Source organism: Hyphomicrobium sp. CS1BSMeth3, from assembly GCF_900117415.1.
Taxonomy (GTDB): domain Bacteria; phylum Pseudomonadota; class Alphaproteobacteria; order Rhizobiales; family Hyphomicrobiaceae.
In genome coordinates this window covers 55,602-113,272 of record NZ_FPEI01000003.1, presented here as the reverse complement: position 1 = coordinate 113,272, position 57,671 = coordinate 55,602, and the positions used below count along the sequence as shown (strand labels likewise).

The window sequence follows — 57,671 nt, the reverse complement described above, 5'->3', positions numbered from 1 at the left end:
AGGCGGTAGACGGTGGGTACGGTGCCGGTGCTTCCGAACTGTGGGGCATCGGGCTGGATGGCGCGAATGATGGCCGCGTTCTCGTAGCGGAAGATGAAGATGCCCGTGGCATCGGCGCGCTCGTCGAGGAGCCCGCCGGCGAGCGCCATGGCTTCGAGAACATTGACCTGCGAGGCGGGAAACACGTAGGCGCCCGGCTTGTGAACCGCACCGAAGACCGTATAGCGCTTGGGGTCGTGGTTGATGTAGATGCGGTCGCCGGCGAGGATGAAGATGTTCTCGCTCTGGTCGTCGATGATCTTCTCGAGGAGTTGCGTGCCGCGCTCCTGGCCGCGCACGAAGGTCACGTACACCTCGCGCGCGGGATGGCGTGCGCCACCTGCCTTGGCGATGACATCGAGCAGGCGATCACCGGTGGTCGAGAGGGCGTAGCGTCCCGGGTTGGTGACATCACCGGCGAGGACGAACGTGTTGCTCTCGGTGCTGGTGATCGAGACGACGACCTGGGGCTGGATGGCGCGGCCCTGGAGGCGCTCGACGATGAGCTTCTGCACTTCGTGCGGCGTGCGGTCATCGACCTTGAGAAGGCCGGCATAGGGAAGCGAGATGTGACCCTGCTGGTCGACCTGGAGCGCCGGGAAGGCCGCGTGCCGCTGCTCCTTGCCGGTGAAAAGCCCGCCCTCGCCGGCCTCGTAGACAGTGACGGCGAGGATGTCGCCGGCGCCGATGCGGGCTTTCGGCGCCGAGCCCGTGCGCATGAGGCTGGCGAAGCCACCGTGCCGCGTGCCACCGATGGCGCGGATGACGGCTTGGTTGATGTCGATGACGACATACTCGGAGGTGGGGGTGGTCTCAGGCGTGCCGCCGATCTCGCGGGAGAGCGGCCCGGTTGTCGGTATGATGCCGCAGCCGGCCATGGCGAGGCCGACCAGCGTGAAAAGGCCGATGAGCGCGGCGCGCAGGCACCGCCTGGCAGGCAGCAACAGCATCATCGTCCTCTATGGGCGCCGCGGCTCTATGACTACTTGAGATAGAGAAAGCTCATGGAGGAGCTCGAAGGCAAACTAACATTCTTCGCCCGCATCCACAATCTTGAGTAGTTGTCGCGGGAAAGAGATGTTGCCCTCGGGCAACTGCGGATAATCGGATCGGGCGCTGATAAGCTGAATAATTTGCCGAATATTCTTACTCTTGATGCCTGATGCTGCGCCTGAGGAATGCTGCGACCAGAATGGCCTTCCCCGTTTTCTACATCCTGTGATTGCGGATTGGAGTTTACAGCAATGGCCCCTCCGACCTTGTTTTGCAACCACTTATGGTTGTGGCAGGTGGGAATGCAGGACATCAACGCAGCGACGCTGTCGAGCGGCATCTGGCGACTACGGCATGTGCTTCGGGGGGCCGCAGGCTACGAGCTGGTCCGCTGGCCGCGGCTCGTCGGACCCGGGGCGTATGACGTGGTGGTCGGCTGGGGGCACAAGGCGACGGCGGCTTCCGCACGCAGGCTTGCACGGCACTACGGCAAGACCTACGTGGCCATCGAGGATGGCTGGATACGTTCCTTGCGCCCGGGGCCTCGCGAGCTTCCGCGATCGCTGATCCTGGACCATAGCGGCATCTACTATGACGCGGCGGCGCCATCCGATCTCGAGCGACTGATCACGGAACGTGTCGGCGCGACGGACAGTGAGACCATGCTGCGTGCAGAGAGGGGAATGGCGCGCCTTCGCGCCGAGGCGGTCTCCAAGTACAACGATGCGCCGCGCTTCGATGTGGCGGCGCTTGGGCTCGCGCCGCGCGGCAGCAGGAAGCGCGTGCTGGTGGTCGATCAGACGCGCGGCGATGCTTCGGTTGCGGGAGGCGCCGCGGAGGAGAGCACGTTCGGGAGGATGCTCGCTGCGGCTCAGGCAGAGCATCCGGGCGCCGAGATCCTGGTGAAGGTCCACCCGGAGGTCGTGAGCGGCGCGAAGCGAGGCTATCTCGCAGAGCAAGCGGGCGCGATCGATGGCGTGCGCGTGATCGCCGAAAGGGTCAACCCGTGGTCGCTGATCGAGGTGGTCGATCATGTCTATGTGGTGAGCAGCCAGCTCGGCTTCGAGGCGCTGATGGCAGGCGTGCCGGTGACCTGCTTCGGCGCGCCGTTCTATGCGGGCTGGGGATTGACGGACGACCGGTTGCCGATCTCGCGGCGCGTGGCGCGGCCAAAGCTCGCCGAGGTATTCGCGGCCGCCTATTTCGACTACGCCATCTACGCGGATGTCGGCTCCGGGCAGAGGATCAGCTTCGAGGCTGCTGTCGATCAGCTCGTGCGGGATCGGCGCCGCATGAATGCCGAAAGTAGGGTGGGTATCTGGTGGAGTTCGCGCAAATCAAACCCAGCACGCGAGCTTGTGCCCGCGCGCTGAGTGCGACGCCGCTTCAGAGCCCCATCTGGCTGGCCATCCAGGCTTCGACCGCATTGCGATCGCCGCTCGGCAGATCGGCGTACCTGCTGAAGTAGCCGAAGTAGTGCGCAGCACCGGCAGCGCCAGTGGGGCTGTAGGCGAAAAGCGCGGCGATGCTCGCGTTCCACCCGCGGTCGCCGGCGTCGCTGAAGCCTCCGAGCGCCGAGCCTCCATTGATCCACGCCTCGGGCGTCGCCCCGGGGCCCGAGCGAATGACAACAACGCTGCCGCTCGAAACATTGGGCGCGGCGCGCGTGTAGATCCTGCCAGCGAGGCAACCGATATAGAGGTCGCCAGCGAAGACCTGGCAATCGCCATTCGCCGGGCCGCCCGCGTCGGTGGTCGCAACCCAATTGCCTGACGACCGCACGCCGCTCACAGACGTGCGCGCGCCCACTGAGTTGGCAAGTGACAGTGCGTAAGCGTCGTCAGCGCCATCGGCTTCGAGGTAGTATTTTCCGCCGCCGGTCTGCCGCAGGATCATGCGGCGGCTGTCTGCTGTAGCTGTAGCCCAACCGCCGAGCGTTCCGAGATTACGGATGCTGCCGACAGGATCGCCGACGCCTGCGGGCGTTGTCGCCGATGCGCCGGTGCGCTCCTGCTTCAGCGTGGCGAGATCGGAGATCTGGAAGAACAGCTCAGGCGCGAGATCGAGCGGGTGGAAGGGCGCGGAGGCGCTTTCCGGCGTCACCTGCTTCGTGTCGCTCGCCGCGCCTGCGCCGATGCTGTTCACGGCGCGGAGCTCGACATCGTACGCCTGATCGTTCGTGAGACCGGTGATCGTGAAATTGGATGTGCCGCCGGATGACACCCACGCGTCGCCATCGAGGCGATACTCGATGTCCGTGATGGTCGCGCCGCCATTGCCCGGCAGCGCATTGATCGTGACGTCGGCCTTCTCGTCGCCGGGCGCAATCGACCAGTCGCTGGTCTCGAAGGCATCGGGCGCGGTGGGCGCGGGAGGCGAGAGCGAGGGCCGGAGCAGCCCGGCCCTGTGCAGCATGAGGCTCATTCGTCGTCTCCAATGGCGCCGGAGATCACCCAGGTGTCCGTGCCGATCTTGGCCAGCGCGGCGCCCTGCCAGCGCTTGGCGATGGTGGCCGCGCCGCCCGAGAGACCGTTGATCGTTACGCCTGTCGCGGCCTGGAGCGTGGTCGCGCCGGCGCCGATGCGCAGGACGTCGATGATGGCGCCGGTAGGAAAGGCGACGGCGCTGTTCGGCGGGATCGTCACCGTGTTCGCGTTCGCATTGTTCATCGTGACAATGCGGCCCTTGTCGGCGAGGTTGAGCGTGTAGCTCGTGCCGGTTTGCGCATTCACGCCGGGTTCGGCGAGGGCGAGGTCGCGGCCCTCGACATTGAGAATGCCCGCTGCCGTGCGCCCGAGTGTCGTGTCGGAAGCGTGGCCGATGTTGAGGGCGGTGAACTGTGGGGATGCGCCCGTGCCGAGGCCCGAAACATCTGCCTGCGTGATGGCGAGCAGGGCGCGCATGGCTGCGTAGTCCGTGGCAGCAACAAGATTGGAGCCGTCCGTGCTGAGGCCGAGGCCGACTGTCCGCATGAGGGTGTGCGTTGCCTGCGCGAGCAGTGTCCGGGCCGTGGCCGTAATGGCCGACTCTCCGAAGTCGCCGGAGACGGTCCAGGCGTCGGTTGCGGTCTTGAGGAGCGCGGCGGCCTGAAAGCGGCCGCCGATATTGCCGGAGCCGGCGGGCGTGCCGTTGAGGGTGACGCCCGTGTCGCCGGCGATCGTCGTCGTGCCGACGCCGAGCTGGATGACGCTGATGATCGTGCCAATGGGGAAGGCGACGCTGGCATGGGCGGGGATCGTCAGCGTGTTTGCGCCTGCGTGGTTCATCGTGACGAGGCCGCCGCGATCGCCGAGCGTCAGCGTGTAGGTGGTGCCGGACTGGGCATTGATGCCCGGCTCGATCGTGGCTTTGTCATCGAGCGCCGTCTGCAGACCGGTGATGGTGTCGATGGGCTGTGCGCCAGTGTGATTGGCGCGGTCGAAGGCGTCGGCCGCGATGCTGTTCGGGTCGTAGACGCTCGCGAGCATGTCGCCGCCGCCAGCGGGCGTGGTCCATGCCACGTCGCCGTCGTCGTTGGAGGCCTTGGCGAGCACCTGGCCGGTGGCGCCGCCGCTCGGCAGACCAGGGTTCTCGATATCGACGCCCGAGGGGAAGGAGACCGCGCCGGTGGCCTTGTCGATGAGAATGGCCTCGCGCCACGCGGTGCCGTCGGGGCTCACCTTGAAGTGGAAATCGTCGTCGCCCGCCGTGCCCATCTCGGCGCGGCCGGAGAAGGCGGTCTGGAAGAGGAACGACGCGGTATCGCCGGTTTCGGCCTTGTTGAGCTTGAGCTGATGGCCGGCGCCGGCATGATTGAAGAGTGATGCCGGCGAGGAAAGCGCGAGGCGGTTGGTCTCGTCGGCCGTTGCGTTGATGCCGAGGGTGTCGAAGATGGCGGCGTCGCCCGGCTGCACGGCGCTCTCGGCGAGGGCACCCTGGGCAGTGGTCGCGGCGTCGGTGATGCCGTAGCCGGAAAGCGTCGTCGGCGTCGACGTGAGATCGGCAAAGGCGTGGTCGTGGCCGCTCGATGCCTTGCCGTCCAGGGCTGTCTGCAGACCGGTGACATCGCTGATGGCGTGGCCATGGCTCGTGTTCGCTTTGCCAGCGAGCGCGCTGTCGATTTCGCCTTCGGTGTAGTAGCGGTCGTCGTGGGCGTGGGACGAGGAAGCCTTGTCGTCCAAGGCGGATTGCAGGCCGGTCACATCCGCGATCGCGTGTCCGTGCGATGCTGCCGCTTTGCTGTCGAGCGCGGATTGGAGGCCGGTGATGGTGTCGATGGGCTGTGCGCCAGTGTGATTGGCGCGGGCGAAGACATCGGCCGCGATGCCGTTCGGGTCATAGACGCTGGCGAGCATGTCGCCGCCGCCAGCGGGCGTGGTCCATGCCACGTCGCCATCGTCGTTCGAGGCCTTGGCGAGCACTTGGCCGGTGGCGCCGCCGCTCGGCAGGCCGGGGTTCTCGATATCGACGCCCGAGGGGAATGAGACCGCGCCGGTGGTCTTGTCGATGAGAATGGCCTCGCGCCATGCGGTGCCGTCGGGGCTCACCTTGAAATGAAAGTCGTCGTCGCCCGCTGTGCCCATCTCGGCGCGGCCGGAGAAGGCGGTTTGGAAGAGGAAGGAGGCTGTATCGTCGGCTTCGGCCTTGTTGACTTTGACCTGATGGCCGGCGCCGGCGTGATTGAAAAGTGATGCCGGCGAAGAAAGCGCGAGGCGGTTGGTCTCGTCGGCCGTCGCGTTGATGCCAAGCGTGTCGAATGCACCATCGCCACCATCGCCACCGCCCTCGCCTCCGCCGACGGCGACCCAGGCGCTGCCGCTCCAGGCCCTGAGCGCGCTTTCGCCGACGATCCAGGCGCGCCAGCCGGGGCGCGGCGCGAAGAAGGCCCACGCGCCGTCCTGGAAGGCGGCGATCTCGAGATCATGGCCGGTCCAGGCACCCGTGCCTCCCGCTGCGACGATGTAGCGATCACCATCGGCCGGCGAGACTGGTGGCGCCGCGATGTCGCGGGCGATGACGGCCAGATGCACGAGCGCGTCGAGGGCGCGGATGGCCTCGTTGTGCGTCACGTGCTTCTGGGCCTGGGCGGCCATGATGTAAGGGAGGCCGAGGTTGGGAGTGTCCGCCATGGATGCGCTTTCTGGCCATCAGGTTGCGCCTGAAAATCTAGCCAGCGTTCGTTGGGCGGGGATAAGCTTTTGCGGCCTCAGTTCGCGCGCGCAGGATCGCGGACGGCAAAGCGCAGTCGCCGACCGGCAAGCAGGCGAAGGGGCAGCGGCAGCAGACGGCCGAGCTGCGCAAGGAGCGCGAGGCGCGCCGGGAGCCAGATGCGGGACTGTCGACGTGCGAGTCCCGACACGATCCGGCGTGCTGCACATTCCGGCGACATCAGGAGCGGCAGAGCGCCGTCGTGGATCTCCGTCTGGCGGGTCGCGATGTGGCCCGGAGAAATGACGCTCACCCGGATGCCCGACGGCGCGAGAAGTCCGCGCAAGGCCTCGCAGTAGGCGCTGAGACCTGCTTTCGAGGCGCTGTAGGCGGGCGCATCGGCGAGCGGGAAGACGGCGGCAAGCGACGAGATCGCGGCGACGTGGCCACGACTGCGCGCGCGCATGAGCGGGGCCACGGCGTCGATCGTTCGTATGGTCCCTTCGAGGTTGATCCGGAGCTGGCTGACCGCGAGTTCGAGATCCTCGTGGGGCGCGCCCGGGCGGCGACCATCGAAATGGCCGGCATTGGCGATGAGCAGATCGATCGGGCGCCGGCCATCGAGAGCGGCGAGCCAAGCTGAAAGCGCGTCCGGCTTGGTGACATCGGCCGAGAGCACGACGACCTCGGCGCCTTGCTGGCCGCATTCGTCGGCAACGGCGGCGAGCGCCGCTTCATCGCGGGCGACGAGGCCGAGCAACATGCCCGGCTTTGCATAGGCGTGTGCCAGCGCGCGACCGAGTCCGCGGCTCGCGCCGGTGATCACCACGCATCGAGGGATGCAATGCCCTGAATTTCCGCGGTTCGTGAGCATGGCGCTGTCGATGTGTGGCCGTTTGGGCGCGGTGGAAGACATTGCACGGACGGAAGCGGAATACCGGCTTGTCCACCCCATGGATTGACGCTACCTCTAGTTGCATAACAGGTCGATGCTCGCGTGTCGATCGCGGCCGGCGGGGATGCAGGCAAATACCGCGCACGAGGCAGGCGGCGCTGGTGCGTCAAGGCCGTGAGGCTTGCTGCGTGTGGCTGGTGGAGTGCTCGTGTTGACCCAGACACAGGATTGCGAAGGCGAGATTTTCGTTGTCGGTCACGCGTGCCGGCTGCCGGGGGCGCCGAACGTTGCGGCGTTCTGGGATGTGCTCCGCGAAGGCCGCTGCACCATCGGTGAGGTCGGCGATGCGCGCTGGCCGCGTGCCCGCTACCTGCATCCGCGCCCCGGCGAGCCCGGCAAGACGTACACCTTCCGCGCCGGCACGATCGACATGCCATGGTCGTTCGATCCTGCGCCATTCGGCATGTCGCCACGCGAGGCTGCGCAGGTCGACCCGCAACAGCGGCTGGCGCTGGAACTCGTCTGGGAAGCGCTCGAGGATGCCGGTGTGCCGCCTTCACAGCTCGCAGGCACGCGCGTCGGTGTCTACGTGGGTGCGTCGTCGGTGGATCATGGCAGCCGCCGGGTGTTCGATGCTGCGGGCGGCGATGGCTACCACATGACGGGGAGCGCCCTGTCGCTGATCGCCAACCGGATCTCCTACTGCTTCGACTTCAACGGGCCCAGTCTCGTCGTCGATACGGCGTGCTCCTCGTCGCTGGTCGCGCTGCATCAAGCCGTCACTGCGCTGCGCGCGGGAGCCATAGACACGGCGATCGTGGCGGGCGTGAACGTCCTCTTGAGCCCCTTTCCCTTCGTCGGCTTTGCACAGGCGCGCATGCTCTCGCCGGACGGACTCTGTCGCGCTTTCGCTGCCGGCGCCGGTGGCTATGTGCGCAGTGAAGGCGGCGTGGCGCTGGTGCTGACGCGCGCCGGAGCTGGCGGGCTCGGGCACATGAGGCCACACGCGCGGATCGTGGCAAGCGGCATCAACTCGGACGGCCGCACAGTCGGTGTGTCGCTGCCCTCTGCCGCGGCCCAGGATCGGCTCCTCCGCAGCATCTATGATGAAGCGGGCATCGATCCCGGCCAACTGGCCTTCGTCGAGGCGCATGGCACGGGAACGCGCGTCGGCGACCCGATCGAGGCGCAGGCGCTCGGCGAGGCGCTCGGGCGGCGGCGGCGCGCTCTTCTGCCGATCGGCTCGGTGAAGTCCAATGTCGGGCATCTCGAGCCGGCCTCGGGTCTTGTCGGCCTGCTCAAGGCGAGCCTCGCGCTTCGGCACGATCTGCTGCCGGCGACGCTCCATGCGGATACGCTCAATCCCGATATTCCTTTCGACGAGCTGAAGCTTCACGTCGCGCAGGCGCCGGTCGAGCTCGCGACCTCCCGCAGGCCGCGCCTCGCCGGCATTAGTACCTTCGGTTTTGGAGGTACGAACGCTCATGTCGTCATCGCGGACGTGCCGGCGCAGCGGCGCGTGCGGAGCAAGTCTGCGGCACGCGGCCGGCACGGGGCCGATGCTCGACGCGTCGGCAGCATGGCGCCGGTCCATCTCGGTACTCTGCTCAGCGCCGAGACCGGACCGGCCCTCGCCGCTCTCGCCGGGCGACTTTCTACGACTGCGGTGGAAGGCGGTTCCGAGGCGGAGGTACTGGGTGCCGCGCTCGTCCATCATCGGGAGCTGCTGCCCGAGCGCGCGATGGTGCTCGGCGAGGCTGCCGTGGGCCTCTCGGCGCTGAGCCGCGGCATGTCGGCGCCGAGCGTCGTGCGCGGGCGCGCGATCGCTCGCGCCGCACCTGTCGCGTTCGTCTTCTGCGGCAATGGTGCGCAATGGGCCGGCATGGGCCGCACGGCCCTCGGCAACGACCCGATCTTCCGGCGCCACATCGTCAAGATCGATGCGCTCATTCAGCGCGAGGCGGGATGGTCCGTGCGGGACATGCTCGCGGCGGACGATCTCGACGAGGCGCTGAAGTTCACCAGCATTGCTCAGCCGCTCTTGTTTGCATTGCAGGCCGCCGCCGCTGACACGCTTCGCGAGCGTGGACTCGAGCCGGCGATGGTGATCGGCCACAGCGTCGGCGAGGTCGCCGCCGCCTATGCGGCAGGCCACTATGATCGGCGCCAAGCTGTGCGGCTCGTGCTCGCTCGTTCGGCGGCGCAGGAGTTCGCGCGCGGCCGGGGCCGCATGGCGGTGCTGCATGTCGGCGCATCGGAGGCCCGCCGGCTGATCGAGGCATGCGGCGCCGGCCGTGTCGAGATCGCGGCGCTGAACAGTCCGGCTTCGGTCACGCTCGTCGGCCCCGCGGAGGCGCTCGCGGACGTGCTCGGCGAGGCTGCCGCGACAGGGCTTTCGGGCCGGCTCATCGACAATATCGACTATCCCTTCCACAGCCGCGTCATGGACGGCGCCCGGCGGAGGCTTGCAGCCGAGCTCGGCAAGCTCACGGCATCGCCGGGACGCGCCACCTTCGTTTCCACTGTCGAGGGCCGTCCCCTCGCAGCGAGTGCGCTCGATGCCGACTACTGGTGGCGCAACGTGCGCCGGCCCGTTCTGTTCGCCGAGGCCGTCGCGCGGGCGGCGACGCTCGGGGCGGGCATCTTCGTCGAGATCGGCCCGCGGCCGGTGCTGAAGCCCTACCTCGACCAGTGCCTGAGGATCGCAGGCCTGCCGTACGCCGTCGTGACGACGTTCTCACGTGAGGAGACGCCGGCCGTCGACGCGCTCGCCACCGCAACGGCGTGCGCGATCGTGAACGGCGCGCGCTTCGACACGGACCGCGTCTTCGGGCCGCCGCCAGCAACCGGATGGCGCCATCTGCCGCACTACGCGTGGCAGCGCATCGAGCTGAAAAGTACGGGCACGACGGAAGCATTCGGTGGCGTCGAGAGCGAGCTTGCAGGGGCTGCCTCGGACGGTCTGATCGGCCATCGCGCAAGCGGTGACGCGACGGTCTGGCACGCGCATCTCGATACGGTCGTCTGTCCCGAGCTCGGTGACCATCGCGTGGCGGGCAAGCCTTGGATGCCCGCGGCAGCTTTCGTCGACATGGCGCTCGCCGCGGCTCAGGCTTGGTTTGGGCAGGAGCAGGTTGAGCTTCGCGATCTCGACATCGTGCGCCCGCTTGTGCTGTCGGGACAGACGATGGACGTGCGCACGCGCCTCGATCCCGAAACGGCCACATGCGAGATCGCAAGCCGCGCGCGCCTGTCGGACGATGCGTGGCAGGTGCACGTGCGGTGCAGGGTGGCGGTGCTTGCGGGCGATACGCCTGTTGCGCCCGACGTGCCGCCAGCGCCGGATGATCCGCGCGGGGTTTCCGCCGCGGATCTCTATGGCCGCGCCGGGCGCGTCGGGCTCGATTATGGTCCGGCCTTCCGCCGCGTTGGGGAGGTAAGGCCTGCCGGCGACGGTCGGCTTCATGTGCTGTTCGATCCGGCGGCGGCCGCGTGGCCGCGCGGCTTCGTGCTCGCACCGAGCGATCTCGACGGTGCCTTTCATGGTTTGCTGGCGCTTGCTGGCCAGCAGGATCAGGTGGCGAGCGCGCGGGCCTTCGTGCCTGTGCGCCTGCAGCGCGTGCGGGTCTTCCGCCCATCCATTCGGGCCGCGAGCGCCATCATCACAAGCCCCGGCACGCAAGCGCGGGATCTTTGCTGCAACGTGACGCTGCTCGATGAGCATGGGGCTCCGATCGCGCAGATCGAAGGGGTGCAATTCGCGACCTCGGCGCTCATGCCCGATCGGGAGACCGAGCAGATTGCCTATCACTTCACCGGCTACCGGCACCTGGACCCGCGACACGCAACGAGCGCACTTCCCGATCTCTTCGCGTTGCGGAGTGCGCTCGCAGAGCTTCCCGCGCCGGTGGTGGGGCCGAGCGAGGAGGCGGTGCTGCTGCTGGACGCGGCGGCGCAGCGTGCGGCCTATGACATACTCGCCGCCGGCGACTTCGCTGGCAGCGAGGTCGGACCAGGAGGCGACGCGCTCGCAGTTTCCGACGCCCGCCGAGCCGTGAGCTTGCAGATTGCGCGTCGAGGCGCGCTGATCGTCGAGAGGGAGGGCTGCGAGCGCCTGATCGAGGACTGCCCGATCCCACCGCTCGACCGTATCGTGCCGACGCTTCTTGCGGAGCATCCCGACCTCGGCGCGGAATGCGCACTCCTCGCCGACGTCGGCAGCGCATTCGGCGACGAGCGCAGTTGGACGCCGGCGCCGGCAACATGGCAGCACGCCTGCCTGGACTCGCCGCGTACCCGCGCCGTGCGCGCGCACGTGCTCGCGGCCATCGAGCACTTGCTCGCGCAATGGCCGCCGGATCGCCCATTGCGGGTGCTGCAGATCGGCGCCGATGCTCCGCTGATGGCGCCGGCGCGGCTGGATGGCCTTGTGTGCGCGGGCCGCCTGCGCCTCGTCATTGCGGACGACGATGCGGCTGTGCTCGAGGCGCTGCGCGGTTCACTCGAGAACGACTCGAGCGCGATCCTCACACCCCTTGATGACGAAGGACATGCGGAGATCGTGCGCCTCGGACCTTTCGACGTGATCGTCGGGGCGCAGGCGCTCCACCGCCTCGACAGCCGGACGATCGCGTCCGTGCGCACACTCGGTGCGGAGGGTGGCCTGCTCTTTGCCGTCGAACCCGATGCAGGACCATTCAACGAGCTCGTTCTAGGCCTCGCTGCTGCTCGCGGAACGCGCGCGAAACCCATGCGCGATGCGGTGCGCTGGCGCGAGACCCTCGTGCGCGCCGGCTTCATCGATGTCGAAGCAGAAGCCCGCGCCGATCTCGGCGGCGCGCTCGTGCTGAGCGGCCTCGTCAAGCGGGCGCAGAGCGTGGCGGTGATTGCCGGTGGATCTGGTGGTGGGGCCGGCGGTGCCGATGGCTTCACGCTCGGGAGGAATGTCCGCATTCTTGCCGTGGACCGGCGCGTCGCCGCACCTTTTGCCGCGCGGCTCAAGACAGCGCTCGGGGGGCGCTCGCCGGTCGCCATGACCGGCAGCGAAGCGGCTGCGCGCTGTGCCGCCGATGTCGTGGTGCTCGCGGGAGTGGGCGAGGACTGCAATCCGCAGCAAGCGATTGCCGATGCGATCGCGCTGATGAAGTCCGTGCTGGCCGATGCCGACACTGCGCCCGGGAGGCTCTGGGTCGTGGCACCGGGCGGCGCGCGCCATCTCGTCGGCGAGGGGGCGGTCGTGCCGGTTGCGAGCGCGGTCTGGGCCCTCATGCGGACGACCGCCAACGAGCATCCGGGCATCGACGTCCGCCTCGTGGACGTCTCCGAAACGTTTGACCAGGCGGCGGCTGCGCTCCGTCTTGCCGAGCTGATTGCCGCGCCAGGGAGCGAAAGTGAGATCGTTCTCACTGCCGGGGGGCATGTGGCCTTGCGTGCAGAGCCGGGTCTCGGGCCGGAGGGCGCGCGCGTACGGCCGGAAGAGGATGAGCGTGTTGCGCGTCTTGAACTCGCGCGGCCGGGCGTGCTGCAGAGCCTGCGCTGGTGCAGTGTCGAGCGCAGCGCGCCCGGCGATGACGAGGTCGAGATCGCGGTCGCGGCGGCGGGCCTCAACTTCCGCGATGTGATGTGGGCTACGGGAATTCTGCCGGCGGAGGCGCTCGAGGGTGGCTTCGCTGGCGCGACGATCGGCTTCGAATGCGCGGGCACGGTTCTGCGCAAGGGCGCGGGCGTCGGTCACCTCGACGTGGGGGACCGCGTCTTTGCCGTCGCGCCGGCGGCGCTTTCTTCGCACGTCACGGTCGCCGCGGCGGCTGTCGGGCGCCTCGCGGAAGGTGTGGATCTCGCAGCAGCAGCAACTGTGCCGGTGGCCTTCCTCACGGCGCACTATGCGCTGAACCATGTGGCGCGGCTTCGCGCCGGCGAGTGGGTTCTGATCCATGGCGGGGCCGGCGGTGTCGGCCTCGCAGCCCTCCAGATTGCACGCGCTGTCGGTGCGCGCACGATCGTGACTGCGGGAACGCGTGAGAAGCGTGCATTGGTGCGGCTCCTCGGTGCTGACCACGTGCTCTCTTCGCGCTCGCTGGCATTCGAGGACGAGGTTCGTGCGATCGTGCCCGAAGGCGTGCACGTGGTGCTCAACTCGCTGGCCGGCGCCGCGATGGAGCGCAGCCTGGAGCTGGTTCGTCCGTTCGGTCGCTTTCTCGAGCTCGGCAAGCGCGACTACTACGAGAACACGAAGATCGCGCTGCGCCCCTTTCGGCGCAACGTCGCCTACTTCGGCATCGATGTCGATCAGCTCATGCGGCACGATCCCGGCCTGGCGCGCGAAATGATGAGCGAGCTTTCCCGGCGCCTCGCGCGCGGCGAGCTGCGGCCGCTGCCTTACCGCCGCTTCGAGGGCGGCAACGTTCTCTCCGCCTTCCGGCTCATGCAGCAGGCGGGTCACATCGGCAAGATCGTCATCACGCCACCTGCGCCGCAATGTGTGGCGATGCCGGGATCAGCCCGTCCGTTCGCGGTCAGGCCGGACGGCGCGCATCTTGTGATCGGGGGGCTTAGCGGCTTCGGCACGGCGACAGCCGTATGGCTGGCCGAGCGGGGCGCGCGCACGCTCGTCCTCGCCTCGCGCGGTGCACATCCCGATGCAGACGCCGCTGCAACGATCGCCGATCTCGGCGCGAAGGGTGTCGAGGTCCTGCTGGAGGCGTGCGATGTCTCGGATGCCGACGCGGTCGCGCGTCTGTTGCAACGGATCAGGGACGCGGGTCATTGTTTGCGCAGCGTCTTCCACTGCGCCACCGTGATCGAGGATGCGGCGCTCGCCAATGTGTCGCCGGATGCTGTCGCACGCGTGCTGGCGCCGAAAGTGGATGGCGTCCGCCATCTCGATCGTCTGACCCGAGGCGAGAGTCTTGACCACTTTGTCGCCTACTCCTCGGTCACGACCATGTTCGGCAATCCGGGCCAGGCCGCGTACGTTGCTGCGAACGGCTATCTCGAAGGCATTGCGCGCGCGCGTGCCGCGGCAGGGCTGCCGGCGCTGGCCGTTGCCTGGGGTGCGATCGGCGACACGGGTTTTCTTGCGCGCAATGCGGGCGTGGCCGCTGAACTCGATGCGCGCGCGAAGGTCGCCACCATGATGGCAGGCGAGGCGCTTCGTCATCTCGAGGCCGTGCTGGCGCGGCCAGATCGCGCGCCGCCGGTCGTGACGATCGCGCCGATCGACTGGGCGGCAATGACCCGGCTTCTTCCTGTTCTCAAGCGACCGACGTTTGCGGCGTTGGCCGCGCCGCGTGGCCGCGCCGATGTTGCCGATGGGGCTTGCGATCTCGCGTCGGAAGTCGAGGGGCTCGATACTTTTGCCGCGACGGCCGTGCTGGTGCGCCATCTCACGCACGTGGTCGCCACTGTCATGCGGGCGCCGCCGAGCTCGGTGGAAGCGCGGCGCCCGCTTGCCGACATGGGTATCGACTCGCTCATGACAATCGAGCTGCAGTACGCAGCCAAGGAGCGCTTCGGCGTCGAGCTGCCGCTCGGCGCGCTCGCGGGAGGCGCGACGATCGAGGATCTGTCTGCAAAACTGCTCCAGCGTCTGAGGGGCGGAAGGACGGCTCCCGTCGGCGAGGCCGACAGCGCGCTGCTGACAAAGCATCTAGAGCGGCATGAGACCATGCCGCGCGCCGTGGCCGCGCAATAGTGCTGCCTGCTAGGGGAATGAGCGTGAGAGGATCGAACGGCAAATTGCTGGCTGCGGACGACAAGAGCGATCTCATCGCGCGCATGCGTGCTCTCGCCGGCATCCCGCGCGCACCCGCGCGCGATGATGCAGTGCCCCAGCGGGTGGCGCCGGCCTTCGACACGCTCGACGAATACAAGCTCCTTACGCAGCATCGCGAGATCGGGCACAGCCAGGGCGTGGCGGATCCTTTCTTTCGCCTGCAGCGCGGGCGCGCCGGATCGATCGCCATCATCGAGGGGCGCGAAGTCATGAACTTCGCCTCCTACGACTATCTCGGCCTCAATCACGCGCCTTCAGTGGCCGTTGCGGCCAAATCCGCGATCGACATGTACGGCACATCCGTCTCGGCGAGCCGGCTCGTTGCGGGCGAGCGGCCGATCCTGCGCGATCTCGAGCGCGGGCTGGCCGAGGTCTATGCCGCCGAGGACGCCGCTGTCTTCGTCAGCGGCCACGCAACCAATGTCGGTGTCATATCGACGCTCATGCGGCCCGAGGATCTCGTGCTCTACGACGAGCTCTGCCACGCGAGCATCCTGGTTGGCGCCAAGCTCTCGGGCGCGGCGCGGCGCGCCTTCAGACACAATGATCTCGCGACGCTCGAACGGCTCCTGGAGGATGCGGCCGGCGCGCACGAGCGCATTCTGATCGTCGTCGAGGGCCTTTACTCCATGGATGGCGATGTGCCGGATCTTGCGCGTCTCGTCGAGATCAAGCGGCGCTACGGTGCCTGGCTGATGGTCGACGAGGCTCACGCGCTCGGCGTGCTTGGCGCGACCGGGCGCGGCCTCGCAGAGGATGCGGGCGTCGATCCGCGTGCCGTCGACATCTGGATGGGGACGCTCAGCAAGACGCTCGCGGGATCGGGTGGGTACATTGCCGGCTCGGCGAGCCTCGTCGAGCTGTTGAAGCTCGGTGTCTCGGGTTTCGTGTATAGCGTCGGCCTCTCGCCGCCGGTTGCGGGGGCGACACTGGAGGCGCTCGCGGTCATGATGCGCGAGCCCGAGCGGACAGCGCGCCTGAAGCGCAACGGCCAGCTCTTTCTCGAGGCGGCACGTGCGGCTGGCCTCGATACCGGGCTCGGGTGCGGTCATGCGATCTGCCCCATAATGGTCGGCGACTCGTTGCGCGCGGCGAAGCTCAGCGAGCGTTTGCTGGCGGCGGGCCTGAATGTCCTGCCGATCATCTATCCTGCCGTGCCCATGCAGTCGGCGCGGTTGCGCTTCTTCATCACGAGCGAGCATACGGAGGCGCAGATCAGGTCGGCTGTCGAGATGACGCGGCGCGAGCTGGACAGGCTCGTCGCTGATGGCGTCGGTCTCTCCGGCGTCGCGCAGCGGCTGGCATCGGGATGGCGTCCATGAGGACCATACGCGCAGATCGTTACGGGTATGGCGCGCGCGAGGGAAGAGCGTCCCTTCCGACTGGGATGCAGGACCAAGGTCGCGCTTGCGACGCGCGCATGTCGATGGCCATGGGCGAGAACGAGGTGCCGACGTGGCCGACCACGCTGGCGATGGGGAACGGCGTGGTTGTTGCCGGCGTCGCTCGATGGAATCGCAAAGTCATGGGAGCGCTGCTGCGGGAGTTCGACGCTACGCCGCGCATCGCCGCCGACATCGCTGAGGGAATTGGGATCGCGCAGCGCGAAGGCCGCACGCTCGTCGCCTGGGCGGCCAAGCTGACGACGGCCATGGAGCGGCGCGCGACCGAGGCAGGAATCGCCGTCGTCAGGATTGAGGACGGATTTCTGCGCTCTGTCGGCCTCGGCGCAGGGCTCGTGCCGGGTGCCTGCTTCGCCCTCGACGGGCGCGGCATCCACTATGACGCAACGCGCCCGAGTGATCTCGAGCACCTGCTGGCGCATGCGGATGTCTCGCCTGCGGAGATGCAGCACGGCGCCCACCTTGCTGCGCTCATCGCCGGAAACAGGTTGTCCAAATACAATCTGGGCGGTGTCCCGCAGCACCTGCCGCCGACGTTCGGTCGCGCGCGCATTCTCGTGCCGGGGCAAGTGGCGGACGATGCCGCCGTCCGCTGTACGCTTTCAGATACGATCGACCTGCGGGCCGCGAACATCAATCTCGCGCTGCTGCGCGCGGCACGGGAGCGCAATCCCGGAGCCTTTATCGTCTACAAGCCGCACCCAGATGTCGTGCGCGGCTTGCGTCCGGGGGAGGTTGCACCGGAGGATGTGCGCGCGTTGGCGGATGCGGAGATGGCCGACGCGGACATTCTCGATCTGATCGCGCAGTGCGACCGCGTCGAGACGCTCTCCTCGCTCACGGGCTTCGAAGCGCTGATCCGCGGCAAGCCGGTGACGGTGCATGGCGCTCCGTTCTATGCCGGCTGGGGACTCACACAGGATCTGACGGCGCTGCCGCGACGCGGGCGCTGGAGAACGCTGGCCGAGCTCGTTTACTTGAGCCTCGTTCGCTATTGCCGCGCTGTCGATCCCGAAAGACTCGAGCCGCTCTCGTGCGAGCAGCTCATCGCGCGCCTCGCCGAGATCAAAGCTCGGCCGCCGCGGCGCGCGCTCGCCGCGGCGCGAATGCGTCTCTCATGGGTAGGCCACAAGCTCGGGCTCTGAGGGCGCATCCGACATGAGCTCGATGCCGAGGCGGCGGGCGTCAGCGAGGCGCGGCGGCACGGCGACGAAACCACCGGGCTCGTTGACCGCGTTGTTCAGCAGACGCCCCGCGATTTCGGCAATGGCGCGCGCACGACCCTCGCGATTGTAGAAGCTGCCTCGGACCTGGATCGTATTCGCGAGCAGGCGGATGAAGGCGTCCCGGAGCTCGGGATCGGGCAGCTCGGGCGTGCTCCAGAACGTGTCGAGCGGGCCCTGATGGGTGAGGCCCGGAATATCGAACATGGCGAGGCCAAGGACCTTTGTCGGCCGCAGGCGCTGGATGGCGTGAATGCCGACCGTGCTGTTGATGACGACGACGCGGCGCGCCTCGTCCAGCAGCGTCGGCAAGTGCCCGCCGTCGATGGTCGAGACACGATGCGCCATGCCGAGCGCGGCGGCACTTCGTGCGACGGTGCGTGACCAGCTCTCGCGCCCGTTGTCGAGCGGATGGATCTTGAAAACGATATCGAGATCGGGCGGGGCTGCGCGCTTCATGGAGGCGAGGACGATCTCGATGGCCTCGCGCTGATGATTGAAGGGCGCATTGGCGCGGAGCTGGTAGTCGTTCTGCATCTGCAGCGGCATCAGCACGTACTTGCGCTTTGTCTGCAGCCAGTTGCGCGTGCGCGTGGTGGCCCGACGGCCGCGACGGCCCGAGGCCATGAGGCGCGGGATGTAGCTCAGGTAGTTCACGAGCGGATTGTAGTAGCTGTCGGCATTGTAGCGTGGGTAGAGCGGTGTTCCAAAGAAGGTGGTGAGGTGATGAAACACCTCGCGGAACGCCTCCATCGCGAAGGAATGTGTGTAGCGCTCCTCAAGAAGGGGCGCCGGGAGGCGGGCGGCGGCGGCCCTGATCATCTCGGGGTCGCGCGGGAAGTGAGAGAGTGCCGACATCCCCTCGCGCTCAAGCGTGATCCAGTCGGGCCGCAGGTAGCCGAACTCGTACACAGTGCCGCGAATGCCGAGCGCGCCGGTCACGTCGACCGCGGCGCGATGATACGGCAGACGGTCGCCGTAATAGAGCACATCCGTGATGCCGTGCCGGCGGATGTAGTCCGCGAGGTAGGTCGGCCAGTCCGCGAACGAACCACGATAGTTCGCAGCCGGGCGCCAGCCCCACTGCAGGACATCGCCGAGGCAGAGGTTGATCCGGTGCACGCCGCAGCCGCGCGCGCCGAGTGCGTCGGCGAGCTCGGGGGCGAAAGGGCCGGGCGGCGCCTGAAGAAAGAGGATGGTGGGCTTGCCGCTGAGCATGGCTCTTCGTCTCGACGCATACATCGTCCACTGTGGGGCCGCAGGATCAGCAAGGGGCCTCGGCTAGCCAAAGGCAAGCGTCGCACGCAGTGTGCCAACAGATTTTGCAGAGGCAGCCGCCATCTGTTGATTGCCTGCAACGCGCGCGCGATCTGCTAGAATGCCGGCAAACTTCGATAGAGGTCAGCAGATCAGGGAGGGCGAGAGATGGCATATGCGACGGCCGACGACGGGGTTCGCCTCTACTACGAGGAAACCGGTTCTGGGCGGACGGTGATCTTCGTCCACGAGTTCGCCGGTGACATGCGGAGCTGGGAGCCGCAGATGCGCCATTTCGGCCGCACCTACCGCTGCATTTCCTACAATGCGCGCGGCTATCCCCCGTCCGATGTCCCGCCGGATCACGGCAGCTACTCGCAGGCGCGTGCCGCCGACGACATCAAGGCGGTGCTCGATGCGGCAGGTGCGGACGACGCGCACATCATCGGTCTTTCCATGGGCGGCTTCGCGACGCTGCACTTCGGCTTCCGGCATCCCAGGCGGGCCCGCTCGCTGTGCGTCGGGGGCTGCGGATATGGCGCCGAGCCGGAGCAGAGTGATCGCTTCAAGGCCGAGGCGGAGACGACTGCGAACCTGCTCACGACCGGCGGCATGGAGAAATTCGCCGATGCCTATGCGCATGGGCCGACGCGCGTGCAGTTCGAGAACAAGGACCCGCGCGGCTTTGCCGAGTTCAAGCGGATGCTGGCGGAGCATTCCGCGCTCGGCTCGGCCAACACGCAGCTCGGCGTGCAGCGCGCGCGTCCGTCGCTCTACACGCTCGTCGATGAGATGAAGAAGCTCACGGTGCCGACGCTGATCATCACCGGCGACGAGGATTGGCCGTGCCTGATGCCGGGCATCCTCATGAAGCGGAACATCGCGTCGTCGGCGCTCGCGGTCATGCCGAATGCCGGTCACGCCATCAATCTCGAGGATCCCGATGTCTACAACCGTATTGTCGGCGACTTCCTCGCGAGCGTGGAGAGCGGCCGCTGGCCGATGCGCGATCCGCGCGCCATGAGCGCGTCGATCACCGGAATGAAGACATGAGCATCGTGAGCGGCGCGATCGATGACCGCATCGTCTATCGGGAGGCCGCGGGCGACGACCTGCCGGGCATTTCGCGCGTGCGCTTTGCCGTGCGCGAGAACATCCTCACGCCCGAGCAGCTCAGAGCGCGCGGGATCACCGAAGCGAGCGTCGCCGCGTCGTTCCTGACGACGTCGAAGGGCTGGGTGGCGATCTGCAGGGGCGAGATCGTCGGTTTTTCGATTGCAGATCGGGAGGAGTGTTCGGTGTTCGCGCTGTTCGTGCACCCCGACTACGAGCGGCGCGGTATCGGGAGCCATCTCTTCGACCGCGCCGTCGATTGGCTCTGGGCCAATGGCGCACGACGCCTATGGCTCACAACCGGGCCGAATACGACGGCGGCCCGGTTCTATGAGCGTCGTGGATGGACAGCGACGGGCGCCGCCGAATACGGCGATGTGCGATACGAGATCGCCCGCCCGTCGTGAAACCCGATGTGAAAAGCGTGCAGTTAGCGCCGCACGATCTCGCGGAACTTCCGCCGCTCCCAGTTCACGAGGAATTGAGGCTTCGAGGCGTAAACGGCGATCGCATGGGCGACGACGCCGATGCCCCAGCCGAACCAAACCCACTGGACCCACCAGCCGTCGCCGGCACTTGCGTTCAGCGCCGTGAGGATCAGCATTACGCCCAAATACGCCGCCAGGTGCACGTAGAAGCCCTCGATCGCGGCAACGCGCCGCCGGGCGGCCTCAACCTGGTGTTGGTGAACCATAAGTCTCTCCCGAATTACATCGTTCAGCGTCGCAACGCGACCTGACCATGGAAAGCATTTAGGGGCCCTTCCGGTTCCCCGAGAGGAGGTGCGACCTTATGACCGCAGCGGGCTGCCCTGTGCGATCTCATCGAGCAGCGAGCGTGCGTGAGGCGCCCAGCCGAGCTCCTTGCGCGCACGGGCGGCCCGGACGCGGCTGTTCGAGCCCATGGTGTCCTGTGCGGGGCCATCACCCCATTCGGCCGCAGCTTCCTCGAGCGACATGGCCTTCGTGGTTCCGTCAAAGCCGAGCATCCGGCTGATCGCGGCGCACGCTTCGCGCATGGAATTCTCGCCGTTCTCCGCGAAGTAGAAGGCGCCGGCCGGCGCGGCATCGAGTACGCGCAGGTACAGGTCGACCAGATCGTCGATGTGGATATTGGACCAGACGTTCTCGCCAGGGCCGTAGTGCTTGGCGACGCCGTGCTTCCTGGCGGTCCGAATGAGCCAGGGGACCTGCACGCTGTCCGCCTTCGCGCCGAGACCTTGGCCGTAGATCAGGCTCGGACAGACGATGGCCGTGCGCACGCCTTTGCTCGCATAGGAGAGGATCTCCTTGTCGAGGGCCACGCGGGCGGCGCGCGCCGGCGACGGCGTGAAGGGGGTAGTCTCGTCGAAGACGTCGTCCACGCGTTGACCGGCAGAGCGCGTGCCGACGATGCTCGAGCCGCTGGTGTGGATGAAGGCTTTGCCCGAGCCGGCGAGCGCATCGAGGAGGGCGATGGCCGCACCGCGGTGGTCGGCGCTCCCGGCATTGATAACAGCATCCGCGGCCTTTGCTTCCTGCGCGAGGATCGCGGCATCATCGAGCGTCCCGATCACCGGCTCGATGCCGAGAGCGCGAACCTTCTCCGCGCTCTCTGCCGAGCGGACGAGCCCGCGCACGTGATGACCGGATGCCATGAGCGCCGCAGCGACAGAGCCGCCGATGTAGCCGGATGCGCCTGTGCAGAAGATTTTCATGGCTGCGCCTTTCGTGGATGGCTCGCGAACCCTACAGCGTGAGGCCGCCGTCGATCACGATGGTCTGACCCGTGACCATGGCAGCGCCGAAGCCCAGGAAGAGAATGACCTCGGCAATGTCATCGGTCGTGCAGCGCCGCTTGAGGAGTGCATTCTCGATCGAGGCGTGGCGCTGCTGGTCCGTCCATTCGACCATCCAGGTCGAGTCCACTGCGCCGGGCGCCACGGCATTGACACGCACGTCCGGCGCGAGGCCGCGGGCGAGGTTCTGCGTGAGGCTGACGACGCCGGCCTTCGTCGCCGAGTAGGCCATGCTGCTGCCGGCGCGGCCGAGACCGGCGATCGAGGCCGTGTTGACGATGGCGCCGCGGGCCGCCTTGAGCGCCGGTGCGGCGGCCTTCGCACAGCGGAAGACGCCGAGCAGGTTCACCTGCAGGAGTGTATTGAAGAGCTCTTCCGTGATGAGGTCCAGCTCGCGCGGCTCGATCTTGCGCTTGGTGCCGGGCGTGCCGGCATTCGACACGAGCAGATCGAGCCGGCCGAGATCGTCGCTCGCCTTCGCGACCATGCGCGCGCAATCGGCGGCATCGCCGACGTTGCCGGGCGCTGCGATCACCTTCAAGCCATCGGCCTTGAGCTTGGCGACGGTGTCGGCGCCGCGCGGGTCATCGGCGAGGAAGTTCACGGCGACGGTCGCGCCATTGCGGCCGAGCATGACGGCCGTCGAGAGGCCGATACCGGAGGCGCCGCCGGTCACGAGCGCCGTCTTGCCGGCGAGGTCATAGCTGATCATGTGATGCTCCGTTTGTGTGATGTTCGTTCTCAGGCGGCGCCTTCGGGCAGCCACGGTGTGGGGGCGCGTGCCTCGATGTCGGTGACGACGTCGACGACGACGGTCTCGTCGGCCGCAATGGCCTCCTCGAGCGCCGCGGCGATCTTGTTCGGATCCTCGACGCGGATGGCGCGAACGCCGAAGCCGCGCGCGATGGCCGCGAAGTCCGTCGGGCCGAAGCGCAGCATTTCGGCGGGATCGCCCGGCTTGTTGCCCTGTTGACGCACGAGATTGGGCCAGCCCTGACCGAAGCCCGAGTTGTTGTTGACGATGAGCGTCACGGCAATGCCGCGCCGCTTGGCTGTTTCGAGCTCGGTGAGATGATAGTAGAGCGCGCCATCGCCGCTGAAGCAGACAACCTTGCGGTTAGGGGCCGCACACTTCGCGCCGAGTGAGGCGGGAAACGCCCAGCCGAGCGATCCTGCCGCGCGCAGATAGGTCTGGCCGGCGCCATTGAGATCGACGAGCGTAGATGTCCAGATGCCGGAATAGCCGGTGTCGGCGACGAGGATGGCGTCCGCGGGGAGCGCCTTGCTGATCTCGGCGCAGAGGCGATCCGGCCGGATGGGTGTCTCGTTGCTGGCGAGGAGCGGCGCTCGTTCCGCGCGCCATTCCGCCATGCTGTGGACAGCGCTCGTCGCGTAGCTCTGATCGCGCGCGGGCTTGCCGATGGCCTCGATGAGCAGCGCGAGCGTCGCCTTGGGATCGCCCATGAGGCCGAGCGTGTTCGGGTACGAGCGGCCAAGCTCGATCGGGTCGACGTCGATCTGCACGATGGGCGTGTCGATCGGCGGAATGCGCCATGCGTACGTGACCTGGTCGCCGGTGTGGCAGCCGACGTACAGCACGAGGTCCGCTTCGTGCACGATGCGGTTGGCGGGTGGCGCCGCGTAGTCGCCGATGGTGCCGATGGCGAGCGGATGGCGCGTCGGGATGAGGCCGTATGCGCCGAGTGAGACGCCGATCGGCGCCGCGAGCCGCTCACCGAGCGTCAGCAGCTCCGCGCCGCAGCCTGAGGCCGTGGCCCCGGCACCCACAATGATCGCCACGCGCTTGGCTGCGAGAATCGCCTTGGCCGCGCGCGCGATGTCGTCGGCAGGTGGTACGGGCCGGTGTGGCGGCATCCGCATGTCGAGTGGTGACGCCGCGCTCACAGGCTCGCTCACCTGCCCCATCTCGACGACTTCGGCGATACGGCCGTTGAGGTCCAGATGCACGGGCCGCGGCGATCCGGTCATGGCCGCGCGCCACGCTTGCCGCAGGAGGCGCGGCAGGTCGGCGGCGGAGTCGACTTCCGCGGCGAACTTCGTGACGGCGGCAAAAAGCGGCGCGTGCGGCAGCTCCTGATAAGCATTGCGGTGCTGCAGTGATGCAACCTTGCGTCCGGTGAGCGCGATGACGGGGCTGCGCCCGAGATAGGGGTCCTGCAGGCCCGCTGCGAGGTTCGCCGCGCCGACCGACTGCGCGAAGCAGATGCCAGGCCGGCCGGCAATACGCGCATAGCCATCGGCCATGTAGACGGCGGACTTCTCGGTGTGCGCGAGCACGCGCGTGACGCCGAGCACGCCGAGCTCGATGAGCGTGCGGCGCAGGACGGCGTCGATCCAGAAGACATGCGTCGTGCCTGTGGCGTGGATGGTGCGCGCGAGCCATTCGGCGCCGGTCATGGAGTCGGCGGGGGCATTGGGCATGTTTCCTCGCAGGCGGCTTGTTGTTGGGAGACACGACTATAGCAACGTGCGGCGATCTGGACAGGCCGCGCGCGTGCATGGCGAGGTCGCGCCATTGCCTGGGACAGGCCGATCGGGCGTGCTAAGGGATGAGCATCGGCGCGAACTGACAAGCAAGCGAGGTTCCGAATGGCGCTCCCTGTCCCGACACTCGACCATGTCGTCATCAATGCCCGCACGGACATCGACGGCGCCGCCGAGACCTTCCGCCGGCTGGGTTTCACGCTGACCGAGCGCGGCTATCACACGCTCGGCTCGATGAACCACCTCGCGATGTTCGGGACGGACTATCTCGAGTTGATCGCCGTGCCGAAGGATGCCGCGCCGGATGTGCGGCCCGATGTGCAGGCCTCGCCCTACGGCCTCAATGGTTTCGTGTTCGGGATGGAGGATTCGGCAGCGCTCCATGCGGCGTTGAGCGCGGCCGGCGTCAATGCCAAGGCGCCGCGCGAGTTCTCGCGACCCGTGAGGCTCGAGGACGGTGAGCATCAGGCGACGTTCCGCACGGTCTCGATACCCGACGCCGATACGCCGTACGGGCGCATCTACTATTGCCATCACCTGACGCGCGATCTCGTGTGGCGTGACGAGTGGCGGCGGCATGCGAACGGCGTTGTTGCCGTCTCGCGCGCGGTGTTCGTGCATCCTGATCCGGCCGCGGCGGCGCAGCTCTATGCATGCATGTTCGGCGTAGAGGCCGTGCGCGACATCGAGGGCGGCAAGCGTGTTGTCGCGGCGGCGACCGATCTGGAGATCGTCACGGAGGCGACGGCGCGGCGCGAATTCGGCGAGGGAATGCCCGATGCGGTCGGGCGTTCGACCTATATGGCTGTGCTCGGCTTCCGCACGTCGTCCGTGAAGCGCGCGGCCGACGTCCTCAAGCAGAACGGCATTCCATTTTCGGAGCCGCGCGCCGGAGTTCTCCACGTGCCGGCGCGCGCGGCCTTCAACACCACGCTGACGTTCGGCGAGTAGCCGGCTGCCGCGGGGCTTGCTCAACAGATCCCTCCCCCCTTGTGGGGGAGGTTAGGAGGGGGGGATTGCAGGACGCTGGCGTTAGGGGTTCCCCCCACCCCTAACCCCTCCCCGTCGCGCCAGAGGCGCGCGTCCCGCGCGACCGCGCCGAAGGCGCGCCTTCGGCGCTGGGGGAGGGGAATAGAGGTTCATTGGAGCCGTGTCGGGCAGGATCAAATCACGCCCTTGGCCTTCAGGGCCTTGATCTCTGCTTCGCCATAGCCGAGGCCTGTGAGCACGTCCGCCGTGTGCTCGCCGAGCTCGGGCGTCGCGTCGAGCGCCTCGGGCTGCGGAAAGCGCGACATGTTGATGGGCTGGCCGACGACCCGCGTGTCGCCGATCTTTTCGCTGTGCATCTTGCGCGCGATGCCGAGATGCTGGACCTGCGGCTCGGCGAATGTCTTGTCGATCGTGTTGATCGGACCGCTCGGCACGCCAGCCTTGTTGAGCGCGGCAATCCAGTGCGCGGCGGTGTTCGTGCGCGTGCGCGCCGCGAACTTCTCGTTGAGCACCTTGCGATTGGCGGAGCGCTTGGCGCTCGTCGCGTAGTCGGGATCGGAGAGAAGCTCGGACGCGCCGAGAGCTTCGCAGCAGCGCTTGAACATGTGGTCGCCGGATGCGGCGATGTTGATGTGCCCGTCGCTCGTCGGGAAGACGCCGGTCGGGATGCTCGTCGGATGGTCGTTGCCGGCCTGCCCCGGTACCTCGCCTTTCATGAGCCAGCGCGCGGCCTGGAAGTCGAGCATGAAGATCTGCGCTTCGATGAGCGAGGTGTGCACCCACTGGCCTTTGCCCGAGCGCTCGCGCTCGTACAGCGCCAGCATGATGCCCTGCGCGAGCAGCAGGCCGGACGTCAGGTCCGCGATCGGGATGCCGACGCGCACGGGGCCCTGCCCGGGAAGGCCGGTGATCGACATGAGGCCGCCCATGCCCTGTGCGATCTGATCGACGCCGGGGCGCGTCGCGTCGGGGCCCGACTGGCCGAAACCCGAGATCGAGCCGTAGATGATGCGTGGATTGATTTTGACGACGCTGTCGTAGTCGACGCCGAGGCGCAGTTTCACATCGCTGCGGTAGTTCTCGACGATCACGTCGGCGTCCTTCGCGAGCGCCATGAAGATCGCCTTGCCCTCGGCGCTCTTGAGATTGAGCGTCATGGAGTGCTTGTTGCGATGGAGGTTCTGGAAATCGAAGCCGTGGCGCTTGCCGCCCATGGGATCGACATCGCCATCCGCGGGCGGCTCGATCTTGATGACGTGGGCGCCCCAGTCCGCGAGCTGGCGGACGGCCGTCGGTCCGGCGCGATGGGCGGTCAGATCGAGGACGCGAATGTGCGCGAGCGGAAGGGCGGCGCGCGCAGGTGAGCTCTCGGGCATGGGCATCCTCCGGTCTGGCGCCGCATCATGAGCGTGCGCGGCTTTCCCGCGAGACTACGCCGCGATTTCGCGCGAGGGCAACCGGCACTCCGCCGATTTGGCGCTCTGCTGATATGCGTCCGGCCGTGCCGGCTTGACGGCGGCGGTGCGATGACGCTCATAGGGCGCCTCGCATTGGAATTGGAAAGTGCCCGGAATGGCCAGCGAACCCGCACCGAGCGCCAAGCTCTCGCCGGCCATGGCATTTGGCCTGCTCCTCGTCATTGCTCTCTCGTGGGGCATGAGCTGGCCGGTGAACAAGGCCGTTCTCTCGTATGTCTCGCCGTTATGGGCGGTGGCGACGCGTTTGTGGGTCGCGACCGCGGTGCTTGGCATCATATGTCTCGCGGTCGGCAAGCTGCGCCTGCCCCCGCGCGAGGACCTGCCAATGGTCGTGAGCCTCGCGGTGCTGCACATGGGGCTCTTCGCGTGCCTGACGAGCCTCGGCCTCGTCTATGTCTCCGCAGGTCGGACCGTGCTCGTCGCCTATACGACACCCTTGTGGGTGTTTCCCCTCGCGTGGCTCTTTGCCGGCGAGGCGCTGACCGGGCAGCGGCTCATTGCGATCGTGTGCGGGATGCTCGGTCTCGCGCTGCTGGTCAATCCGCTCGCCATTCAGTGGAGCGACAGCGGCGTACTGACGGGCCATGCGCTCATTCTGCTCGCCGCCGTGTGCTGGGCGGTCAGCATCGTCTACACGCGCCTGCACAAGTGGGTATCCTCGCCCTTCGACCTGCTCTTCTGGCAGCTCCTCCTCGGCTCGGTATTGACGAGCGCGGCGGCCTTCATCTTCGAAGGCTGGCCGGTCATCCGCGTCACGCCGCACTTCATCCTGCTGCTGCTCTACGGCGGCACGATCAGCACGTCGCTCGCCTATTGGGCGCTCAATACGGTCAACCGCTCGCTTCCGGCGACCACGACGGCGCTCGGGCTGCTGGCTGTACCCGTGTTCGGCGTGGTTTCCTCGATGATCACGCTCGGCGAGACATTCGACATGTTCACGATTGCGGCCCTGCTGCTGATCGTCGGCGGCATCGCGCTCGGGACCGTGCCGCGGCGGGAAGGCCTCCCCCCGCGCAAGTCGCCCGTGAGGTGAGCGCGGGCGGGCGTGGCGGAGAACGCCGGCTCGTGCCGCGGTAGGTCCTGGTTAACTTGCTTAACTTATAGTTGCGCTCTGGTTGCGGCAGCGCAGCGATCGGACTAAAGATATACGCAAGCACGATTTTCTTCAGACAGGAGTGCAGCGATGCGTCGGTCTCTGCTCGTCCTCATAATTTTAGTCATATCGAGCGGGGCTTTGGCCTCGGGTTATGCGATCTGGAACTATGTGAGCGGCGACCGCACCGAGGGCGCTGCCACGGCCATCGCGCCGGCAGGCGAAGCCGGCAAGCCGGTTACGCGGAGCGCCGCACTCACGCCTCCTTCGTCATTGCCGCCGGGTACGTCGGCGCTTCTTGCCATCGAGGTAGCACGCATCGATGCGGGCGGCCCATCCGTGCTCGCCGGGCGCGCGCCGCCGAACCACAAGGTCACGCTGCTCGCCAATGGCCGGGAGATTGCGACGGTTACCGCAACCGATGAGGGGCAGTGGTCGGCGATCGTGACCGAAGGCATTTCCGCCGGTTCCGTCGAGCTCTCGATCGTCTCGCAGCCCAAGGATGGCGGCGCATCCGTTCGCGGCGCGGCCCGCCAGCTGGTCGTTCCCGCGCCCGGGCCATCGCTTGCGCGTGCGTCGCCATCCGGCCCGCAGGCAGCGAAGTCCGCGAAGATCGACTACAACGGACCTGCGCCGCGCGTCGCCCCGCCGCCGATCGAGCGGCCGGAGGTCAAGGGCCGGGCCCCGGCTCCGGCGCAAGCAAATAGCGACGAGGCGGCCAACAAGCGGGCGCTTGCCGAATTCGAAGCGCTGGTCGAGCGCACGCGCAAGGAAGTGGCGGCGCAGCAGTCCGCAAGCCCGAGCACCAAGGCCGAGAGCGGTCCTGGCGCCGCAATGGGAGCCACGCCGCAGACGGCGTCGGCACAAGCGTCGCCGAGCCCTGCGCAGGCGTCCGCGGCGCCTTCACCAGCGTCCGCGCCGTCCTCGATACCCGAAGCCAGGTTCGCGTCTGCAATGCCGCTGTCGGCAGCGCCTACCGCGCGCCAAGATGCAGCTCCGGCTGCGGCACCGGCGCCGATCCCCGTGCCCATAACCTTCATGACGAACGCCGCGGCACTGACACCGGACGGCACGCGCGCGGCTTCGCTGCTCGCCGAGTACCTGCGGCTCAAGCGGCCGACCGGCATCACGCTCTCGGGGCACGCCGATGCGCGCGGGCCCGATGGCTACAACATGCGTCTGTCGCTCCGCCGCCTCGAAGCCATCCAGCGCTATCTGCGCGGGGCCGGCTACTCGGGTGAGCTGTCGCTTCTGCCGCGCGGGAAGCGCGAGCCCTACCAGGGCATCGATCGCAAGAGGCTGCCGCGCTACCTGATCCATCAGGCCGACCGTCGCGTCGAGCTTCGGCTGACGCCATAGTCCCGCACGGCATGCAGGCAAGGCTGCCGCATCCTGTTCCCTACCAGGGCTCGAAGCGTACGCTTGCGCCGCGCATCGGCGTCCACGCGCCGCGCGATATAGACGTGTGGTTCGAGCCCTTTGCCGGCTCGGCTGCCATGACGCTATGGGCGCTCGAGGCGCAGGTGGCGCGCCGCTATGTGATCGCCGACGTGCTCGCGCCGATCGCCGGGCTCTGGCGATTGATCATCGACGCGCCGGTTGCGACGGCAGAGCGCTATGGCGAGATCTGGCGTGGGCAGAAGCCCAGCGATCGCGACTACTTCAATGCCGTACGCGCGCGCTACAACGCGCATGGCGATCCGGTCGACCTGCTCTACCTGATCTGCCGCTGCGTGAAGAACGCCGTGCGCTTCAATGCAGCGGGGCAGTTCACGCAGTCCGTGGACCGGCGCCGCCTCGGCATGCGGCCTGAGCGCATGATGGCGGCCATTGCGGCGGCGTCGCAACTCATGCGCGGTCGCACCGAGGTGCGCAGCGGCGACTGGCTGGCAACGACTGCCGATGCGGGCCGGCGCGACTTCGTGTATCTCGATCCGCCTTATCTCGGCACGACGGTCGGGCGCGATCGGCGCTATGTCCGGCAGCTACAGCAGGCCGATCTCATCGAAGGCATCGAGGCCCTGCTCGCACGGGGCGTCCGCTTCATGCTGTCCTATGACGGCATGACGGGCGCCAAGTCCTATGGCGCGCCGCTGCCCGAAGCGCTCGGGCTGACGCGCCTGCTGCTCGAAGCCGGCACGTCCGCTCAGGCGACGCTCTCGGGCCGTGCCGAGCGGACGCTGGAGAGCCTCTATCTCTCCCCCGGCCTCAGGCCACCATGCGCCCCTTGTTCCGCTCTGCGAGAATTGGGCGGACCATCTTCTTGAAGCGCCACGCCTCGGCATCGTGCAGATAGCCCGAGAGGCAGAACGAGTGGCAGCCGATGTCGATGTACTGCTGGAGCACGTTGGCGCACTGTTCGGGGTTGCCGACAATGCAGATGCCGGCACCGGGGCGCGCGCGCGTGAGACCTGACCACAGGTTCGGCGCGATCAGATCGCCCATGGTCTTGCGCAGCTCCTGCACGCGCTGATTGGCAACGGACTGCGCATAGTGCTCGCGGATGTAGCGCTCGCGTTCCTCGGTGATGTTCTTGATGAGGCCTTCCGCGGCTTCCCAGGCATCGGCCTCCTTCTCGCGGCAGACGATCTGGAGGCGCATTCCGAAGCCGAGCTTATCCTCGCGCCCGAAATTGGCGGCGAGCACGCGCAGCTCCTTCATGTTGCTCGCGATCCGCTCCGTCGTGTCACCCCAGAAGAGATGAACGTCCGAGTGCTTGGCCGAGATCTCCGCCGCCTGCCCGGAGCCGCCGCCGAGATAGAACTTGGGATAGGGCTTCTGGTAGATCGGAGCCGCCAATTCGGCGCCTTTTAGCGTGTAGTGCTTGCCCTCGTGGTGGACCGGCTTGCCGTCCGAGGTCCAGAGCTTCTTGAGGATCTCGACCTCCTCGTCCATGACCTCGTAGCGCTGATCCTTGTCGAGCTTGATGCCCTCGGCGACGATCTCCGCCTCGCTCTGACCAGCAATGAGATTGATGGCAATGCGGCCGCCGGAGAGCTGATCGCAGGTCGAGATCATCTTCGCGAGCAGCACGGGGTTGATGTAGCCGGGCTTCGCCGCGACCAGCATCTTGATGGACTTCGTGCGGCCCATCATCAGCGCCGCGGTCATCCAGGCATCCCAGCACTGATGCCCGACCGGGATCAGCATGTACTCGAAGCTGCAGTCTTCCGCAGCGCGGGTCACGCGCTCGAACATCTCCGAGCCTGCCGCGACCTTGAGTGGATCGCCATAGTCGTCGGTATCGCCGCGGGTCGGCAGGAACCATCCGAACTCGAGTGGGCGCATATGCTTCTTCCCTGAACGTGTCTTTGTGATCGAGGCGACGCTAGTGTCCCGATTCCGAAGTTCGCCTCACCTCGATGCTGGCGTACCGAGCGAACTTCTGAATCAAAAGGGACACTAGAATCATAGTCTTGCTAGCGTGATTCAGATCGAGAAATTCGCTCGATGTCGTGCCGCGAGAGGTGGCGAATTTCTCGATCATCACGCTAGCCCAGGATCGGCGCCGGGTGAAGTTGCGTGGCGCTCAAGGCTGGGTTGCCCGCCCTTAGGCACGACCTGTGAATTTGAGTGGCATGGGGCCTGGAACAGGATCAGACTGTACGGACCGGCCCCGGTTTCTGGAGTACGACCATGATCCTCGGAATGTCGATCTCCGCCTTCACGACCTTGCACGTCGTCATCAGCCTCGCCGCGATCGCCCTCGGCCTCGTATGGATTGCCGACCTCGTCCGCGGGCGCCAGTCGCCGCTCATCGCGGGGCTCTTCCTGCTCCTGACCATCCTCACGAGCGTCACGGGCTTCATGTTTCCTGCCGCGGCAGTGACGCCCGCTCAGATCGTCGGCGGCATCTCGCTCGTCGTGTTGGCAGCGGCCGTGGTGGCGCTCTACGTGTTCGGCCTCAGAGGCATCTGGCGGCCGATCTACGTCACGACGGCCATCCTCGCGCTGTACTTCAATGTCTTCGTCGGCGTCGTGCAGGCCTTCCAGAAGATCGGCCCGTTGAGCGCGCTCGCGCCGACCCAGTCCGAGCCGCCCTTCCTCATCGCGCAGACGATCGTGCTGCTGCTCGCGGTCGTGGCCGGTTGGTTGGCGGCCCGCCGCTTTCGCGGCGGCCCGACGTCCATGACCTAGTGCATGCTCATTTCATGTGGACGCAGGCGTAGGCAGTCCCATACGCCGCACTCATTCCTCCCCCCTTGTGGGGGAGGTTAGGAGGGGGGATCGCAGAACGCCAGCGGTCAGGATTCCCCCCACCCCTAACCCCTCCCCACACTCGCGCCGAAGGCGCGCCTTCGGCGCTGGGGGAGGGGGATTGCGATTCCATTTTGATCGAACAGACTCTAGGTCGTGGTCTGGGGCTGCCTCGGCGCGGCCTTGAGCTCGTCGATCAGGATCTGTGTCTCGTGCGCCCTCGGCTTCGAGAGCGGCGCTAGGATGCGGTAGGCGACGGGCACGAGGAACAGCGTGAAGATCGTCGCGAAGCCGAGCCCGCCGATGATCACCCAGCCGAGTGCGAGACGCGCCTCAGCACCCGCGCCGGTCGCGATGACGAGCGGGAAGGCACCGACCACCGCGGCGAGCGCCGTCATCATCACGGGTCTCAGGCGCGTGACAGCGGCCGTGCGGATGGCATCCGGGACGCTCCAGCCCTCGTCGCGCTTCTGATCGGCGAACTCGACCATGAGAATGCCGTTCTTGGCCATGACGCCGACCAGCAGGACGAGGCCGATCTGGCTGTAGACGTTCAGCGAGCCGCCGCTCAGCACGATCGCGAATATTGCAGCAGCCAGTCCGAACGGCACCGTCACCATGATGACGAGCGCGCTGACCACGCTCTCGAACTGCGCGGCAAGCACCAGGAACACGATCAGGAACGCCGTCGCGAACACGAACGCCGTGCTCCGCGAGGTCTCGGATAGCGTACGGGCCTCGCCGAGCAGCGTGATCGACATGTCCGGCCCGAGCACTTCGGGCGCGACCGTGCGCAGGGTCTGGACGGCATCGCTGAGATAGGTGCCCTCGGCGAGCTGTGCGCTCACCGGGACGGCGCGGCGCCGGCTTTCGCGCGCGAGCGTCGGCGCGATCGCGACCTCTTCCATCTTCACGAGCGTCGACAGGGCGACGAACCGGCCGTTCCCGGTCTTCACGAACAGGTTGTTGAGGTCCGACGGATCGTCGATCGGCCGACCGCCGGGCTTGACCTGGATCTCGACGATCTCCTCGCCGATGAAGAGGTCGGCCGCCTTGGAATAGTCGACCATGGTGTTGATGAGGCTCGTTATGGCTTCGATCGGCACGCCGAGCTTGGTCGCCGCCTCGCGGTCAATGCGGACGGAGAGCTGCGGCTGCGTGGTCTCGAAGTCGGTGCGCGCCGTGCGGAAGCCCGGCATCTGCGAGAGCCGCTGTGCGAGTGCCGTCGCGGCATCGGCGATCTTATCGTAGTCGGTGCCGGTCACGGCGAACCTCAGGCCCTGTCCGCCGCCGCGGATGCCGAGGCTGTTCGGCGAGCGCATGGAGATCGAGAGGCCGGCGATGTTGGCGAATTTCGTCTGCAGCTCGGCCTGGATTTCCTGCTGACTGCGCTTGCGCTCGCGCCAGGGCGCCAGCGGAGCCACGATCGCGGCGCGGTTCGCGCCGCCCCGCCCGATGGTCGTTAGGACGCCGGTGACCTCACCCTTCTTCTTGAGCTCGTCGAGGGCTTCCTCGACCGGCGCGATCTTGCGCGCGACATAGTCGAGGTTGCTGCCCTGCTGCGCGGTGATGTTAATGTTGATCACGCTGCGGTCCTCCGTCGGCGTGATCTCGCTCGGCACGAGGAGGAAGGCAGCGTAGGCCGCGGCGCCGAACGCGAGGCAGCCGGCGACCACGATCCAGCGCAGCTTCAGGCACCATTCGAGTATGTTCGCATAGAAGCGGCCGAAGACCGTGGCAATGCGGTTCAAGCGGCTGGGGGTCGTCGACTCGGCGTGGTATCCGGTGCCGATCTTGGCCGCGAGCATCGGGCAGAGCGTCAGCGCGACGAACGACGAGACCGTCACCGAGAACGCCATCACGAACCCGAACTCGGAGAACAGGCTGCCGACAATGCCCGGCATGAACGATACGGGAATGAACACGGCCGCGAGGGTCACGGTGGTGGCCAGCACGGCGAAAACGATCTCGCGCGTACCGATGACGGCGGCCGCGCGCGGACCGGCACCCATGGCACGGTGACGCGCAATGTTCTCGATGACGATGATGGCGTCGTCGACCACGAGGCCGGTCGCCACGACCAGCGCCAGCAGCGTGATGATGTTGAGCGAGAAGCCGGCCATCCAGATGGCCGCCAGCGTGCCGATGAGGGAGATCGGGATTGCGACGGTCGGTGCGATCGTGGCGTGGATCGAGGCCAGGAAGATCAGGATCACGATGATCACGATCACGCTGGCGATGATCAGGCTGACCACGACCTCGCGCACGGCTTCATCGATGAAGACCGCATCGTCGGAGACGATGGAGATGTCCACGCCCGGCGGCAGGCTGCGCTTCAGCTCCGCGATCGCGGCGCGTATGCCCTCGGATATGCCGATCGTGTTGGACTGGGCCTGGCGGATGATCTCCACGCCGACGGCCGTCTTGCCGTCGTGGCGCGTGATGGCGGTCGCATCCTGGTAACCCCAGCGGACGAAGGCGACATCGGAGACGCGCGTCGCGGCGTTGATCTCGAGCGCGCCCACTTCCTCGGGCGTCTGGATCGGGGCCTCGGCCTTGACGAGTAGCTGCTGCGTCGGGTTGTCGAGCGCGCCCGAGGGCCCGGTTATGGAGGCCTTGCCGATCGCGGTCATCAAGTCGGAGAGCGCGAGGCCGCGCGCCGCGAGGGCGACCTGATTGATGCGAACTTCGATCGTGCGCGCGCGAAGGCCGAAGGAGGTGGCCGAGGCGACGCCTTCCACGGCCGCCAGACGATCCTCGATGACGTTCTTGACGAGATCGGTCAGCTCGCTCTCGGAGAGCTTCTCCGCCGCGATCACGAGGCGCATGATCGGCGTCGCGTCGGCATCCGCCTTGACGACGGTTGGGTCGTCACGCATGTCGGACGGAAGCTGGCGGCGGATGCCGGAGACGGCATCGCGGACGTCCATGGCGGCCGAGTCGAGCTTGGTGCTGCTCGAGAACTCGATCGTCACGCGACTCGAGCCGTAGGACGAGGTGGACGAGATCGAGCTGACGCCCTGGACGCGCGAGACCGCGGCCTCGATGATCGCGGTGATCTGGGCATCCATGGTTTGCGGGGTTGCGCCATCGTAGGTGGCACGCACCGTCACGATGGGGCGATCCACGTCCGGCAGCTCGCGGATCTCGATGCCCTGCAGCGCGGCATAGCCGGCGACGATGATGAGCAGGTTCAGCACGACCGTGAGCACGGGCCGGCGGATGAAGGTGCCGACCCAGCCGCCGTCATCGGGCGGCATCGGACGTGGATCGGGCGCTGTCGACGTCATGGCGGCATTCCATCGAATAGGAGGACGGAGAGGAGGGGGCTCGCTCGCGTGGCTCAGGAGCCCTGCGGTTTCACAGTCTGGCCGGGGCGGAGTTGGTCGCCGCCTTCGTGGATCACCTTGTCGCCGGCTTTGAGTGCCGCATCGACCATGACGCGGTCGCCGTTGCGCGAGACGATCGCGATGTCGACGCGTTCGACGGCATTGGCGGGCGTGAGCCGCCACACGAAAGCGCCGCGGCGATCCCACTGCACGGCGAGGCCGGGCACGAGCGGCGCGTCCTGGCCCGGGAGGCGGACGCTGATCGAGAACGTCGAGCCGGGGATGAGCGTGAGTGTCGGGTTCGGGACCTCGCCGCGAACGGCGAGCGTGCGCGTGTCGGGATCGATGCGCGTGCCGACGGCTTCGATCGAGCCGTCATAAACTTCGCCGGAGCGCGTCACGAGGCTGGCGCGGAGCGGGAGCCCCTTCTTGATCAGGGGCGCAACGGACTCGGGCACCGTGAACTCCACGAGCAGGGACGTGCGGTCGTCGAGCGTGGCGATCGATGTCCCGACGCCGATGTAGTCGCCGATCTGCAGGGTCGTGAGGCCGATGATGCCGGCGAACGGCGCGCGGATGGTCAGGCGATCGAGCTCCTCGCGCGCACGGCGCAGCGCGGCATCAGCAACCTTGAGCGCCGTCTCGGCCTCGGCGCGGGCAACACGCGTGACAACGCCTTCGGAGAGCTGCTTCAGGCGCTCGACGGCATCGGCCGCCTGCGAGCGCTGGGCTTCGGCCGTCTCGACGGCGATCTTTTCGGTTTCGGCGTGGAGCTGCACGAGCGCCTGGTTGGCTTCGACCATGGTGCCGCCTTCGAACAGCACTTTCTCGACGACGCCCGCGTGCCGGCTCGCAATGGTGACCTGGCGGCGTGCGCGGCCAGAGCCGACGGCCGCGACGCGCTCATTGATCGGCACGAGCTGGATATCGACGAGTGTGACCGGCGGCGGTCCGACGGCGCGCCCGCGTCCGCGCTGCTGCGCATCCGCGCTTCCGGCGGCGATCACCAGGACGCTGCAGGCGGCCGTCAGCATCAGCGCAATGGCCATCGGCGTCCGCACATTGAAACTCGGCAGCGTTCGGCTCCACATGAGAAGGTCCCTCGACATATTGCGTCGCGCTCAACATCTCGGCGCGCGCAGCCCACCCCGTTGCGACTATACGAATTCAGAACGCTCGGAATAACCGTATCCGTCGCCCCCTGTTCCATTGCCGAACCGGACACTGCCCGGGCTCGGCCATCTGCCGTATGGCGCGTCGCCGAGACCAAGGTCCAGCATCAAGACCCAAGATCAAGGAAAGACAGGCGATTTCGTTCTTTCCCGGGTTGACTAACCGGCGAGGCGCTGGCATTAGGGCCCAATCATCGCCGTCGCGGACGTGAGCCCCAATAAGATTCCGCCGCAGCAGTCGTGCCCCGGTCTACGGGGCCGGTGATGTGTCATTTCGCGATGCAGTCTCTGGCTGCGCCGTCACCCGGAAATGCCCAGTTCAAGTTTCCGCTTCAGGAGGCGACGGAATGAAGACGTATTCGATCGCGGCCATTCCCGGCGATGGCATCGGTAAAGAGGTCATTGCGGCCGGCCTCAAGGTGCTGGATGCGCTCGCGGCCCGCGATGGCGGCTTCAAACTTGATGTGCGTTCGTATGATTGGGGCTCGGACTACTACCGCAAGACCGGGCGCATGATGCCCGAGGACGGGCTGTCACAAATCCGCAATGCGGATGCCATCTTCTTCGGTGCGGTCGGGGCGCCCGACGTGCCGGATCACATCACGCTCTGGGGCCTGAGACTCGCGATTTGCCAGCCCTTCGACCAGTACGCCAATGTCCGACCGACGCGCATTCTGCCGGGTATTGCGAGCCCGCTCGCCGGGGTGACGGCCAAGGACCTCGACTGGGTGATCGTGCGCGAGAACTCGGAAGGCGAGTATGCCGGCGTCGGCGGCCGGGCGCACCGCGGCCTGCCCGAGGAAGTGGCGACCGACGTTGCGGTGTTCACGCGCGCGGGCGTCGAGCGCATCATGCGCTTCGCCTTCAAGCTCGCGCAGTCGCGGCCGAGGAAGCTGCTCACCATCGTCACCAAGTCGAACGCACAGCGTCACGGAATGGTCATGTGGGACGAGATCGCCGCCGAGGTGGCGAAGGATTTCCCCGATGTCACGACCGACAAGATGCTCGTCGATGCCATGACCGTGCGCATGACGCTGAAGCCCGGTTCGCTCGACACGATCGTCGCGACCAATCTGCACGCCGACATCCTGTCCGATCTCGCATCGGCGCTCTCGGGCTCGATCGGCGTCGCGCCGACGGCGAACATCAATCCCGAGCGGCGATTTCCCTCCATGTTCGAGCCCATCCACGGCTCGGCCTTCGACATCACGGGCAAGGGCATCGCCAATCCGATCGGCACATTCTGGTCGGCGGTGATGATGCTCGAGCACCTCGGCGAGAAGCCGGCCGCGCAGCGTCTCATGCGCGCGATCGAGCGCGCGACGGCAAACCCGGACCTGCACACGCCGGATCTCGGCGGGCGCGCGACCACCGATGCGGTCACGGACGGCGTCTGCGCAGTGATCCGCGCTGATAACGCTTAATACCAAAAGCAGGGCGACATCGGGGATCGGCGCCGCTAATAGGAAACTAACGAGCACAAGCCGACCGGTCTCCGGCGGCAGGAAAAGCTCCAACAAGCATGCGGGCGCGGAGAAAAATCCGCGGTCGAAGGGATCAGCCAAGTTCAACGTCCAGAGGAAAACTAGAGATATGCGGAATAAACTGACGAAACTTTTGGCGCTTCCGCTGGCCCTTTTCGGGCTTTCCGCTACGGCCGGCGCGCAGACCCCGGATCCGAGCTGGCCTCAGGCCCTGACGCTCGGGACGGCATCGGTGGGCGGCACCTACTTCGTCTACGGCCAGGTCTGGGCATCGCTGGTCAACGGCAAGATCGGCACGAAGATCAGCACCCAGCAGACCCAGGGGCCGAACCAGAACATCATTCTCACCGACAGCCGCCAGATCGACTTCGGCATGACGACCATGGGCGTCGCGCTGCAGGCCTGGACGGGTGAGGGCGCCTGGACCAAGGGGCAGAAGTACAACAACATTCGGGCGATCTTCCCGATGTACGACACGCCCTTCCACTTCATCACGCTCGAGAAGTCGCCGATCAAGGCGGTCGCCGACATCGCCGGCAAGCGCGCCGGCGTCGGCCCGCGCGCTGGCACGTGCGGCACCTACTTCCCGATGATGTTCGACACGCTCGGCGTCAAGGCGACGATCCGCAATGGCCAGGGCTCAGACATGGCCGCCAACCTGCAGGACGGACTGATCGACGTGTTCCCGTTCTGCGCGGGCGTGCCGATCGCGGCCTACTCCGAGCTCGAGACCACCAACAAGGTCCGCTTCTTCACGTTCACGGCGGACGAGCTCGCGAAGCTGAAGAAGGCGATGCCCGAGCTTTCGGACTCGGTGATCCCGAAGGGCACCTACAAGCAGCAGGCCGAGGACCACAAGACGGTCGGCGTCTACAACTTCGCGATTGCGCACAAGGACGTCCCCGACAGCCTCGTCTATGCCGTCGTCAAGGCCGTGCTCGAGAGCAATCCCGACATGGTCAAAGGGCACGCTGCTGCCAAAGAGACGCTGACGGAGAACTGGGACCGCAACACGTTCCTCCCCTTCCATCCGGGTGCTGTGAAGTACTTCCAGGAGAAGGGCATCAAGCTTCCGGAGAAGCTGCTTCCGCCCAAGGGCTGAGGTCTTCGGCAGGAGTATCGAACGGGTCGCGGCTTTGCCGCGGCCCGTTCGGCTATCAGCACAAGCGGTAACGAAATTCAGCCAAGGGGCAGGGCGCCGTGAGTACGAATCTGAAAGATACAGACCTCGAGGTGAAAGCTCCCGTTGCGGATGAGGAGTTCATCGGCACCCGGCGTGTTCTGCGAAGCTGGGAGGCGCAGTTCGTCGCTGCTCTCTGCATCACTTTCACGCTTTTCCATCTCTTCGTGCTCAACGTCTATTCCCTCGAGCCGCTGCTCTTTCGCGCCGTCCACGTTGGTTGGGGTCTGGCGATCGGCTTCCTCATCTCGGCGCCGTTCCTGCGCGCCGGCGCTGACGGCATTCCCTGGTACGACTGGATCCTCGCCGCCGCTTCTGCCGCCTGCGCCTTCTACATCTGGTGGGAGCTCGACGGCCTTCTGTTCCGTGCCGGTGCGCAGTTCACGCCCGGTGATGTGATCACGGGCGTTGTCGGAACGCTCCTCGTCCTCGAAATCTCACGCCGCATGACCGGCCTTGCGCTGCCGATCATCGCCGGCGTCTTCATCATCTACTGCTTCGTCGGCCCCTGGATGCCAGGCGTGCTGCGCCACAACGGCTTCGCCATCGATCGCTTCTTCACGTACATCTACAGCGAGTACGGCATCTTCGGCGTCACCACGCAGGTCTCCTCGACCTACATCATTCTGTTCGTGACGTTTGCCGCTTTCCTGCAGGTCTCGAAGGCCGGCGACTACATCAACGACGCGAGCAATGCGCTGTTCGGCTGGGCGCGCGGCGGACCCGCCAAGGCGTGCGTGGCGTCCGGCGTCGCGTTCGGCGCCATCTCGGGCTCGGCTGTCGCCAACGTCGTTGCCTCGGGCATGGTGACGATCCCCATGATGCGCAAGGTCGGCTATGACCGGCCGACGGCTGCCGCCATCGAGGCAACGTCATCGACAGGTGGACAGATCACGCCGCCGGTGCTCGGCGCCGGTGCGTTCCTCATGGCCGAGATCACCGGCATTCCCTATACGACCATCGCGGTCGCGGCGATCATCCCCTGCCTTCTCTTCTACATCGCTTGCTGGATCCACGTGGACCTCCACGCGATCCGTCTCGGCGTGCGCGGCCTTCCCTTCTCCGAGCTGCCGCCGATCAAGGCGATCCTGCCGCGTATCTACCTGCTCGCGCCGATCTTCGTGCTCGTCTGGGTGCTGCTCGACGGCTACTCGCCCTTCCGCGCCGGCTCACTCGGTATCGTCGCGGCCCTCATCTGCGGTGCGATCGCCCTCTGGTTCAAGGACTTCAAAGCCGACGGCAGCGTCAGCACGGACGGCGCTGATACGTTTGCGGCAATGCTGTTCAGCGGCGTCGTGCGCTTCGTCGTGTTGGCCGGTCTCGGCTTTGGAATGGCGGCGCTCATGCTGCACGTCCTGCCGGCGCTGCCGCAGTCCGTTTCGCTTGCCGCTTCGATTGCTCTCGTCGCCGTGCCGGCACTGCTGTTCGGCTGGCGGCGTTCGCTCGAGGCGCTCGAGAAGGCGGCACGTGACAGCATCCAGCTCGTCGCGGTGTGTGCCTGTGCCGGCATCATCGTCGGTGTTGTCGCGCTGACCGGTGTTGGCGGCCGTTTCTCCGAGCTCATTCTGACGGTCGCCGGGGCCAATCAACTCCTTGCCATGGTCTTCGCGGCCATGGTTGCACTCGTCCTCGGCATGGGCATGCCGACGACGGCTGCGTACGCGATCGCCGCTGCGGTCATTGCGCCCGGCCTTTCGCGCATGGGCGTGCAGCCGCTGGTCGCCCACATGTTCGTCTTCTACTTCGCGGTGATCTCGGCGATCACACCGCCCGTTGCGCTCGCGTCCTTTGCTGCCGCCGGCATGGCGCAGGCAGATCCATGGAAGACGTCGTGGATCGCGGTGAAGTTTGGCCTCGCCACGTTCCTCGTGCCTTTCATGTTCTACTACTCGCCCGTCCTGCTCATGCAGGGAGAATGGCCGGCTATCGCACAGGCCGTCGTCACGGCGGCCATCGGCGTGTGGTTCCTGGCGGGCGCATCCGAAGGGTGGTTCGGCGGGCGGCTCGCCATGCCGCTGAGGCTCGCCATGGCTGTCGCCGCACTTTGCATGCTGCACCCGGGCTCGTTCTCGGATCTGCTCGGTCTCGGCATCGGCGTGCCGATCTACGCTTACCAGCGCATGCGCGGGGGTGGCACCGCGCAGGCGGCCTGATCAGGACGCGAGGTAGTCGCGGAGCGACGCGAGCAGCGTCGCAATGCCGATGAGCGCCAGCGTGGCCATGGCGGCGTGACGGAAGTGGCGTGCGCCGCCATAGGCGAAGTAGTGGCTCCCGAGCAGGATGGAGCCGCCGTAGACGGGCAGCAGCAGCAGCCCGATGACGATCGCCTTCTGCGTGAACAGGCCGAAGTACAGAAGCGGCAGCAGCGAGGAGAGCGAGACCGCCGTCATGAGCGCGAGCACGTTGCCGCGCTGCTGGGTCGGCGTGCCGGGTCGTGAGAGGATGACGGCGACGACGGGTGGCCCGCCGATGCCGGCGGCGCCTTGAATGAGGCCGCCGGCCACGCCGGCGCCGACGAGGATGGGGCGTCCGACCTGTTGCTCGAGCTTCCAGCCCCGCATGAGCATCGCCACCATGAGGACGACGAGCGCCGAGATCACCACCTTCATGAGCGCGGGGCTTACGCTCACCAGGATCCAGGTGCCGAGCGGCGTGCTGAGCAGGATGGCGAGCGAGATCGGCGTCACGATCGGGCGCTCGGACGTGCGGATGGCATCCGGCAGGAGCTGCAGCAGCGTCGGAATGCCGACGACGCTCATGGCGGCGACGGCGAGGCGGGGCTCATAGGCGAGACTGAGCACGGGAATGGTGACCAGCGCGGCGCCGAAGCCGACAAAGCCGCGCATGAAACCGCCGATGAACGCCGCCAGGCACACGGCGACAAAGCGCACGTCGAGCGGCACCCCGAAGAATTCCGGCACGTCGTCCCCTCCCGGCCCATGCGCGATCGGCGTGCATGATGGCGGGATGAATGCCCCTTTGGCTAGCGCCACCATGGAAGGGAGGCGCGCCCGGGATGCATGAGGGGGCCGAGCGATGCTCCAGAGCCTGTTCGATCAAAATAGGATCGCAATCCCCTCCCCCTTGTGGGGAGGGGTTAGGGGTGGGGGGAATCCCTGCCGCTGGCGTTCTGCAATCCCCCCCTCCTAGCCTCCCCCACAAGGGGGGAGGATTAGAGTGGTGTGCGGCGCGACGCGCGTCCGTATGACGTGAACATGCTCTAGGGCTTGAGCCCGGCCCGCTTCTTGGCGAGCGCCCGATCGACGAAGCCGAGCCGGTCCTGGCCCCAGAAGATCTCGCCATCGAGCACGAAGGAGGGGGCGCCGAACACGCCGAGGGCGAGGGCTTCGTCGCTGTACGTGCGATAGAGATCCTGCACACGAGGGCTCTGCTCGGCGGCGACGAGGGCTGCGCCGTCATAGCCGTTCTCGTCGGCAATCTGCCGCCGCGTCTCGGGGAGCGCGATGTCGCGTTCCTCGGCCCAGACGGCGCGCAGGATCGCGTGCGAGAGCGGGAAGGCATCGAGGCCCTGGTCCTGCGCGGCGATCACCATCCAGCCCGCATATTTGTTCCAATTGGGATCGGCAGGCATCTGATGCGGATAGTGACGAGGCTTGAGCACGAGCGGTAAGCCGAGATATTCGCTCCAGCGCTGAAGCTCGAGATCGTGATAGGCGCGCCGCGGCGCCACGCGCGTGCGGATCGGAACACCGCCGGTCTTCGGCACGACGGCCTGGAAGTCGAAGGGCTTGAGCAGGAGGCGCACGCGATGGCGGCGCACGATGTCCTGAAGCTGGGGGCCGGCGAGATAGGCCCAGGGCGAGGACAGGCTATAGTAGCAATGAAGCTCGATCATGGGCGCGCTCCTCTAGTGTCCCTATCTGTAAGTTCGCCCCACCTCGATGCTGGCGTCCCGAGCGAATTTCGGAATCAAAAGGGACACTAGAATCATAACCTTGCTAGTGTGATGGCGATACGGGGACCAGAATGGCCGAGATCTGGCAGGGCGTGAAGAGCGTGCGCGACGAGGAGGCGCTGGCCATTCTGGCGAGGCGCGCCCGCCACGATCTCGAAATGCTCAACTATCCGCCGGCCGACTGGGTTCCTGAGGCCGCGGGCCCCGATGGCAAGCCGATGCTGGATGCGTTGATCGTCGGCGGCGGCATGTGCGGGCAGACGGCGGCGTTCGCGCTCATGCGCGAGGGTGTGCGCAAAGTGCGCGTGATCGACCGCTGCGCGCGTGGGGACGAAGGCCCATGGGGCACATACGCGCGCATGGAGATCCTGCGCTCGCCGAAGCATCTCACCGGGCCTGATCTCGGCGTGCCGTCGCTGACCTTTCGCGCGTGGTACGAGGCGCAGCACGGCGAGGACGGCTGGGCGCAGCTCTACAAGGTCGGGCGGATCGATTGGCGCGATTATCTGCTGTGGGTGCGCGATACAGTCGGCGTCGAGGTCGAGAACGGAACGGCGCTCGTGGCGATCGAGCCGACGGCGTCGAGCGTGCGCGCGACGCTCGAAAGCGCCAAGGGGCGAGAGGACATCTGGGCGCGCAAGATCGTGCTGGCGGGCGGGCGCGATGGTGCCGGCGCGCTGAGGCTGCCGCAGTTTCCGGGCCTCGATCGCGCGAGCGCCGAGGCGCGCCGTCGCGTGCTGCATTCGACGGATGGCATCGAGCCTGAGGATTTTACGGGGAAGCGTGTTGGTGTGCTCGGTGCCGGCGCCTCGGCCTTCGATTGTGCGGCGACCGCGCTCGAAGGTGGCGCTGCCGAGGTCGCGATGTTCGTGCGCCGCCCGCATCTGCCGCAAGTCAACAAGTCGAAGGGCGCATCGTATCCAGGCTTTCTGCGCGCATTCGGAAGCCTCAGCGATGCGGACCGCTGGCGGCTGCAGGCCTACATCTTCGGCGAGCAGGCGCCACCGCCGCACGAGTCCGTGCTGCGCTGTGACGTGCATCCGAATTTCTCGATCCGTTTTGCCGAGCCGTGGACCGATGTGCAGCCGGATGCCGCGGGTGTGCGCGTCGTGACGGCCAAAGGGCGGTTCGATTTCGACGCTGTGATTCTCGCGACGGGCTTCGACATCGATCTGGAGAAGCATCCGCTTCTCGCGCCGCTCGCCGGCAACATCCTGCTGTGGCGAGACCGTATCGCCCCTGAGCTTGCCGCGCAGGATCCGGAATGCGCGCGCCATCCTTATCTCGGCGCCGGCTTCGAACTGATCGCGCATGAGCCCGATCGAATGCAGGTCCTCGACCGCATTCACATGTTCAATGTCGGCGCCACGATGAGCCATGCGGCCCTTGCCGGCGACATCCCGGGCCTCCAGATCGGCGCGCGGCGCCTCGCCGACGCCATCGTCGCGCATCTGTTCGAGGAGAGCCTGCCGGAGCTCGAGGCGCGGCTTCGCGCACATGATGAGCGCGAGCTGGCACCCACCCGCTATCTCGTTCCCTGATGCTTATTCGCGGAAAGCTTCCTCGCGTCCCTTGCGGATCGACGGCAGCAGCACCGCGAGCATGAAGAGCAGGCTCACGAGCAGGAAGCCCGCGCAGACGGGGCGCTCGAGGAAAATCCACCAGCTCCCGCGCGAGACGACGAGCGATCGGCGGAAGTTCTCCTCGATGTGCGGCGCCAGGATCACGCCGAGAATGAGCGGCGCGGGCTCGCAGCCGATCTTCGGCAGCAGGTAGCCGACCACGCCGAAGAGCGCCATGACCATCACGTCGAACGTCGAATTGTTCACGCTGTAGGCGCCGATGCAGCAGAAGATGAGAATGGCGAGATAGAGATAGCGGTAGGGCACGTTGAGCAGCATCACCCACAGCCGGATGAGCGGCAGGTTGATGATGACCAGCATGAGATTGCCGATCCACATGGAGGCAATCATGGCCCAGAAGAGATCGGGCCGCTCGACCATGAGCTTCGGTCCCGGCACGATGCCGTGGATGGTCATGGCAGCGAGCATGAGCGCCATCACGGCATTCGAGGGGAGGCCGAGCGTCAGCAGCGGAATGAACGAGGTCTGCGCGCCGGCGTTGTTGGCGGCCTCTGGCGCGGCGACGCCCTCCACGGCGCCGTTGCCGAACTCCTGCGGGCGCTTGGACCACTTCTTTTCGATGACATAGGCGCCGAACGAGGCAATGAGCGCGCCGCCGCCCGGCAGCACGCCGAGGAGCGAGCCGATTGCCGTGCCACGCAGGACGGCCGGCGTCGCGCGCCGCGCTTCCTCACGGTTCGGCCAGAGCGAGGTCACGGGCTGGACCTCCGGTTTGCCAAAGGTGCGCGCGAGATTGGAGATGACCTCGCCGACGCCGAAGAGACCCATGGCGAGCGCGACGAAGCTGATGCCCTCGGAAAGCTGCGGAATGCCGAACGTGAAGCGCGACTGGCCGGTCGTGATGTCGGTGCCGACGAGACCGAGCACGAGCCCGACGAGCACCATGACGATCGAGCGGACGACTGAGCCTTGTGCCAGCACGACCGCCGCGATCAGGCCGAAGATCATGAGGCCGAAGTAGTCGGGTGACTGGAAGGTGCTCGCGATCCACACCATGGGCGCGGAGAAGATCGCGATGATGAAGGTCGCGACCGTGCCGGCGAAGAACGAGCCGAGGGCTGCAATCGCAAGCGCGGCGCCGGCGCGGCCCTTGCGCGCCATGGCGTGGCCGTCGAGACAGGTGACGACGGAGGAGCTTTCACCTGGAATGTTGACGAGGATCGCGGTCGTCGAGCCGCCGTACTGCGCGCCGTAGTAGAGGCCCGCGAGCATGATGAGCGCGGCGACGGGCGGCAGCGTGAACGTGATCGGCAGCAGCATCGCGATGGTCGCGACGGGACCGAGACCGGGCAGCACGCCGACGAGCGTGCCGATGAGCGCGCCGAGGAAGCAGAACAGCAGGTTCTGCGGCGTGATCGCCAGCTCGAAGCCATATGCCAGTTGACCGAAAAGCTCCATTGCCCCCGGTCCTCAGAACCACCAGACGGGGATGGAAATCTTCAGGAAGTAGACGAAGAGGCTCCAGGAAAAGGCGGAGAGGATCACGCCGGACATGAGCAGCGAGAGGATCGTGTTGCCGTAGGCCGCAGGTCCCGCGACGATAACCGTCGCGATGATCGCGACGATGAGGCCTGCACGATCGAGCAGCAGCGCGAATGTGACGATCCCGCCGACAACGAGCAGAAGCGGCCGCCACGCAATGTCCGTATCGACGGCCTCGCGCGAGCGCCCGGCGCGCAGGAGGAGCAGCCCGCCGAGTCCGAGAAGCAGCAGGCCGGCAACGAGCGGCACGTAGCCGGCGCCGATGCGTCCTGCGCGACCGAGGCCGTAGTCGGCGCTGATATAGAGGGCGGATGCGGCGAACAGGATGGTCGCCACGCCCGCCCACAGGTCGGTCTTGCCGCGCCATCCCCTGCCGATCTCGGCAGAGAGGCGGGGCGCTTCTTCGGAGGACATTGGCTAGTGTCCCTTTTGATTCCGAAGTTCGCTCGATGCCGTGCCGCGAGCGCGGGCGGATTTCTCGATCATCACACGAGCCTCGATCAGGGATGCGGCGGCCGACTCAGTCCACCGTCGCGCCTGACTTCTTCACGACCTCGGCCCACTGCGCGCGGTCCTTCTTGATGGTCGCGCGGAACTGGTCCGCCGTCTCGTAGCGCACGGCATTGCCGATGCCGGCAAGCTTCGCGACCACTTCCTTGTCCTCGAGCACGGCCTTGATCGCGGCATTGAACTTGCTGACGATCGCCGGATCGAGGCCCTTGGGGCCGAGCATGCCGTACCACGTCACGCTCTCGAAGCCCGGGATTGCGGCTTCCGCGATCGTCGGGATGTCGGGCAGCAGTGGCACGCGCTTCGACGTCGACATGCCGAGTAGGCGGAGCGTGCCGGCCTTGTGCTGGCCGAGCACGGTCTGAAGCTGGGCGAACTGGCAGCAGGTCTCGCCATTGAGCATGGCCTGGATGGCCGCCGGGCTGCCCTTGTAGGGGATGTGCACCATGTCGATGCCGGCCGCGACATTGAACTGCGCGAAGCCGAGATGCGTCGAGGCGCCGTTGCCGGATGAGCCGTAGTTCTGCTTGCCCGGCTGCTTCTTGATGATCTCGATGAACTCCTTGACGTCCTTGGCGTCGACCACCTTCGGATTGACCGTGATCACGTTCGGGACATCGACGATCGGAGCGATCGGCGTGAAGTCGCTCTCGACGTCGAAGCTGAGCTTCTTGTAGAGCGACGCGTTGATGCCGTGGGTGCCGGCCGTGCCGAAGATGAAGGTGTAGCCGTCCGGCGCGGCTTTCGCGACGATCTCGGAGGCGAGGTTGCCGCCGGCGCCGGCTTTGTAGTCGAAGACGATCGTGGTGCCGAGCTCCTTCTCGAGCGGCGCCTGGATGATGCGGGCGATGATGTCGAGGCCGGAGCCAGCCGGGAAGCCTTGGACGATCGTGATGGGCTTGGTTGGCCAGGACTGAGCGGCCGCCGCGCCGCAGAACAGAGCCGAGACAACAACGGCCAAGCCTATGCGGCTCAGCGACGCGAGGCGCGAGACGGACATGACGGAGCTCCCTTTGTATGCGGTCGTTATCTAACGATGGGCGGCAGAGCCGAGGCCCGTCAAGCCCGAATGTATGCCGCTAAAGTGCTCAGTCTGCTGAAGCTGGCTGCAGAATTCCCTCCAATGCGGCCGAGATCGCGAGCGTGCGCCGGTCGGTGCCGCCCTGGCCGATCACCATGAGGCCGGTCGGCGCATCGCCGGCGCGATGCATGGGGATCGAGATCCCGCAGCAGTCGAGAATGTTGAACATCATCGGGTTGCGCAGGATGAGCAGATTGATGCGGGTGTAGTCGGCCTCGCTGGCCACCTCGTCGATGCGGGGCGCGATGATCGCGGTCGTCGGCATGATGACGGCATCGAAGTCGGCGGTCGCTTCGTTGTAGGCTTTGATGGCCGCGGCGCGGCGCTCGAGGAGGCCGATGTAGAAGGCGGCATCCTGCTCTGCGCCGCGCATGATGCGCATGAGCACGCGCGGATCGTACTGCTCGCGGCGCCTGGCGATGAGCTCGCGATGCCAGGCGTAGCTCTCGGCGCCCGAGATGCCGCCCTTGTCGGTCATCTCGGCAATGCGCTTGAGAACGGGGAGCGGCGCGCGGGTGACGACGGCGCCGGCATCCGAGATGCGCCGGAGCGCGGCATCGAACGCGGCGGCAACGTGCGCATCGAGGCTGTCGAGCACGATGGTCTCGGGCACGAGCAGGCGCAGGCCCTCGAGCGGCACTTTCGCCAGCGGTGCGGGCGCTTCAGCAGCAAAGATCGCGTCCATGATCGCGCAGCAGTCGACCGTGCGTGCGATCGGCCCGATCGAGTCGAGCGACGTTGCGAGCGGCACGACGCCGTCGATCGGCACGCGCCGCGCCGTCGGCTTCCAGCCCGTGACGCCGTTGAAGGATGCAGGCACGCGGCACGAGCCGCCGGTGTCCGTTCCGAGCGCGCCATGCGCCATGCCATCGGCTACAGCGACGCCCGAGCCCGAGGACGAGCCGCCCGGCACGCGGCGTTCATTGCGTGCCCACGGCGATGCCGGCGTGCCGTAGTGCGGATTGATGCCGAGACCCGAGTAGGCGAACTCGGTCATGTTCGCGCGGCCGATGAAGATGAAGCCGGCGCGGCGCAGGCGCGCGACCGATGGGGCGTCGTGCGTAGCGAGCGGCGCATCGGCGAGCGCGCGCGAGCCGGCAGCCGTGACCTCGCCAGCGATGTCCGCGAGATCCTTGATCGCCACAGGAATGCCGGCATAGGGCGAAGGCGCCGCGCCGACACGGCGGAGGCCATCCATGGCATCGGCCGCCGCGCGGGCGCGATCGGCGTGGACCTTTATGAACGTGCGCGCGCCTTCGCCGGCCGGATCCTCGATGCGCGCGAGACAGTCCTCGACGATCTTGCGGCTGGTCGTGGCGCCGGTCGCGAGATCGCGGGCAAGGCTCGAAAGTGTGGGCTGGCGGCGGGGCATTTCGGGCATCCTCTCAATTCTGCTCCCACGGCTTTCGGCACGCCGCGGCCGCTCAGCATGGGCGGGAGGCCAGCATCCGCGCAAGATGTCCGCGTGCAGGATTTCGCTGCACGATGATGCGCGATGCGGCGTCATGGCATCGGCTATTCCCGTGCTTTGAGCGCCACGGGGCAAACTCTTTCTTGTCCGTACATAGAGCAGCGTGTAGTTTGTTCATGCGGCATGGTGAGGCAGCCGCCTGATGCTGTCCCAGCGAGGGGTCGAGGGAAGGGCAAATCGGGCGAGGCAGGGTGTGGTGCGTACTCGAACGGCTCGGGGGACGGGGTCTCCAGTAGTGCAGTTTGCAGCCCAGGGCGCAGGCAAGCGCTCGAGGGCACGTACGTGCGGGTTCACCCAAGTGCCTTGGCGCCACATGGAACGGCGCCGGCGATGAACTGGGAGGCCCGATGAGCAGCCGGACATCAGCCAAAAGTGTCGTTCCAGGCAGCGCGCGCGAATTCGGCCGGCGCCATGGAAATGCCGCATCTGCAAGCGCTTATGGCGAAGCGCGAGACATTGTCCGCGGTGCCGAGCAGGCCAAGGGGGCCCTGCCGCCGACCGAGATGCCACCCCGGCAAGCCACATCGGAGAGAGACTGGTTTCCGCGCACGCGGACAGCCGAGGAACTCCGGGCCCGCTTCCAGGACGGCCAGCAGATCGGGACGCACGCCGCGTGGGGGAATCCAGTGAATCCGGGGGGCAGGCGCCTCACGGATTTCGATCTGGATGAGCAAGAGGAGCGTCTGCGTATGCCTGAGCCCATGCCCACATCATGGCTCTCACCCATCCAGCCACAGCCGCCGAGCGCCATCATGCGCCACGTTACCGGCGCCGCGCTGGGCCTGACCGTCGGGCTCGCCCTCTCGGTGCCCGTCGTGCTTTGGCAGAAAGGGCGGATCGATCCCGTCGGCTCGTTCACTCAGATGGCCGCCAATTTCGGGCTTGCCGTAGCGGCGCCCACGCCCTCGGCGTCGGTCGCTACGTCCGTGCACGAGCCGGTGGCCGAGACGCCGCGTGCGCTATCGGTCACGGCGCCGCCGCCGGTGACGGCAACGGCAGTGCCCGGCACGATCATGGTGCCCGTCGAGGCCGTGCGCCCGGCGCAGCAGCGTCCGGCGACGGCTTCAGCGGCCGTGGCGGTTCTGCAGCCGGTGGCCGTTGAGACCACGCCGGTCCAGTCCGAGGCGGCCAAGGCCGAGGCTATGCTCGATGATGCCCGTCGCCTGATCGGTGACGGCGATTTCCGCACGGCCCGCAGCCTGCTCGAGGATCAGACCGTCGCTGCGATGCCGGCGGCCCGCTTCCTGCTCGCCGAGACCTACGATCCGAATTTCCTCGCGGCGCGCGGCGTGCGCAGTGTTCGCGCCGAGGTGCCGAAAGCGATCGAACTCTATCGCGAGGCTCTCGACGGCGGCATCGAGGCCGCACGTCAGCGCATCAGCGCGCTGCGGCCTTAGTTTTTCTTGCCGCGGGCTGCTGGGAAGAGGTGCTGCCGCTTTCTGGCGTGGCACGATGCCCACGGCAGCCATATCGACAGTGCAGCGTATGAGGCGCCCCACTTCCCCTTCTCCCCGTGCTTACGGGGAGAAGGTCGGGATGAGGGGCAGGAACTTGCGCGACGTCAGCGTATGCCGCTGCCCCTCACCCTAACCCTCTCCCCGCAAGCGGGGAGAGGGGATGATGGTGTGCTCGCCGCAAGCGCGATTGTCATTAAAGGCGGGTGGGTCCGGGAGGGTGTCCCCCCCGGTTGGGGTGTGGGGCGAAAGCCCCACTCGCGAAGCGATCAGCAGCCCGCGGCAAATAAAAATCAAGCCCGCTCGATGACCATGGCAATGCCCTGGCCGACGCCAATGCACATGGAGACGAGCGCGTACTTGCCGCCCGTGCGCTGAAGCTGGCGCGCGGCGGTGAGTGCGATGCGCCCGCCCGAGGCGCCGAGCGGATGGCCGACGGCGATCGCGCCGCCATTCGGGTTCACGCGGCTGTCCTTGAAATCGACGTCGAGGCCCTTGAGGCACGCGAGAACCTGCGCGGCAAAGGCCTCGTTGATCTCGATGACGTCCATGTCCTTGATGTCGAGGCCGGCGCGCTCGAGCGCCTTCTTGGCGGCGGGCACGGGGCCGAAGCCCATGGTGCGCGGAGCAACGCCCGCGACGCCCGACGAGACGATGCGCGCGATCGGCTTGGCGCCGGCTTTGTCACCGGCCTTGCGGCTCGCGAGCATGAGCGCCACGGCACCATCATTGATGCCCGAAGCATTGCCGGCCGTGGTCACGCCGCCTTCGTAGAGCGGGCGCAGCTTCTTGAGCGCGTCGAGCGTCGTCTCCGGGCGCGGATGCTCGTCCTCGGCGATGACCACATCGGGCTTGCCGCGTACGCCGGGGATGGTGAGCGCGCTGATCTCGCCTGCAAAGAATCCGTCGGCCTTCGCCTTGGCATAGGACTGCTGCGACTTGATCGCGTAGGCATCGCAGTCCTCGCGTGCGATCTGGTAGTCGCGGGCGAGATTGTCGGCCGTCTCGGGCATGGTGTCGGCGCCGAAGGCCTTCTCGAGTTTCGGGTTCGGGAAGCGCGCGCCGATGGCGCTATCGAATACCTTGAAGTCCTTGCCGAAGGCCTGCTCGCTCTTGCCGACGACGAAGGGCGCGCGCGTCATGCTCTCGACGCCGCCGGCGACGAACACATCGCCTTCGCCGCAGGTGATGGCGTGCGCCGAGGAGATGATGGCATTGAGGCCCGAGCCGCAGTTGCGCTGGAAGACCGCACCCGGCACCTCGATCGGCAAGCCGGCGAGCAGGATCGCGTGACGCGCAATGCAGCGGCTGTCCTCGCCGGCCTGGCTGGCGCAGCCCATGTTCACGTCGTCGATGGCTTCAGCAGCGAAGGGCGAACGGCCGACGACTTCCTTGATGACGCTCGCCAGCATGTCGTCCGGGCGGACTTTCGAGAGGCTGCCGGCATGGCGGCCGAAAGGCGTGCGGGCGCCGTCATAGATGTAGGCATCGAGCATTTGCGTCTCCTTCCCTGGGACTTGAGGGGATGCTGTGAATTGTTGGCGCCACCATGCCACGCCGCTGCCGGCCGCGCGAGGCCTATGGCATGACGCCGAGGATCTTGAGCCATGCGATCTGCAAGGGCGCGATGACAATGAGACCGGTCACCGCAAGCAGGATCAGGATCCTGAGCGTGGAGGGCGCCGCGACCTTGCCCATCATGAGGCCGACCATGACGGGGACGGCTTCGAAAGGAAAGAACAGGGCCTGCAGGCCGGTCAGCTCGGCGATGATGCCGGCGGTCATCGGCAGGCCGCTCGCGGCCTCGATGGCGGGCAGCGTCGGTGTCACGATGGCAATGGCGCCGACGACGGTCGCGAATGTCGCGATCACGGACGCTGCAACCGTGATGAGCATGAAGCCATAGACGGGTGTGGCGCCGGACGCGGGCACGAGCTGCGTGAGGCCCTGCGCGATCATGGTGCCGGCGCCGGAATGCGTGAGTACGGTCGCGACGCCGAGCACGGCCGCGAGCGAGAAGACCGACGTGAGCTTGTTGAGGTCCACCGCATCTTCGAGCCGGGCGAGGGCGAGGCCCGGGATGAGACATACCAAGCCGGCTGCCAGCGCGATCCAGCCCGGCTTTATGTGGTGGACGAAGTCGAGCATCCAGAGCAGCACGGTGATCGAGAGCAGGACAGCGAGGCGCCGCGCGGCAGGGCTCAGTGCATTCGGGCTCTCCTCGGTGGCGGTATCGACCTGCGGCGGAGGCGCCGGCAGGAGCAGGCAGACGGCCGCCCAGAACAGGAGGCCTTTCACGATGCCGAGGATCGGCAGGCACATGAGCAGGTAAGGGCCATATTGAAGTGTGGGAACGCCCATGCCTTCGAGTGCGCCGAGCGCAATGATGTTCGTGAGGTTCGCCGGCAGGATGGCGTAGCTCGTCAGGTAGTTGCCGGCGACGGCCGTGAGGATGATGCCGATGTAGCCGCGCGAGCCCGGCGCGTAGCCGGCTTCTTTCGCAGCGGCCATCAGGATCGGCAATGTGATCGCAAGGCGGCCCATGGTCGTCGGGACGATGAAGCTCAACGCGCCCGAGCCGATGAGCACGCCGGCAATGAAGCGCGGATAGGTCGCGACGCCGCTCATGAGTGCACGCGCGACATAGCGGCCGAGGCCCGTGCGCTCGGCGGCGCCGCCGATCATCAGGCCGCCGAAGACGAGCGCAGCAGCATTCGACCAGAAGCCCGAGAGGAGCGGGATCGTCGGGGCGATGTTCGTTGCGAGTGCGAGAGCAAAGAAGATGGCACCCGAGTGCAGGGCCGGGAGTGCTGCCGTCGCCCAGAGCGCCACCGTGAAGGCGACAATGGCGAGGCCGGTCATGGCATTCGGCGTGCCCGCAGGCGGCGGGAGCTGGGAGACGATCAACGCGGCCAATGCAAAGAGCACGACGAGCGCGAGCTTCCTCGGCGCAAGGTCGATCCCGAGAATGCGGGCGCTCATGCGTTCCCCCGCCCGCGTGCGTGCACGCGCGGCTTCCGCCTCTCATTGATCACTGCTGGCCCCCGTCGCGCTATTTCAGCCCTTGGCTTTCTTCGTGCCGCGCACGGCGAGGATCACCTCGGCCATGATCGAGACCGCGATCTCGGCCGGCGTCTGGGCGCCGATGTCGAGACCGATCGGTGCCTTGATGCGCGCGAACTCTTCTTCCGTGATGCCGGCCGCGAGAAGGCGCTCACGGCGCTTGGCATGATTGCGCGAGGAGCCGAGCGCGGCGACGTAAAGGCAGTTCGCGCGCACGGCGAGCTTCAGGGCCTCGTCGTCGATGTGCGCGACGTGCGCGAGCGTGAGCACGGCCGTGTAGGGATCGAGGCCGAGGCGCGGCAGCGCATCCTGCGGCCATTCCGCGACGAGCTTGGCATCGGGCGCGCCGAAGCGGGCCGGATCGGCAAAGGCCGTGCGCGGGTCGATGATGATAATCTCGTAGCCCGAGAGCGCGGCGAGCTGGGCCAGCACCTGCGCGATATGCGTCGCGCCAATGGCGATGATGCGCGCCGGCGGCACGAGCGCGTGCACGAACACCGCGCCGTCCGGGCTCTCGATGAGCTGGCTCTTCGCGGTCCGAAAGCGGTTGGCGATGTCCTCGGGCAGGTTCGCGTCGCCGCGCTCGTAGAGCGTGCGCGAGGCATCGTCGAGCTTGGTCTTGATGACGAGGCCGTGCCGGCTCTCGCGTGCGGCAATGGCGCGATCGAGCAGGGCGTCGCCGCCGTTGTCCTTGTCGAGCCGCTCGACGAGCACGCGCACCTGTCCGCCGCAGGGGAGGCCGGCGCGCCACGCCGTCTCGTCGGCGACGCCGAAGGTGAGCGTGCGCGGCTTGCCGTCGGCGAGGGCTTCCCCGCCTTCGATGATCACATCGCCTTCGATGCAGCCGCCGGAGACCGAGCCCTGGAAGTTGCCGTCAGCGGCAATGGCCATCTGGCCGCCGACCGGTACGGGAGCCGAGCCCCAGGTGTCGATGACGGTGGCAATCGCGACCTGGCCATCGCGTGAGAGCCAGTCGCGGGCGGCGCCGAGCACGTCGATGGTCGCAGCGTTGGGAATTCGCGGCTGAAGTTCGGTCATGGCGAGGTCCCACCAAATTGAGAGTTTGTCCCCCTCCCCTTGTGGGGAGGGGTTAGGGGTGGGGGGAACCCCTACATCGACCGTTTGCAATCCCCCCCTCCCTGGCCCTCCCCCACAAGGGGGGAGGGGAGAGAGGTCGCGGGCCCGGCTCGGACTACGTCGCCCGCGCCTGCGCGCGGCCCGATGCGCGGCGCGGTGCAGCGGCGCGGCGCCCACCCGATCGCGCGGGTGCGGGCGCGCGCCGCTCCTCGGGATCGAGGCGGAAAGTGGCGCCCATGCGGGTTGTCGCATCACGCAGCGCGGGCGCGAATTTCAGGAGCTGATCGAGGCCGAGCCGCGCATTCGGCGCCGAGATGGCGATCGCGCCGACGAGATCACCGCTCTCGGTCAGCACGGGCATGGCGATGCAGACGACGCCGTCGATGAACTCCTGCTCGTCCGTGCCGACACCGCTGTCGCGGATCTTGTCGAGGGCGCGGCTCAGACGCGCGACATCCGTGATGGTGCGGTTCGTATGCGGGACGAGCGGCAGCGCGGCAATGATCTCGGCGCGCTGCTCGAGCGGCTGCAGCGCCAGCAGCAGCTTGCCGATGGCGGAGGCGTGTGCGGGAACGCGGCTTCCGGCCTCGAAGCGCAGGCCGAGTGGCCACTTCGCCTCGACGCGATCGAGGTAGATCACCTCCGAGCCCGAGAGCACGCCGAAATTGCAGGTCTCGCCGACTTCCTGCGAGAGCGCGCGCAGGATCGAGTGTCGGAGCGCGCGCGGGGCGGCGGCCGTCAGCGTGTCGAGCGCCAGCTTGATGAGGCGCGGGCCTTCGATGTAGCCGCGCTTCCAGTGATCGCGCTCGATGAGGCCCATGTCGGCGAGCGCGGCGGTGATGCGATGCGCGGTCGGCTTGGTCAGGCCCGATCGGCGGACGAGCTCCGCCATGGACAGGGGCTCGCGGGCTGCCGAGACGAGCTCGAGGATCATCAGGGCCTTGCCGCTGGCACCGAGCGGTGCGGCAGCATCCGCATCGGCCTCACGGTCGCGCGGTGCTCGGGCACGTGGCGTGCCGTTCGTGGTGCGCTTGGGCGATCTGTTGGTCATGGGCCTCTTCTGAACCGGGAGTTTCATGAAGTATCGCTTGTCTCGCGTGGTGAAATCAATCGTTGTGCGGAATGAGAGCCTTCGCAATTCGTAGCACCCCGGGTGGGCAGGCCCCGCCGAGCGCCTTCAGGGCTTGGGCTTGCCAGGGTAAACGGCCGCCGGATCGAAGAGGGGTTCGCCGCCGACACCCTGCATTTTCACGTCGGCAGGGCTGGCCGTACGGAGCGGGATCGCGCGGTAGAAGCAACTCTTGCGGCCCGTATGGCAGGCCGCCCCGGCACCCGCCACGCGGACCTTGAGCCAGATGGCATCCTGGTCGCAGTCCGTGCGCATCTCGACGACCTCGAGCACGTTGCCGCTCTCCTCGCCCTTCTTCCACTGCCGGCCACGCGAGCGGCTGTAGAAGTGCGCGTGCCCGGTCTCGATCGTGCGCGCGACCGCCTCGGCGTCCATCCAGGCGAACATCAGCACGTCGCCCGTGTCGGCGTCCGTCGCGACGGCTGCGAGAAGGCCGGCGTCGTCGAATTTCGGCGTGAAGGCCAAGCCTTCCTCGATGTCACGGGCCGAGCCGCGCGCGGCAAAGGGCCCGGAGGCAGTACTGCTCATGGCACAATCCGTTTCGGCGCTGTCTAACTCACCCGGCCGCGAGGGAAGGGATCAGGTCCGCTAAAGCATCGGACCTCGAATGCGACCCACGTCTGGGCCGGTCTCGCAGTCGCATTCAAGGTCCAAAGACGCTTTAGAGACATATTATTCCAAAGCAACTTTGGACTTGAAATTCACTCCTCGCCAGCCCGGAGTTGAGATGAATTTCAAGTCCGTTGCTTTGGTCCGGCGTGGACCATCTGGAGGAAGCGGTCGCGGTAGCTGGCGTCGGTGTCGAACACGCCGCTGAAGCGCGTCGTCACGGTCGCCACGCCGTGCTGGCGCACGCCGCGCATGGACATGCACTGATGCTCCGCCTCGATGAGGATGGCGACGCCGCGCGGCTTCAGCACGCTCTCGATGGCACCGGCGATCTCCGCGGTGAGCTTCTCCTGGGTCTGCAGGCGGCTCGCGAAGATTTCGACCACACGGGCGAGCTTCGAGAGCCCGACGACGCGGTTGCTCGGCAGATAGGCAATATGCGCAACACCGACGAAAGGGGCGATGTGATGCTCGCAGTGGCTCTGCACGCGGATGTCGCGCAGCATGACCATGTCGTCGTAGCCGCCGACGTCCTCAAACGTGCGCGAGAGCGCCTCGACGGGATCGGCGTCGTAGCCAGCGAAATATTCCTCGAAAGCGGCCGCCACCCGTTTCGGCGTGTCCCTGAGGCCCTCGCGGTCGGGATCGTCCCCCGCCCAGGCGAGCAGCGTACGCACGGCCTCTTCGGCCTCGGCGCGGGTCGGCCGGCCGGGGGTGGTCTCACCCGTCAGCTCGAGACGGGCAGCCCCATTCTTCTTGATCATCTGCTCCATGCGATCGACCTTCCGGGGAGCGCTTTGGACATGCGCTTAACATGTTTGGGCTGGCTTGTATCGCCCGGCCCGCGCGCTGCGCTTGAATTCGACGCACCCGCGCGCGATATATCCGGCAGGGTGCATGGGTGCCGCCTACGGTGTCCGGCACCGCAAGATCATGCCAGCACTATGTGAGAAGTCCGGGCCCTGGCGACAAGCCGCCCGTTAACGTAACTGTCGGCCGGCAAGTCGGTCAACCGTTGGGGGCAGATCCGCCTCAAGGGCCAGTGTGATGCCAGTGTCATGATCGAGAAATTCGCTCGATATCGTGCCGCGACATGTGGCGGATTTCTCTATCATCATGTGAGCAGGATTATGATTCTAGTGTCCCTTATGATTCCGAAGTTCCCTCGGGACGCCGGCATCGAGATGGGGCGAACTTCGGCATCGGG

Annotated in this window: 40 protein-coding genes and 2 pseudogenes (1 of these 42 only partly in view); 16 read left to right on the top strand and 26 right to left on the bottom strand. The window is 67.0% G+C overall.

Features of this window, described 5'->3' with window-relative positions; genetic code table 11:
• Positions 1–983, bottom strand: the 5' portion of a protein-coding gene (locus tag CS1BSM3_RS02180) for a polysaccharide biosynthesis/export family protein (protein ID WP_174263603.1). The gene continues 175 nt to the left of window position 1, outside the view; 983 of the gene's 1,158 nt are visible here — the first part of the coding sequence; it begins with the start codon at positions 981–983; its stop codon lies beyond the left edge, outside the window.
• A 351-nt stretch (positions 984–1,334) separates the two neighbouring features.
• Between CS1BSM3_RS02180 and CS1BSM3_RS02175 the strand changes: the two genes are divergently transcribed.
• Positions 1,335–2,405: a capsular polysaccharide export protein, LipB/KpsS family gene (locus CS1BSM3_RS02175; RefSeq protein WP_072385338.1), complete on the top strand. Its 1,071-nt coding sequence runs from the start codon at positions 1,335–1,337 to the stop codon at positions 2,403–2,405.
• 13 nt (positions 2,406–2,418) lie between these two features.
• On the opposite strand, the gene CS1BSM3_RS02170 is transcribed toward CS1BSM3_RS02175, so the two are convergent.
• From CS1BSM3_RS02170 to CS1BSM3_RS02145, 4 genes and pseudogenes are all read right to left on the bottom strand, one after another.
• Complete coding sequence (locus CS1BSM3_RS02170) at positions 2,419–3,456, bottom strand: fibronectin type III domain-containing protein (protein ID WP_072385337.1); 1,038 nt, start codon at positions 3,454–3,456, stop codon at positions 2,419–2,421.
• Positions 3,457–4,625: 1,169 nt separating this feature from the next.
• Positions 4,626–4,892: pseudogene (locus CS1BSM3_RS28500) on the bottom strand (DUF2793 domain-containing protein); the annotation flags it as partial.
• A 120-nt stretch (positions 4,893–5,012) separates the two neighbouring features.
• Positions 5,013–6,104 (bottom strand): annotated as a pseudogene (locus tag CS1BSM3_RS28495) (DUF2793 domain-containing protein); the annotation flags it as partial.
• A gap of 113 nt (positions 6,105–6,217) precedes the next feature.
• Positions 6,218–7,033, bottom strand: coding sequence for an SDR family NAD(P)-dependent oxidoreductase (locus CS1BSM3_RS02145; protein ID WP_174263602.1), 816 nt, complete (start codon positions 7,031–7,033; stop codon positions 6,218–6,220).
• Between the two features lie 232 nt (positions 7,034–7,265).
• Between CS1BSM3_RS02145 and CS1BSM3_RS02140 the strand changes: the two genes are divergently transcribed.
• The 3 genes from CS1BSM3_RS02140 to CS1BSM3_RS02130 are packed head-to-tail and all read left to right on the top strand — an operon-like array spanning position 7,266 to position 17,376.
• A complete protein-coding gene (locus tag CS1BSM3_RS02140) occupies positions 7,266–14,747 on the top strand; it encodes a type I polyketide synthase (protein ID WP_174263601.1) in 7,482 nt (2,493 codons plus the stop codon).
• A gap of 17 nt (positions 14,748–14,764) precedes the next feature.
• Complete coding sequence (locus CS1BSM3_RS02135; protein WP_072385335.1) at positions 14,765–16,150, top strand: aminotransferase class I/II-fold pyridoxal phosphate-dependent enzyme; 1,386 nt, start codon at positions 14,765–14,767, stop codon at positions 16,148–16,150.
• The gene (locus tag CS1BSM3_RS02130) at positions 16,147–17,376 is read left to right on the top strand and encodes a capsular polysaccharide export protein, LipB/KpsS family (protein ID WP_174263600.1); all 1,230 of its coding nucleotides are present in this window, start codon (positions 16,147–16,149) and stop codon (positions 17,374–17,376) included. The genes CS1BSM3_RS02135 and CS1BSM3_RS02130 overlap by 4 nt, the downstream gene beginning before the upstream one ends.
• Here CS1BSM3_RS02130 and CS1BSM3_RS02125 read toward each other — a convergent pair.
• A complete protein-coding gene (locus CS1BSM3_RS02125) occupies positions 17,347–18,672 on the bottom strand; it encodes a capsule biosynthesis protein (RefSeq protein ID WP_072385333.1) in 1,326 nt (441 codons plus the stop codon). The genes CS1BSM3_RS02130 and CS1BSM3_RS02125 overlap by 30 nt on opposite strands.
• Positions 18,673–18,879: 207 nt before the next feature.
• Here CS1BSM3_RS02125 and CS1BSM3_RS02120 point away from each other — a divergent pair, with 207 nt between their 5' ends.
• Both CS1BSM3_RS02120 and CS1BSM3_RS02115 read left to right on the top strand, forming a co-directional pair.
• Positions 18,880–19,764: an alpha/beta fold hydrolase gene (locus CS1BSM3_RS02120; RefSeq protein WP_072385332.1), complete on the top strand. Its 885-nt coding sequence runs from the start codon at positions 18,880–18,882 to the stop codon at positions 19,762–19,764.
• Positions 19,761–20,231: a GNAT family N-acetyltransferase gene (locus CS1BSM3_RS02115; RefSeq protein WP_072385331.1), complete on the top strand. Its 471-nt coding sequence runs from the start codon at positions 19,761–19,763 to the stop codon at positions 20,229–20,231. Before CS1BSM3_RS02120 ends, CS1BSM3_RS02115 begins: the two co-directional genes overlap by 4 nt.
• Positions 20,232–20,254: 23 nt before the next feature.
• Here the strand turns inward: CS1BSM3_RS02115 and CS1BSM3_RS02110 are convergent, their stop codons facing one another.
• The 4 genes from CS1BSM3_RS02110 to CS1BSM3_RS02095 all read right to left on the bottom strand — a co-directional run bounded on the left by CS1BSM3_RS02110 (position 20,255) and on the right by CS1BSM3_RS02095 (position 24,043).
• Complete coding sequence (locus tag CS1BSM3_RS02110; protein WP_072385330.1) at positions 20,255–20,518, bottom strand: 2TM domain-containing protein; 264 nt, start codon at positions 20,516–20,518, stop codon at positions 20,255–20,257.
• Positions 20,519–20,614: 96 nt separating this feature from the next.
• Positions 20,615–21,520, bottom strand: a complete 906-nt coding sequence (locus CS1BSM3_RS02105) for an NAD-dependent epimerase/dehydratase family protein (RefSeq protein WP_072385329.1) — start codon at positions 21,518–21,520, stop codon at positions 20,615–20,617.
• Positions 21,521–21,551: 31 nt separating this feature from the next.
• Entirely contained in the window at positions 21,552–22,313 is a 762-nt protein-coding gene (locus CS1BSM3_RS02100) for an SDR family NAD(P)-dependent oxidoreductase (RefSeq protein WP_072385328.1), read from the bottom strand.
• Between the two features lie 29 nt (positions 22,314–22,342).
• Complete coding sequence (locus tag CS1BSM3_RS02095; protein ID WP_083528160.1) at positions 22,343–24,043, bottom strand: thiamine pyrophosphate-binding protein; 1,701 nt, start codon at positions 24,041–24,043, stop codon at positions 22,343–22,345.
• Between the two features lie 168 nt (positions 24,044–24,211).
• On the opposite strand from CS1BSM3_RS02095, the gene CS1BSM3_RS02090 reads away from it, so the two are divergent.
• Positions 24,212–25,057, top strand: a complete 846-nt coding sequence (locus tag CS1BSM3_RS02090) for a VOC family protein (RefSeq protein WP_072385327.1) — start codon at positions 24,212–24,214, stop codon at positions 25,055–25,057.
• A gap of 212 nt (positions 25,058–25,269) precedes the next feature.
• On the opposite strand, the gene CS1BSM3_RS02085 is transcribed toward CS1BSM3_RS02090, so the two are convergent.
• The gene (locus CS1BSM3_RS02085; protein WP_072385326.1) at positions 25,270–26,478 is read right to left on the bottom strand and encodes a CaiB/BaiF CoA transferase family protein; all 1,209 of its coding nucleotides are present in this window, start codon (positions 26,476–26,478) and stop codon (positions 25,270–25,272) included.
• A 190-nt stretch (positions 26,479–26,668) separates the two neighbouring features.
• On the opposite strand from CS1BSM3_RS02085, the gene CS1BSM3_RS02075 reads away from it, so the two are divergent.
• The 3 genes from CS1BSM3_RS02075 to CS1BSM3_RS02065 all read left to right on the top strand — a co-directional run bounded on the left by CS1BSM3_RS02075 (position 26,669) and on the right by CS1BSM3_RS02065 (position 29,934).
• On the top strand, positions 26,669–27,607 hold the full coding sequence (locus tag CS1BSM3_RS02075; protein WP_072385324.1) for a DMT family transporter: 939 nt from the start codon (positions 26,669–26,671) through the stop codon (positions 27,605–27,607).
• 150 nt (positions 27,608–27,757) lie between these two features.
• Positions 27,758–29,026: an OmpA family protein gene (locus CS1BSM3_RS02070; RefSeq protein ID WP_083528159.1), complete on the top strand. Its 1,269-nt coding sequence runs from the start codon at positions 27,758–27,760 to the stop codon at positions 29,024–29,026.
• Positions 29,027–29,037: 11 nt separating this feature from the next.
• Positions 29,038–29,934 (top strand): DNA adenine methylase, encoded by an 897-nt coding sequence (locus tag CS1BSM3_RS02065; protein WP_072385322.1) that lies wholly within the window; start codon positions 29,038–29,040, stop codon positions 29,932–29,934.
• Here CS1BSM3_RS02065 and CS1BSM3_RS02060 read toward each other — a convergent pair.
• Positions 29,876–30,955 (bottom strand): LLM class flavin-dependent oxidoreductase, encoded by a 1,080-nt coding sequence (locus CS1BSM3_RS02060; protein ID WP_072385321.1) that lies wholly within the window; start codon positions 30,953–30,955, stop codon positions 29,876–29,878. The genes CS1BSM3_RS02065 and CS1BSM3_RS02060 overlap by 59 nt on opposite strands.
• A 348-nt stretch (positions 30,956–31,303) precedes the next feature.
• Between CS1BSM3_RS02060 and CS1BSM3_RS02055 the strand changes: the two genes are divergently transcribed.
• Positions 31,304–31,804, top strand: coding sequence for a hypothetical protein (locus CS1BSM3_RS02055; protein ID WP_072385320.1), 501 nt, complete (start codon positions 31,304–31,306; stop codon positions 31,802–31,804).
• A 209-nt stretch (positions 31,805–32,013) separates the two neighbouring features.
• On the opposite strand, the gene CS1BSM3_RS02050 is transcribed toward CS1BSM3_RS02055, so the two are convergent.
• Complete coding sequence (locus CS1BSM3_RS02050; protein WP_072385702.1) at positions 32,014–35,124, bottom strand: efflux RND transporter permease subunit; 3,111 nt, start codon at positions 35,122–35,124, stop codon at positions 32,014–32,016.
• 83 nt (positions 35,125–35,207) lie between these two features.
• Positions 35,208–36,284, bottom strand: a complete 1,077-nt coding sequence (locus CS1BSM3_RS02045) for an efflux RND transporter periplasmic adaptor subunit (protein WP_072385319.1) — start codon at positions 36,282–36,284, stop codon at positions 35,208–35,210.
• Between the two features lie 428 nt (positions 36,285–36,712).
• Here CS1BSM3_RS02045 and CS1BSM3_RS02040 point away from each other — a divergent pair, with 428 nt between their 5' ends.
• From CS1BSM3_RS02040 to CS1BSM3_RS02030, 3 genes are all read left to right on the top strand, one after another.
• Positions 36,713–37,789, top strand: coding sequence for a tartrate dehydrogenase (locus CS1BSM3_RS02040; RefSeq protein ID WP_072385318.1), 1,077 nt, complete (start codon positions 36,713–36,715; stop codon positions 37,787–37,789).
• 169 nt (positions 37,790–37,958) lie between these two features.
• Entirely contained in the window at positions 37,959–38,951 is a 993-nt protein-coding gene (locus CS1BSM3_RS02035) for a TAXI family TRAP transporter solute-binding subunit (protein ID WP_072385317.1), read from the top strand.
• 98 nt (positions 38,952–39,049) lie between these two features.
• Positions 39,050–41,182 carry a TRAP transporter permease gene (locus tag CS1BSM3_RS02030; RefSeq protein WP_143149047.1) on the top strand — a complete coding sequence of 711 codons (2,133 nt, stop codon included), beginning with the start codon at positions 39,050–39,052 and terminating at the stop codon, positions 41,180–41,182.
• Here the strand turns inward: CS1BSM3_RS02030 and CS1BSM3_RS02025 are convergent, their stop codons facing one another.
• Complete coding sequence (locus tag CS1BSM3_RS02025; RefSeq protein WP_072385316.1) at positions 41,183–41,950, bottom strand: sulfite exporter TauE/SafE family protein; 768 nt, start codon at positions 41,948–41,950, stop codon at positions 41,183–41,185.
• Between the two features lie 299 nt (positions 41,951–42,249).
• Positions 42,250–42,885, bottom strand: a complete 636-nt coding sequence (locus CS1BSM3_RS02020; RefSeq protein WP_072385315.1) for a 2-hydroxychromene-2-carboxylate isomerase — start codon at positions 42,883–42,885, stop codon at positions 42,250–42,252.
• Positions 42,886–43,016: 131 nt separating this feature from the next.
• Here CS1BSM3_RS02020 and CS1BSM3_RS02015 point away from each other — a divergent pair, with 131 nt between their 5' ends.
• Positions 43,017–44,486, top strand: a complete 1,470-nt coding sequence (locus tag CS1BSM3_RS02015; RefSeq protein WP_072385314.1) for an FAD/NAD(P)-binding protein — start codon at positions 43,017–43,019, stop codon at positions 44,484–44,486.
• Positions 44,487–44,489: 3 nt separating this feature from the next.
• On the opposite strand, the gene CS1BSM3_RS02010 is transcribed toward CS1BSM3_RS02015, so the two are convergent.
• The 4 genes from CS1BSM3_RS02010 to CS1BSM3_RS01995 all read right to left on the bottom strand — a co-directional run bounded on the left by CS1BSM3_RS02010 (position 44,490) and on the right by CS1BSM3_RS01995 (position 49,042).
• Entirely contained in the window at positions 44,490–45,986 is a 1,497-nt protein-coding gene (locus CS1BSM3_RS02010) for a tripartite tricarboxylate transporter permease (RefSeq protein WP_072385313.1), read from the bottom strand.
• Positions 45,987–45,998: 12 nt separating this feature from the next.
• On the bottom strand, positions 45,999–46,484 hold the full coding sequence (locus CS1BSM3_RS02005; protein ID WP_072385312.1) for a tripartite tricarboxylate transporter TctB family protein: 486 nt from the start codon (positions 46,482–46,484) through the stop codon (positions 45,999–46,001).
• A gap of 106 nt (positions 46,485–46,590) precedes the next feature.
• Positions 46,591–47,580 carry a Bug family tripartite tricarboxylate transporter substrate binding protein gene (locus CS1BSM3_RS02000; RefSeq protein WP_072385311.1) on the bottom strand — a complete coding sequence of 330 codons (990 nt, stop codon included), beginning with the start codon at positions 47,578–47,580 and terminating at the stop codon, positions 46,591–46,593.
• Between the two features lie 88 nt (positions 47,581–47,668).
• Positions 47,669–49,042: an amidase gene (locus tag CS1BSM3_RS01995; RefSeq protein ID WP_072385310.1), complete on the bottom strand. Its 1,374-nt coding sequence runs from the start codon at positions 49,040–49,042 to the stop codon at positions 47,669–47,671.
• Positions 49,043–49,479: 437 nt separating this feature from the next.
• Between CS1BSM3_RS01995 and CS1BSM3_RS01990 the strand changes: the two genes are divergently transcribed.
• Entirely contained in the window at positions 49,480–50,529 is a 1,050-nt protein-coding gene (locus CS1BSM3_RS01990) for a hypothetical protein (RefSeq protein ID WP_072385309.1), read from the top strand.
• A gap of 350 nt (positions 50,530–50,879) precedes the next feature.
• On the opposite strand, the gene CS1BSM3_RS01985 is transcribed toward CS1BSM3_RS01990, so the two are convergent.
• The 6 genes from CS1BSM3_RS01985 to folE all read right to left on the bottom strand — a co-directional run bounded on the left by CS1BSM3_RS01985 (position 50,880) and on the right by folE (position 57,228).
• Positions 50,880–52,082: a 3-oxoadipyl-CoA thiolase gene (locus CS1BSM3_RS01985; protein WP_072385308.1), complete on the bottom strand. Its 1,203-nt coding sequence runs from the start codon at positions 52,080–52,082 to the stop codon at positions 50,880–50,882.
• A gap of 82 nt (positions 52,083–52,164) precedes the next feature.
• Entirely contained in the window at positions 52,165–53,568 is a 1,404-nt protein-coding gene (locus CS1BSM3_RS01980; protein WP_072385307.1) for an SLC13 family permease, read from the bottom strand.
• 75 nt (positions 53,569–53,643) lie between these two features.
• Complete coding sequence (locus CS1BSM3_RS01975) at positions 53,644–54,687, bottom strand: XdhC family protein (RefSeq protein WP_072385306.1); 1,044 nt, start codon at positions 54,685–54,687, stop codon at positions 53,644–53,646.
• Between the two features lie 154 nt (positions 54,688–54,841).
• Positions 54,842–55,777: an IclR family transcriptional regulator gene (locus CS1BSM3_RS01970; protein ID WP_072385305.1), complete on the bottom strand. Its 936-nt coding sequence runs from the start codon at positions 55,775–55,777 to the stop codon at positions 54,842–54,844.
• A 126-nt stretch (positions 55,778–55,903) separates the two neighbouring features.
• Positions 55,904–56,383: a phosphoribosyl-AMP cyclohydrolase gene (gene hisI, locus CS1BSM3_RS01965; RefSeq protein ID WP_072385304.1), complete on the bottom strand. Its 480-nt coding sequence runs from the start codon at positions 56,381–56,383 to the stop codon at positions 55,904–55,906.
• 206 nt (positions 56,384–56,589) lie between these two features.
• Entirely contained in the window at positions 56,590–57,228 is a 639-nt protein-coding gene (gene folE, locus CS1BSM3_RS01960) for a GTP cyclohydrolase I FolE (RefSeq protein ID WP_244540415.1), read from the bottom strand.
• Positions 57,229–57,671 lie beyond the last annotated feature (443 nt).

Bases quoted from the DNA above. Each gene is read 5' to 3' on its own strand.
- CS1BSM3_RS01985 (WP_072385308.1), bottom strand. From the start codon at position 52,082: ATGCTCGATGCCTACATCTATGACGGCGCCCGCACGCCTTTCGGCCGC.
- CS1BSM3_RS01980 (WP_072385307.1), bottom strand. From the start codon at position 53,568: ATGAGCGCCCGCATTCTCGGGATCGACCTTGCGCCGAGGAAGCTCGCG.
- CS1BSM3_RS02000 (WP_072385311.1), bottom strand. From the start codon at position 47,580: ATGTCCGTCTCGCGCCTCGCGTCGCTGAGCCGCATAGGCTTGGCCGTT.
- CS1BSM3_RS02175 (WP_072385338.1), top strand. From the start codon at position 1,335: ATGCAGGACATCAACGCAGCGACGCTGTCGAGCGGCATCTGGCGACTA.
- CS1BSM3_RS02130 (WP_174263600.1), top strand. From the start codon at position 16,147: ATGAGGACCATACGCGCAGATCGTTACGGGTATGGCGCGCGCGAGGGA.
- CS1BSM3_RS02020 (WP_072385315.1), bottom strand. From the start codon at position 42,885: ATGATCGAGCTTCATTGCTACTATAGCCTGTCCTCGCCCTGGGCCTAT.
- CS1BSM3_RS02120 (WP_072385332.1), top strand. From the start codon at position 18,880: ATGGCATATGCGACGGCCGACGACGGGGTTCGCCTCTACTACGAGGAA.
- CS1BSM3_RS02040 (WP_072385318.1), top strand. From the start codon at position 36,713: ATGAAGACGTATTCGATCGCGGCCATTCCCGGCGATGGCATCGGTAAA.
- CS1BSM3_RS02005 (WP_072385312.1), bottom strand. From the start codon at position 46,484: ATGTCCTCCGAAGAAGCGCCCCGCCTCTCTGCCGAGATCGGCAGGGGA.
- CS1BSM3_RS02100 (WP_072385328.1), bottom strand. From the start codon at position 22,313: ATGATCAGCTATGACCTCGCCGGCAAGACGGCGCTCGTGACCGGCGGC.
- CS1BSM3_RS02010 (WP_072385313.1), bottom strand. From the start codon at position 45,986: ATGGAGCTTTTCGGTCAACTGGCATATGGCTTCGAGCTGGCGATCACG.
- CS1BSM3_RS01990 (WP_072385309.1), top strand. From the start codon at position 49,480: ATGAGCAGCCGGACATCAGCCAAAAGTGTCGTTCCAGGCAGCGCGCGC.
- CS1BSM3_RS02055 (WP_072385320.1), top strand. From the start codon at position 31,304: ATGATCCTCGGAATGTCGATCTCCGCCTTCACGACCTTGCACGTCGTC.
- CS1BSM3_RS02060 (WP_072385321.1), bottom strand. From the start codon at position 30,955: ATGCGCCCACTCGAGTTCGGATGGTTCCTGCCGACCCGCGGCGATACC.
- CS1BSM3_RS02095 (WP_083528160.1), bottom strand. From the start codon at position 24,043: ATGCCCAATGCCCCCGCCGACTCCATGACCGGCGCCGAATGGCTCGCG.
- CS1BSM3_RS02065 (WP_072385322.1), top strand. From the start codon at position 29,038: ATGCAGGCAAGGCTGCCGCATCCTGTTCCCTACCAGGGCTCGAAGCGT.
- CS1BSM3_RS02145 (WP_174263602.1), bottom strand. From the start codon at position 7,033: ATGCTCACGAACCGCGGAAATTCAGGGCATTGCATCCCTCGATGCGTG.
- CS1BSM3_RS02125 (WP_072385333.1), bottom strand. From the start codon at position 18,672: ATGCTCAGCGGCAAGCCCACCATCCTCTTTCTTCAGGCGCCGCCCGGC.
- CS1BSM3_RS02110 (WP_072385330.1), bottom strand. From the start codon at position 20,518: ATGGTTCACCAACACCAGGTTGAGGCCGCCCGGCGGCGCGTTGCCGCG.
- CS1BSM3_RS02015 (WP_072385314.1), top strand. From the start codon at position 43,017: ATGGCCGAGATCTGGCAGGGCGTGAAGAGCGTGCGCGACGAGGAGGCG.
- CS1BSM3_RS02075 (WP_072385324.1), top strand. From the start codon at position 26,669: ATGGCCAGCGAACCCGCACCGAGCGCCAAGCTCTCGCCGGCCATGGCA.
- CS1BSM3_RS01975 (WP_072385306.1), bottom strand. From the start codon at position 54,687: ATGACCGAACTTCAGCCGCGAATTCCCAACGCTGCGACCATCGACGTG.
- CS1BSM3_RS02105 (WP_072385329.1), bottom strand. From the start codon at position 21,520: ATGAAAATCTTCTGCACAGGCGCATCCGGCTACATCGGCGGCTCTGTC.
- CS1BSM3_RS01970 (WP_072385305.1), bottom strand. From the start codon at position 55,777: ATGACCAACAGATCGCCCAAGCGCACCACGAACGGCACGCCACGTGCC.
- CS1BSM3_RS02070 (WP_083528159.1), top strand. From the start codon at position 27,758: ATGCGTCGGTCTCTGCTCGTCCTCATAATTTTAGTCATATCGAGCGGG.
- CS1BSM3_RS02035 (WP_072385317.1), top strand. From the start codon at position 37,959: ATGCGGAATAAACTGACGAAACTTTTGGCGCTTCCGCTGGCCCTTTTC.
- CS1BSM3_RS02045 (WP_072385319.1), bottom strand. From the start codon at position 36,284: ATGTGGAGCCGAACGCTGCCGAGTTTCAATGTGCGGACGCCGATGGCC.
- CS1BSM3_RS02135 (WP_072385335.1), top strand. From the start codon at position 14,765: ATGAGCGTGAGAGGATCGAACGGCAAATTGCTGGCTGCGGACGACAAG.
- CS1BSM3_RS02090 (WP_072385327.1), top strand. From the start codon at position 24,212: ATGGCGCTCCCTGTCCCGACACTCGACCATGTCGTCATCAATGCCCGC.
- hisI (WP_072385304.1), bottom strand. From the start codon at position 56,383: ATGAGCAGTACTGCCTCCGGGCCCTTTGCCGCGCGCGGCTCGGCCCGT.
- CS1BSM3_RS02170 (WP_072385337.1), bottom strand. From the start codon at position 3,456: ATGAGCCTCATGCTGCACAGGGCCGGGCTGCTCCGGCCCTCGCTCTCG.
- folE (WP_244540415.1), bottom strand. From the start codon at position 57,228: ATGATCAAGAAGAATGGGGCTGCCCGTCTCGAGCTGACGGGTGAGACC.
- CS1BSM3_RS02115 (WP_072385331.1), top strand. From the start codon at position 19,761: ATGAGCATCGTGAGCGGCGCGATCGATGACCGCATCGTCTATCGGGAG.
- CS1BSM3_RS02085 (WP_072385326.1), bottom strand. From the start codon at position 26,478: ATGCCCATGCCCGAGAGCTCACCTGCGCGCGCCGCCCTTCCGCTCGCG.
- CS1BSM3_RS02050 (WP_072385702.1), bottom strand. From the start codon at position 35,124: ATGCCGCCCGATGACGGCGGCTGGGTCGGCACCTTCATCCGCCGGCCC.
- CS1BSM3_RS01995 (WP_072385310.1), bottom strand. From the start codon at position 49,042: ATGCCCGAAATGCCCCGCCGCCAGCCCACACTTTCGAGCCTTGCCCGC.